Raw genomic sequence first — 57150 nt, 5'->3', positions numbered from 1 at the left:
AAGCTTGAATAGAATCCGTATCAACGCGTTTACCGATGCGGACCATTAAACAGTTGGCGGGATGTGAACAAATTTCAGGATCGTCTGTAGCCATCCATTGTAACCCGCCGGCATTCATCATCTTTTCCATTACTTTTCGGTATTCCCAAACATTTAATCCTGTTTGTTTCAAATCCCAGTGCCAATAATATTCAGTCGTCAATATAATGTAATCTTCCATATAATCGTCCATCATAGAAACCTCTAGTAAGTTCTTTCCGACAGAACTCCCGCGGAAGGCTGGAACTACTTCAATTGCCCCAAGCTCAATTAAGTTTTCTATTTTTCCTTCTGACCATCGTTCAAGTGGATCAGGATATAAATATGTAACATATCCAACAATCATCTGGTCATGTCTAGCAATAATGAGTCGAGCTTCTGGTAATTTAGAAATTTCGACAATTGCTTTATATTGCTGTTCAGCAGGACGAAATGCAACTAAATCTGGATGAAATTCATACATTTCAAGATTATGTGTAGAGACAGGACCTTCAATAATTAAAGTGCCTTTCGCTGTTTTTAAGTTTCTAGCATTGTATATTTTTTTATGAATCAATGTATTGCTCACCACCTTGAGGGTTTGTGAATCTATTAATATCGTACTTTATAATATATGCGATGTGAATCGAATTTTGTCATTAAAAATTTGTCTAAAAACCAACAAATATACTGAAAATTTTAAATAATATCATTATAATAGATAATAGAATACATAGGAGGGGGATGTAAAGTATGAAAGTAGAAACGCTTCCTGTCATTAAAGGAGAAAATAATTTGCCGAATTATGATGAGGCATACGCGAATTTTAACTGGGAAGAGGTTAATAAAAACTTTACTTGGAATGAAACAGGTCGAGTAAATATGGCGTATGAGGCAATTGATAAGCATGCGAAATCCGATCGAAAGAATAAAGTAGCTCTTTATTATCAAGATGGATCGCGAAAAGAGAAATATACATTTAAGGAAATGAAGGATTTTTCTAATAAAGCAGGAAATGTCCTGAAAAATTATGGCGATGTAGAAAAAGGCGATCGCGTTTTTATTTTTATGCCACGTTCTCCAGAATTATATTTCGCACTTTTAGGTGCAGTGAAATTAGGAGCAATTGTTGGACCGTTATTTGAAGCATTTATGGAAGGTGCGGTTCGCGATCGTTTAGAAGATAGTGAAGCGAAGGTGTTAATTACAACGCCTGAGTTATTAGAGCGTGTACCATTAAATGATTTACCTGCTTTAAAAACAGTTTTTCTTGTTGGAGATAATGTAGAAGAAGGCGGTAAAACGGTAGCGTTCAATCCTTTATTTGAACAAGCTTCAAAAGAATTACATATTGAATGGTTAGGCCGTGAAGATGGTTTAATTCTTCACTATACGTCTGGTTCTACTGGTAAGCCAAAAGGTGTGCTTCATGCGCAAAATGCAATGGTTCAGCACTATCAAACGGCGAAATGGGTATTAGATTTAAAAGAAGACGATGTATATTGGTGCACAGCTGATCCAGGCTGGGTAACGGGAACTGCTTACGGTATTTTCGCACCGTGGTTAGTTGGAGCGTCAAATGTTATTTTAGGTGGGCGATTTAGTCCGGAAGCTTGGTATGAAGCACTGCAAGATTACGGTGTAACAGTTTGGTATAGTGCACCGACAGCGTTCCGTATGTTAATGGGAGCTGGACAAGACGCAATTAAAAAATATGACTTATCACAAGTTCGTCACGTATTAAGCGTTGGTGAGCCGTTAAATCCAGAAGTAATTCGCTGGGGTATGAATGCATTTGGACTTCGTATTCATGATACGTGGTGGATGACAGAAACAGGTGGACAAGTTATTTGTAACTACCCTTGTATGGAAATCCGTCCAGGTTCAATGGGTAAACCCATTCCAGGTGTAAAAGCAGCGATTGTTGATAATGAAGGAAATGAAGTTCCTCCATACACAATGGGTAACTTAGCAATTGCGAAAGGTTGGCCATCTATGATGCGCGGGATCTGGAATAACCAGCAAAAGTATGAATCTTATTTCATGCCGGGAGATTGGTACGTATCAGGTGACTCTGCCTATATGGATGAAGATGGATACTTCTGGTTCCAAGGACGTATTGACGATGTAATTATGACGTCAGGTGAGCGCGTTGGTCCGTTTGAAGTAGAAAGTAAATTAATCGAGCATGCTGCTGTTGCAGAAGCAGGTGTAATTGGTATTCCTGATCCAGTGCGTGGCGAAATTATTAAAGCATTTATCGCACTTCGAGCAGGATACGAACCATCTGATGAATTAAAAGAAGAAATTCGTCAATTTGTAAAGAAAGGCCTAGCAGCTCATGCAGCGCCACGACAAATTGAATTTAGAGATAAATTACCGAAAACGAGAAGTGGTAAAATTATGCGCCGCGTATTAAAAGCGTGGGAGCTGAATTTACCAACAGGTGACTTATCAACGATGGAAGATTAAGAGAGGAAGGTCTGAACGAAAAAATGTTCAGGCCTTTTTTTATGTTATTATTAACTTATATATATAAGTTAACGGGGGTAGTATGATGAAAACAGAAAAAGAAAAGATGATACTAGGAGAAATGTATATACCGGCTGATCCAGTTTTAGTACAAGAAAGAGAGCAAGCACGTATATTAACGAGAAAATTAAATGATACGCCAGAAGAGCAATTGAAAGAGCGTAGCGAAATCATAAAAGAATTATTCGGAACGACAGGAGATAATATTCATCTTGAATCTTCTTTTAGATGTGATTACGGCTATAACATTCACGTTGGCGAAAAGTTTTACGCGAACTTTGACTGTACAATTTTAGACGTATGCCCGGTGACGATCGGAGTGAATTGTATGTTAGCTCCAGGTGTTCACATTTATACAGCAACGCACCCACTCAATCCAATTGAGCGTATAAGCGGATCAGAATACGGAAAACCAGTTACAATTGGCGATAACGTATGGATTGGCGGAAGAGCAATTATTAATCCAGGTGTAACAATTGGAGACAATGCGGTGATCGCATCTGGTGCTGTCGTAACGAAAGATGTGCCTAATAATGTAGTAGTTGGCGGGAATCCTGCAAAGATTATAAAAAAACTAAAATAATATTTGAACGAAGTGCCTTCCTCGTCTGTATACATTTATGAAAGAATAGATGAGGGAGGCTTTTATATGTCTAATAAATTACTTCTTACTTTTGCTTTAATTGGGATTATAGTTGTATTTTCTTGTGGTCTTTTCTTACCGATACCAATTGGATATAGAGTATCAATGCTTACAGCTGGAGTTATAATGGGTGTTATGTTTTCAATCATTATTCCATTTGATAGAAAACATATAGTACGAAAAAAAGGGAATAAAATCGATTTTACAAAAACAAAAGTTTATTTTCGCTGGAATGTATTTGATACGATTTCTGTTTGTCTGGCATTGTATGCATGCATATGTGTGCAAGCGTTAAATACTTTAGTTGCAATGGGATTTACGATTCAAAACCCATATGTGCAATTTTTTACAAATCAATCACAATTGTGGATTTTTATTGCGATTGCATATTTAATTTCCCGTATTTCATTAACGTTAAAAGGAATAAAGGAGATCAAAAATCATGGCGCAGATTGGGATTGAGGAGGAGCTCATGCTTGCGTATCAAAGTGGAGATAAACAAGCGGGAGAAAGACTATATGTTTTAATCAAACCAGCGCTATACACATTTTTATATCGATTTAACCGAGATGAACAATTAAGTATCGATCTTGTGCAAGATACGTTTTTGACGCTAGAGCGTAAGAAACATATGTATGAACTTGAAAAAGGTAAAATAAAAACGTATTTATTTCAAATTGGTTATCGTCTTATGATTAATAAGTTAAATAGGAGAAAAAAGTGGCGTACGCTTTTGCCATTTTTAGTGCCGATTCCGGAAAAAGAATTTTCTCACGAAGATCGGCTTACAGTAAGAGAAGCAATTTTGAAAGTTCCAGAAGAGCAAAGAGCGGTCCTAATCCTTTCTTATTATCATGACATGCAGCAAAAAGAAATTGCAGAGATATTAAACATTCCGATTGGAACAGTGAAATCGAGACTCTATAACGGGATAAAGAAATTGAAACAATTGCTGGAGGTGGATGAAATTGAGCGAAAATCTCTTTAAAAGTGAATATAAATTAAAGCAACATTTAGATAGTGATCATGTAGAAATACCAGACTTTCCAAAAACGGTAAGTCAATTCGATCGATTAATCGGGTTTCTTGGTTCTCCAGCGAAAGATCCTGTGGAGGCGACCATTGGGAATGATTTATCGGTTGTGTTTCATGTATCGTTATTAGTTGGGGTTCCAATTCTTTCTCTTATTACGATACTCTTTATGGCGTTGTAAAGGATTGGCAAGGAGGGAAACCTGACCTCTATTTGACACGCCTATATAAATGATGGTATAAAGAAAAGTATATGAATAATTGAGCGTGGAAAGGGAGAAGTAGTGATCATTTCCCTGTTTTAGAGAGCTGATGGCCGGTGAAAATCAGCACATAGATGATCGCGAATTACGCCCCTAGAGCATCTTTTTTCGATTGAATTGTATTCAAAAGGGAAAAGACGGTGCTAAGCCGTTATGTAAATAAGGTGGTAGGCTTTTTTGCCTGCAACTAGGGTGGTAACGCGATAATCAAAATCGTCCCTTATTTGAAGGGGCGATTTTTTTATGTTTTCAACCTTCACGCCAGTAATGAACTTAAAGGAGAGTATGTAGGATATGGGTATTTTACAAGATCTTGAATTTCGCGGTCTAATTAATCAGCAAACAGATGCTGAGGGCCTTGAGCAATTATTAGAAAAAGAAAGCGTTAAATTATACTGTGGTTTCGACCCGACAGCGGATAGTTTACATATTGGTCATATGTTACCAGTATTAATGTTACGTCGTTTCCAATTAGCTGGCCACCAACCAATCGCACTTGTTGGCGGTGGTACTGGTATGATCGGTGACCCGAGTGGTAAAAAAGCAGAACGTACATTAAATACGAAAGATACAGTTGCTTACTACACAGAAAGCATTAAAAACCAACTTTCAAACTTCTTAGAGTTTGAAAACGTGGACAACCCAGCAACGATGGCTAACAACTATGACTGGCTTGGTAGCTTAGATGTAATTTCATTCTTACGCGATATCGGTAAAAACTTCGGTTTAAACTATATGTTAGCAAAAGATACAGTAGCATCTCGTTTAGAAACTGGTATTTCATTCACTGAGTTCAGTTACATGATTTTACAATCATACGACTTCTTAAACTTATACCAACAACATAATTGCCGTCTGCAAATCGGTGGTAGTGACCAATGGGGTAACATTACAGCTGGTCTTGAATTAATTCGTAAATCAGAGGAAGATGCGAAAGCATTCGGTTTAACAATTCCACTTGTTACAAAATCTGACGGTACGAAGTTTGGTAAAACAGAAGGCGGCGCAATTTGGTTAGACCCAGAGAAAACAACTCCTTACGAGTTCTACCAATTCTGGATTAACACAGATGACCGCGACGTTGTTAAATACTTAAAATACTTCACATTCTTATCTCATGAAGAAATTCTTGAGCTTGAAAAGCAAGTAGCTGAAGCACCAGAAAAACGTGCAGCACAAAAAGCATTAGGTTCTGAAATGACAAAACTTGTTCACGGCGAAGAAGCATTAGAGCAAGCGATTAAAATTTCAGCTGCACTATTCAGCGGTTCTGTAGCAGAACTAACTGCAAGCGAAATTGAACAAGGATTCAAAGACGTACCATCTGTAGAACGTACTGCAGAAGATACAGTATTAATCGACTTACTTGTAGAAAGCAAAATCTCTCCATCAAAACGTCAAGCACGTGAAGATGTAACGAACGGCGCAATCTACGTAAACGGTGAGCGTACACAAGCGTTAGACTACGTTGTAACAGAAAACGACCGCATCGAAGGTAAATTTACAATCATTCGCCGCGGTAAAAAGAAATATTTCTTAATTCGTTACTAATAAATAAAAAGCTTTGGGGAAATTCCTCAAAGCTTTTTTTGTTTTAATCTCCTTTTCGAGTTCATACGGAAATCACATGTAAGCGGTATGATAAACGTATAACAATTAGAAAGGAGTGGTAAAACGAAATGTCACTAGAAGCGTTGATTATTTTTTCTTTGCTAAACGCGGGTCAACTTGCAGAGAATTCGAAGGTTGATATACATAAAGAGCAGAAAGATGCTTATGTATATGTTCAAAAAAAGGAAAATAAATAACTTTAATATATATAAATAAAAGCTACTCGAAGTAACTGTTTTGGTGTCTTCGGTAGCTTTTTTGTATGCATAGGATTCAAATTTAGTAAGTGAGCTATTTAATAGAGGGTTTGTAGAAGAAAAAAATATAATTAATGTGAACTGATAAATTGATAAAAATAAATCGTTATAAACAGGAGGATTTGTATGGAACATAGTGAGGCATCTCAAAGATTGTTACTTTCAGATTGCATGGATTCTATAATTACTATCCAAAAGTTAGGGATAGATGAACAGTTTACCCCGATAGGTTATGATAATCTATTTAGTCATAAAACAAGTAGTGACTCCTAAAGGGAACGTTTAGATAATTTAGTGTATAAAATCAAAGAAAGGTTTATCATGATATTAATATTTTCCTTTATTAAAAACAGCCGTTTCAAGTATTGACTTGAGAAGGCTGTTTTTTTGATTTAATCTTTTAAGTCCCCCTGTCAAAAAATAAAATTTGTCCTCTGGGGAGGATAGGTAGCGTAGGGGCACATCAATAGTTGCACTATTTTTAAAAAAATGAAAGGGTGGTGAAATGTCTACGAAACTCTATAAGTATTACATAATAAAAGCCACAACTCATGAAAAGACCTTCTAATATATTGTTAGTTTATTTGATTAATATTCTTTGTCCACTTTTCGTAACTCTGACTGTGTAAGTCCATATGTCTATGTTGTACAACCTGCTAACAACATAACAGGAATAGCTAAGGCTAATAGTTTACGTTTCATTGACATATACCCCTTTGTGTTATTTCTTTTTACTTAGTTCTTTTGTTGCTTTGTCTACTAACTCAGAAGCTTCGTCTAAATCCTGTTTAGCGAATTCAATTGTATCTTTATCATCCTTTTCTAAACCTGCCTGTATGTTTTCTACCCCTGATTTCGAGAATAACATTGCTTTACTTATGTTTATCGGTGCTTTATTGTCTTCAGCTAACTTATAATCTAATTTATCAATCTTATCAATTAATTCGAAATAAGGTTTCGATAACTCTTTTAACTTTTCAGCCTTCTTCTTATTAGATTTTCTGCTATCTATAAGGTCTTTTATTTCTTCCGTTTGTTCAGTGTAATCTTTAAGTAAGTATGTTGCATTCTTACTATAGTCTTCTTTCTTGTTTTCTTTAACAGAAGCTTCCATTACTTCGTCTTTCTTTTTATCGTTTGACTCACAACCTACCCCTGTTATTAACAACATTGGAATCGCTAAAGTTAATAGTTTACGTTTCATTTTTTCATACCCCTTTAGTATTTATTATTCTGCTTCACTTACACTTTGTATTTCCGCAAGACCTTGTGCGATACTCGCAGCTAGTTAAAGTGCTGTACTATAGTTATCACTAGATGTTTGATTAAATTCATATAGGTGTTCTAACTTTTCTTTCAGTTTTACCTCTCATGACTGCAAAAAGATTTGCCATAGCGTCCAGACCTGAGATTGGCATAGCTTGATCGATTGTTTCCGTACTTGCTATCATTCGATCGATTTCTCGAATTTGTTCTAATATCTCCTGTTCGATAACATCTGTAGAAGCTACCTGTGATTGAAAGCCTCTTGGAAAAGCATCATTTTGAAGGATTAATTCTTCGCATAAGTAAATGCTTCTTTGTGCTAACGGACGAAAGGTTTGTAAGAAATATGCTTTTGCACCGCTATATGTTTGTCCTTGTAGAACAGTATCCAATGCAAAAGCGTCAATAGAATGAATAATTTGTTCCATACCTTGAATAGTAGCGATACATAAAGAGTTCATACTTTCTGTTTAAGCTTGTACTTCACCGAGATGCATATTTAAAGACACGAACTTTCCCTCCCCTTACAAGAAAATAATACCAATTTAAGGGAGGGGTTGTAAACGGAATATTCTAATGATTTAACGATTAAAGAGGTACTCGTTTATTAAGTTTTTTAATCTCATTCGGATGCTCGAGTGATGAAGAGGTTTTTAAGGTTGAATGTAAATAGAAAAGGGAAGATATAGATTATGTGCAAATAAATACGTTGTAAAAATAATGTTAAGAAAAGGAGAGTACAGCAAAGAAAAATGAGTTATGGGATAGAATGTAGTGTTTTTAAGTGTTAGAAGAAGGGGGAGGTTTTTATTAATGTGGATAAAAAATGGATGGAATTCTAGAGAGGGGGTTAAGTTTTATTAACTATAGACTTGCAGTTCTTTTTTATTTTGTTACATTGGTCTGTTTCTATGCATATAATCGGGTTATATTCAATAAAAAAAGCCCAGGCTCCTTGATAAACAAGGTTCCTAAGGCTTTTAATACTACTCTTTGCAGAGTACCGAGATTAACGAGAGTAGAACTCTACGATTAATGCTTCGTTGATTTCAGCTGGTAACTCAGCACGCTCAGCGTGACGAGTGTAAGTAGCTTCTAATTTGTCAGCATCGAAAGTTAAGTATTCTGGTACGAAGTTGTTAACTTCGATCGCTTCTTTAACAACAACAAGGCTGTTAGATTTTTCGCGAACGCTGATAGTTTGGTTAGGTTTTACACGGTAAGATGGGATATCTACGCGAGCGCCATCAACCATGATGTGACCGTGGTTTACTAATTGGCGAGCTGCACGACGAGTGCGAGCTAAGCCCATACGGTAAACTAAGTTGTCAAGACGAGCTTCAAGAAGGATCATGAAGTTTTCGCCGTGCTTACCAGGCATTTTACCTGCTTGGTCAAATGTGCGACGGAATTGACGCTCAGTCATGCCGTACATGTGACGAAGTTTTTGTTTCTCTTGTAATTGTAAACCGTATTCTGAAAGTTTCTTACGTTGGTTAGGACCGTGAGGACCTGGTGCGTAAGGGCGTTTTTCTAATTCTTTTCCTGTGCCGCTTAGAGAGATTCCAAGACGACGAGACAGTTTCCAAGCTGGACCTGTATAACGAGCCATAGTTGACTCCTCCTTTAAAAATGTTTTTATTTACGTAAAATAAAAACAGACGTAATCGATATTTACGGGCATTTTGTTTTCATGTACCTTCGCTCCAGCAGCAGGGAGTTACGAGATACACCTCCGTAGAGGAACAAAATACAAACGATAAACTCACATTACAAGGCTGCCTTTTTATTTTACACAAACGCTATTATATCTTTTACCCAGAGTTTCGTCAAGCGAGTACGTTTTTGTTTTATGCATATAAATTTTGGAAATTAATATAAGAAGGAATTTAAAACAATATAACAGAAGAGATAGAAACACAAATAAAACGCTTACATAAAATGTAGTAAAAACGTTCATCAGTTTTTATTGGTGAATATGCGGGATAAAAACATAAAGGGGATGTTTTTATGAAAAAGAAGCATATGGAGACAGCGTTAATTCATCACGGTTATACACCTGAGGAACATAAAGGAAGTTTAACACCACCTTTATTTCAAACTTCTACATTTACATTTGAGACTGCGCAGCAAGGAGAGGCGAGTTTTGCGGGAGTGGATCCATCTTATATTTACTCACGGCTTGGAAATCCAACTGTGAAATTATTTGAAGAACGTATGGCGGTGTTAGAAGGAGGAGAAGAGGCACTTGCCTTCGGATCTGGTATGGCAGCTATTTCAGCAACTTTAATTGGTTTTTTAAAGGCTGGAGATCATATTATTTGTTCAAACGGATTATATGGGTGTACGTACGGTTTTTTAGAAGTGTTAGAAGAAAAATTTATGATTACGCATTCGTTTTGTGACATGGAGACAGAGGCTAATATTGAAAATAAAATTCGTTCGAATACAAAGCTTATTTTCGTTGAAACACCGATTAATCCAACAATGAAATTAATCGATTTAAAACAAGTGATTCAGGTTGCGAAGCAAAATGGCTTACTTGTCATTGTTGATAATACGTTTTGTTCGCCTTATTTACAAAGACCGCTTGAGCTTGGCTGTGACGCTGTTGTGCATAGTGCGACAAAATATATTGGTGGCCATGGTGACGTTGTAGCGGGTGTAACGATTTGTAAAACGAAAGCGTTAGCTGAAAAGATTCGCCCGATGCGAAAAGATATCGGCGGTATTATGGCGCCGTTTGATGCGTGGTTATTATTACGCGGGTTAAAGACGTTAGCAGTAAGAATGGATCGTCATTGTGATAATGCAGAAAAAATTGTATCGTTCTTAAGAAAACATGATGTGGTAGAAGATGTTTGGTATCCAGAAGGGGAGTTAGCATCTCGTCAAATGAAACGCGGGGGCGGTGTTATTTCTTTTTCAGTAAAAGGCGGAAAAGAAGAGACGCAAGCGTTTATTAATGATCTTCACTTTATTACAATTGCGGTAAGTTTAGGCGATACAGAAACATTAATTCAGCATCCAGCAACGATGACGCACGCTGCGATTCCGGCTGAACTAAGAAAAGAAATGGGCATTTTCGATAATTTAATACGCTTATCGGTCGGTTTAGAATCGTGGGAGGATATCGTTTCTGATTTAGAGCAGGCATTAAAGAAAATATCTACTGTTAATCAATAAAAAAAGAGTGAGCTATCGGTTTTGTACAGGACGTACTAAGTCGATAACTCGCTCTTTTCTTTTTACATATGTTTTAGGAGTGTCTCCACAAACTTTTCTAAATAGTGCTGATCTACTTCATCAAAACGATTTTTTTCAGGACTATCAATGTCAAGTACACCAATGACAGCTCCTTCTTTCACAATCGGTACAACGATTTCCGAATTAGAAGCACTATCGCAAGCGATGTGACCTGGGAATTGGTGAACGTCCGCTACAAGCTGAGTTGTTTTCGTTTCAGCTGCTACGCCGCAAACGCCTCGTCCAAATGGAATGCGTACGCAAGCAGGCATTCCTTGGAACGGTCCAAGGACAAGCTGATTTCCTTCTGTTACATAAAAGCCAACCCAATTAACGCGATCTAAAAATTGGTTTAATAATGCGGACGCATTTGATAAGTTTGCGACTACGTTTGATTCGCCAGTTAATAACGCATCCAGTTGTTTAATTACTGTCTCATATTGCTGCACGCGAGATCCTGCATAACTTTCTTTAGTAAACATGGAAACAGCTCCTTTTTTATCGAGATGTGTAAAATATTAGCAAAATACGATGTATTTCACATGACTTTGTCGATAGAAAATTAAAGGAATTTGTCTTAAAAGTCAAGAAATTTAAACTATAGCTGTTCATTGAGAGGAAGTGAGCGCATGAAGCAGACGAAACAAAAAGTAATTGATGCGGCAATATCGTTGTTTAATACGAAAGGTTATGATGGAACGTCGGTGCGAGACATTGCAAAGCGAGCGGATGTGAATGTAGCGAATATTTCATATTATTTTGCTGGGAAGCAAGGTTTATTAGAACAGCTTATTACTGATTTTTTAGAAGGGTATATTCATGTGATTGAAATTTCGTTTGAACAGAGAGAGTATTTGTCGGCTAAAGATGTGATGGTGCAAATGGTGCGTGGGATGTTACGATATCAATTTGAAAATAGAGAACTAACACGTTTCTTCTACCGAGAGCTTTCGCTTGATACGACATTAATTCGTGAAGTGATGACCGTTTATTTTTCTAAAGAAAGATATTATATAGAGCAAATTATTAGGCAAGGACAAATAAAACAAGAATTTCAGAAAGTATCATTTACAATGTTTATGACGCAATTAAAAGGCATGATAAATATGCCGTTTTTATATCCACAATATATATCAGAAGTACTGCATTCTTTCCCGTCTGAGACATTTTTCATAGAAATGTACACGAAAGAGATTGAGCAATGGATGGAACAAGCATTATGTAAAGCGAATATGTACCATGAATGGCCAAGAGCTGTTCATATGTGAAGAATCCCCACCTAACGAACTGAGGTGGGGAGTTTTATGTTTATTTTTCTTTGCCATAAATTGTTACATAATAGCGCGATAATTGTTAACGTTGCTCCAGCGATTTCAATTTTATCGACTGTATAACCTCGAAAGATAGAACCGATCAGTGCAAGAATAGGAACTAAATTCATAAATAATATGCCGTTAATAGATGAAATATAGCGATTTCCCATATTCCAGCAAAATACAGCGATAACTCCTGCGATAATCGACATATAAAAGAGCTCAAAACGAACGCTCACAACTTTACGCAGTGACGGCATAGTAACTATATTTGTGTACGTTAAGAAAGTAACAATAACGATGAGTGAAATGGAGCCAAATAAACAAGTTAATGTCGTGTACCTAAGTGGTGACCAGGATTGAAAACGAGCACCTCCGTTTGTATAAATGACCCAGCAAGTAACGCCGCATAGCATTAATATGTTTGTCGATAAGTGGCTTGCAGCTCCAAATAATAAGTGAATATTTCCTTTTGAAATGACAAGCATCACACCAAGTAATGCAACGAACATACAAAGAAATGTGTAGTTTTGTGGGCGACGATTTTTCGTTACCCATTGCAGTGATAAGGCGATCAGTGGCATAAGAGACTGAATCATAGCTGCATGAATTGCTCCGGAAGGTCCAGCAAGTTGTTGTCCGTAGAAAACGAGAAAACCATATCCTGCGAAACCGACTGTCCCGTAAAAGAACAGAGAAAGTGTTCTTTTTTCTAAGCGGAGTGAAGTCTTCCCTTCAGTAATTAATAGCAAAATAAGAAAAATAATAGCTGCTGATCCATAGCGAATCGTTGTGAAGAAGAACGGATCGATAAATTGCAGAGCATTTGCCATTACAGGAAACATAAATCCCCAGGCAGTGACGGCGAGTAAGCATAGAAAGGATCCGAGTAGCATTTGTTTTTTGTTCAAGAGTATCTTTCCCCTTTGCATTTCGTTATAGTAAGTTGATGAAATAAGTATAAAGAGTAATTGTTTATAGGAGGAAATATCGATTTCTTATAACGGTTATAACTTTTTGTTAGAGGTGTGTACGATGGATTTGGAGGCAGTACGATCGTTTATCGAAGTGAAGCATACGCGAAGTTTATCAAAGGCAAGTAAAATTTTACATATATCTCAACCAGCGCTTAGTAAGCAAATTCAAAAGTTAGAAGCGGATTTAGAGGTTACTTTACTTAAGCGTTCTGCGCAAGGAGTGGAGTTAACGGAGGCAGGAGAGTTATTTATAAAAAGAATGCTACCGATTTTGGAACAAATAAATGAAGTGAAAACAGAAATGAGGGGGTATCAAGAGAACCGAAAGTTTTCAATTGGTATACTACCGAGTTTAGCAGAGCATTACATATTAGAGTGTAAAGATGTATTAGGTGATGAGTTCGAAGTAGAGTGGCAAATCGGACATACGGAAGTATTAAGAGATTTATTTAAAGCGCGGGAGATCGACGCGATGTTCATCGATTCAGTAGTAGAAGGTGCTACGTATATAAAAGAAGTGCAACAAGAGAAAATTGTTTGTGTCATTTCAAATAATCATCCGTATAAAGAGAAGAAAGTCATTCAAATAGAAGAGCTGCAAAATGAAAAATTAATTGTATATCCAGAAATATGCGATGTAAGGAAAATGATTATGAACATGTTTCATGAGATAGGTGTAAAACCAACTATAGCTGTGGAAACATCTTACGCAGAACCGATGCTTGCAATGGTAAAAGCTGGCCTTGGCATTACTTTACTTCCAGAAAGGGCAGTAGAGCAGTCTGTAAGGCAGGGAAATGTACATGGAATTTCTGTTGAACCACCACTCATGCGGAAAATTTATTTCGTATCTCATACGAAAGATTGTTTGTTATTACAATCATTTGAGGATAGGTAGTGAGGTAGGCGGAATATTGAGAAAGATTACAATCGCATTGAAAGAAACATGAAATTTTAAAAAAAACTAGGTCAAAAACAAGCCATTACATGGTATGATTAGTACATTGTTAGTTGTTAAATATAGGGGAATTCCCTTTTTATACATAATGCCTTCCATTTCATAAACGGAACGGACAAAAAAAGAGATATAACTAGGAGGCTTTTTTGCATGGATTCTATCCTGACGATCGTTATCATTGTAGTAAGCTCTATTCTAGTGCTGCTCATGATAGAGCTTGTGATAAGAAATCGTTCATATAAAGATATTGAAGCACTGGAGCAGTGGAAACAAGAGATAAAAGATAAACCTGTGGCAGATGAACTAAAACGGGTAAAAGATTTAAACATGACGGGTCAAACAGAAGAACTGTTTGGTAAATGGCGTGAAGAATGGGATGAAATTGTATCAACAACCCTTCCGAAAGCTGACAAAGATTTAGCGCAAGCGCGAAAATTCGCCTCGCAATTCTCCTTCCGAAAAGCAAAGCATGCGATGAACGAATCCATAAGTGGTTTAGATGACGCTGATAATCGTATTACAGGTGTTTTAAATGAATTACAGCAATTGTTAGAAAGCCATGAGAAAAATAGCTCGGAAATTGAAGGGTTACGTGATACATATCGTAGTATGAAAAAGAGTGTTCTTGCTCATAGACATATGTATGGGGCAGCAGAGCAGAAAATCGAAGAGATGCTAGACGCTGAATCTAATAAATTTAAAAGTTTTGAAGAAGCAACAGATAATGGTGACTACTTAAAAGCGAGAGAAATTGTTATTAGTTTAGAAGAAGGTTTAGCTGGTTTAGAAATCATTATTCACCAAATTCCAGATTTATTAGTAGAGTGTCAAGCGACGCTACCAGTTCAACTGGAAGATTTATTACAGGGTCATAATGATATGGTAAGACAAGGTTATGTATTAGAGTATTTGGAAGTCCCTAAAGAAGTTCGTGATATGACGACACAACTAAACACATGTTTAATGGATATACAGGAGCTTCATATAACAGAAGCGGCTGAAAAAGTGGAAGACTTAAAAACTCGTTTAGATGGTTTCTATGATCAACTTGAGCAAGAGGTGCATGCGAGACATTATGTGGAGCAAAAAACACTTTCTGTTTATGAAGACTTAGAAGAAATACGTATCGAAACGATTGAAACGAAAACAGAAACACAACTTGTGAAACAAAGCTATCAATTGCAAGATAAGGATATTGAATCTCAAAAAGTAATTGAAAAGCAAATGCACATTTTAACGAAACGTTTTGAAATGCTACAATTACGCGTTGCTGAACAAGATATTGCCTTCTCTATTATTCGTGAGGAACTAGAAGAGGTTTATGAGCAATGTGAAACGTTAAAAATACTTCATGCAGAATATAAAGAGATGCTGCAAACGATGCGTAAAGAAGAATTTGAAGCGCGTGAGAAGTTACAAGAAATGCGAAATACTATTTTCGAAACGAAACGCTTTATGCAAAAGTCGAATTTGCCAGGTCTTCCAGAGAGTATTATGGAAGATTTAAAAAGAGGGCAAATGGCAATGCAAGCTGTATATGAACAATTAGAAGTGAAGCCGTTAAATATGAACGCTGTAAATAGCAGTTTAGAAGAAGCATACACAACTGTGAACGGTGTAGCTGAAATGACAGAAGAGTTAATTGGACAAGCGTATTTAGTTGAAAAATTAATTCAATACGGTAACCGTTACCGCAGTCATGATGAAAGCCTTGCAGAAAGCTTAAATTATGCGGAGAAATTATTCCGTGAATATCAATACGATGCAGCTTTAGAACAAGCAGCTTCTGTACTAGAGCAACTTGAACCTGGTGTTGTTCAAAAAATAGCTGAATATGTAGACAATGAACAAACCCTTTCATAAAGGGTTTGTTTTTTTGTGTAATTTTGCAGGCGATGTTGCTATAATGAATAGCGGAATACAGTAAGGTTATTCGTTTCAAAATAAAGTGAAACTGTAATCAGTGGGGGGATCTCACTAATTATTATTATTCACTAATCGGGATAAAACGGAACCTTTGCGTAGTCTTAGCGTAATGACACGTATTTATGATATGATTATATGATGTGATAGCGCTGAAAGGGGAAGAACCATGATCTATTTTGATAATAGTGCGACGACGAAGCCATATCCAGAAGCCCTTCAATCGTACGTGACGGTTGCTGGGAAATATTTTGGTAATCCTTCTTCTATTCATTCGCTTGGAGGAGAGGCAGAGCGTCTATTAACACAATCAAGAACGATTGCAGCGCAGCTTCTTCACGTTAAACCTTCTGAAATTATTTTCACATCAGGTGGAACGGAAGGAAACAACCTTGCGATTAAAGGGATAGCGATGAGGAATCGTTCGCGCGGCAAACATATCATTACAACAAATATTGAACACGCGTCTGTGTTTGAGGCATATAAGCAATTAGAAGAACTCGGATTTGATGTAACATATTTACCGGTTAACGAGCATGGTGTTGTATCGGTAGAGGATGTAAAACGAGCACTTCGTGAAGATACGATTCTTGTATCAATTATTCATGTGAACAACGAAACTGGAGCAATTCAGCCCGTTGCTGAAATTGGAACGTTATTATCGAATCATCCGAAAATAAGATTCCATGTAGATCATGTACAAGGGATAGGAAAAGTACCGCTTGATTTATATGCTTCTCATATTGATCTTTGCTCAATATCTGGACATAAATTCCACAGTGTAAAAGGAACGGGTCTTCTTTATATACGTGATGGCGTAAGATTAGATCCGATTTTATCAGGTGGTCAACAAGAGCTTAAGTATCGCTCTGGTACAGAGAATTTACCTGGCATTGTAGCGATGGTGAAAGCACTTCGCATGACAATGGAACAAGTGAAAGAAAAGATAGCTCATTTGCAAGGTTTACAAGCGGAGCTTGTCAGCTTCTTTAAAGAGATGGAAGATGTGACGATTAATACATCGCTTGCATATGCAGCACCGCACATTTTAAATGTATCATTTGTTGGTTTAAAACCAGAAGTAGTCGTTCATGCTTTAGAAGAACACGGTGTATATGTGTCAACGAAATCAGCTTGTTCTTCAAAAGCAAATGAAGTAAGCAGAGTGTTAGTGTCGATGGGAGTGCCGCATGCAGCAGCTGCAAGCGCTATTCGTATTAGTTTGGCACCAGATAACACGATGGAAGAAGTAAAACAATTTGAAGGTATTGTAAAAGAGACAATGCCAAAATTATATGAAGTGATGAGGTAAAGAAATATGATGACATATGAATATATTTTAGTGCGTTACGGAGAAATGACGACAAAAGGTAAGAACCGTTCTAAATTTGTAAGCACATTAAAAGATAACGTGAAGTTCAAACTGAAAAAGTTCCCAAACATTAAAATTGATGCAACGCATGACCGTATGTACATCCAGTTAAACGGTGAAGATCATGAGGCAATCTCTGAAAGGTTGAAAGACGTATTTGGTATTCATAAGTTTAACTTAGCGATGAAAGTACCATCAGAATTAGAAGACATTAAAAAAGGTGCATTAGCAGCTTTCTTACAAGTAAAAGATGATGTGAAAACATTTAAAATTACAGTGCATCGTTCTGATAAGCGCTTCCCAATGAAGACGATGGAGTTACTTCCAGAAATCGGTGGGCACATTTTAGAAAATACAGAGGATATAACAGTAGATGTTCATAATCCAGATGTGAATGTACGTATAGAAATTCGCAGTGGTTATAGTTATATTATGTGTGGTGAGCACATGGGAGCTGGCGGTTTACCAGTTGGCGTTGGTGGAAAAGTAATGGTACTTCTTTCTGGTGGTATTGATAGCCCGGTAGCAGCGTACTTAACGATGAAACGCGGCGTATCTGTGGAAGCAGTTCACTTCCATAGCCCACCTTTCACAAGTGAGCGTGCAAAACAAAAAGTAATCGATTTAGCACAAGGGTTAACGAAATACTGTAAACGTGTAACGCTGCACCTTGTTCCGTTTACAGAAGTGCAAAAAACGATTAATAAAGAAATCCCATCTAGCTATTCAATGACGGTTATGCGCCGTATGATGATGCGTATTACAGAGCAGATTGCTGAGGAGCGTAACGCACTTGCAATTACGACTGGTGAAAGTCTTGGACAAGTAGCAAGCCAAACATTAGATAGCATGCATACGATTAACGAAGTAACAAACTACCCAGTTATTCGTCCGCTTATTACGATGGATAAATTAGAAATTATTAAAATTGCTGAAGAAATCGGCACGTATGATATTTCAATTCGTCCATACGAAGATTGCTGTACAGTATTCACACCAGCTAGCCCGGCGACGAAGCCGAAGCGTGAAAAAGCAAATCGATTTGAAGCGAAATACGATTTCACACCGTTAATCGAAGAAGCTGTAGCGAACAAAGAAACAATGGTATTACAAACGGTTGAAGTAGTGGCGGAAGAAGAAAAATTTGAAGAACTTTTCTAAAACCATAAATTACCATATCTAAAACGTGTATGAAGTCATGTTGTTTATCACACTCTATACTCACAAGGAGGTGATACAACATGTCACGTAGCACAAATAAATTAGCGGTTCCTGGTGCTGAATCAGCATTAGACCAAATGAAATACGAAATCGCTCAAGAGTTTGGTGTTCAACTTGGAGCTGATGCAACAGCTCGCGCTAACGGTTCTGTTGGTGGTGAAATCACTAAACGTCTAGTTTCACTAGCTGAGCAACAATTAGGCGGTTACCAAAAATAATCCCATATGATGGCTTAGAAAGAGCGGGTTCTCTCGCTCTTTCTTTTTGTTGTTCATATTAGTATAAATTCATTTCGACAAAAGCATAAAAAAATTGTCAAAAGAAGAGGGTTCAAAATTTACTGAAAATTCTTTATTATATAAGGGAGGCATAAAGAAAAAGGAGGATGTTTATGAAGAGAGAGGAATTGTTGGCACCACCATCTTATAATTTAGTTTCAGAAATAGAGAAATATACAGACGATAAAGAGAAGCTTGCTTTAATTTGGCAAGATGATAAAGGGAATAGACGAGAAGTTACATATTTTGAATTAATGCAAGGTGCAAATAAAATTGGAAACGCTTTTATAAAAAGTGGCTTACAAAAAGGGGACAAGCTCCTTATTATGATGCCGCGTTTAATTGAAGCGTACATGACGTATATCGCTGCGATTAAAGCAGGATTTGTCGTAATTCCAAGTTCGGAAATGTTGCGTAAAAAAGATATCGAATATCGAATTGGACATGGCGAAGTAAAAGCGATAGTAAGCTATGAGCCGTACATTGGACAGTTTGATGATATAGAAGCAATGGAATCTCTTCAAAAATTCGTCCTGAGCGAGCAGTCAGTAGACGGATGGATCAATTTAAAAACAGCATTAGAAACAGAAAGTGACATGTTAGAAATGGCGAAAACAGATAAAGAAGATATGGTCTTTTTATCTTACACGTCAGGGACGACAGGAAACCCGAAAGGTGTCGTTCATACTCACGCGTGGGCATACGCTCATTTACGTACAAGCGCCCCGAATTGGCTCGGAATTGAAGAGAATGATGTTGTATGGGCAACGGCTAGTCCAGGGTGGCAAAAGTGGATTTGGAGCCCGTTTTTAGCAACTCTCGGTTCAGGGGCAACAGGATTTGTGTACAACGGCAAGTTTGAACCGAAAACGTATTTAAATTTATTAGACGATAATAAGGTGAATGTGCTTTGTTGTACACCGACTGAGTATAGATTAATGGCAAAGGTAGAAGATTTAAGCCAGTACAATTTAGAGGCGTTACATAGCGCTGTATCCGCAGGTGAGCCGTTAAATAGAGAAGTTATTGGAACGTTCCAAAAGCACTTTGATATTACAGTAAGAGACGGCTATGGGCAAACGGAAAATACACTACTTGTTGGTGTAATGAAAGGGATGGATATTAGACCAGGATCAATGGGGAAACCAACGCCAGGTAACCACGTCGATATCGTAAATGAGGAAGGTATTCCAGTTAAAGTAGGCGAAGTTGGTGATATTGCAGTTCACATTGAAACGCCGGCACTCTTTAAACAATATTATAAAGACGATGAGCGTACAGCGATGCAATTCCGCGGTGATTATTATATTACAGGTGATAAAGCGAAGAAAGATGAAGATGGCTACTTCTGGTTTGAAGGGCGTGGTGATGATATCATTATTAGCTCTGGTTATACAATCGGGCCGTTTGAAGTAGAGGATGCGCTTGTAAAACATCCTTACGTAAGAGAATGTGCGGTTGTCGCAAGTCCTGATGAAATTCGCGGAAGTGTCGTGAAGGCATTTATCGTATTAAGAGAGAATATAGAAAAGAACGAAGAAACATTAATTCCAACACTCCAACAACACGTCAAAGAACTCACTGCACCATATAAATACCCTCGCAAAATTGAATTTGTAGATGAACTACCAAAAACGATTTCTGGAAAAATTCGCCGTATTGAACTTAGAAAACAAGAGATGGAGATTCCGTCAAAATAATTTTGAAAACAGTGAAGTAAATAGTTGAATGAAATGCAAAACAATGATAATATAAAAACGAACACAAGTTCGATTTTGTAAACTTAAAAAAGAGGTGTCCGTATGATTTTAGGTATTAATCCGTACTTAGTTTTAGATGGTAGTGGGCAAGAAGCTGTACAGTTTTATAAAGAGGTTTTAGATGCAAAAGTAGAAGTCATGCAAACTTTTGGTGACATGCCTGAAAATCCAGAATACCCGATTCCAGCTGAAGCGAAAGAGCGCGTTTTACACGCTACTTTAAAAGTTGGTAATACGGATCTTATGATTTCTGATACATTCCCAGGTCAAGGGCATGCAATCGGATCTCAAGTAACAATCGCAATTCAAATTAGTAATGCAGAAAAAGCAAAAGAAGTATTCGATAAGTTACAAGAAGGTGGAGAGGTTATCATGCCACTTCAAGAAACATTCTGGAGCCCAGCATACGGACAAGTAAAAGATAAATTTAATATTGAATGGCAAGTTACAACGTCTACTACCGAACAAAAGTAATTTTTAGAAAAGCACCATGTTTTGAAATGGTGCTTTTTTTTATACAATAAAATAAAGGAGATGGGATATATGAGAGAAATTTGGTATGGCGGCACCATTTACACAATGCGAGAAAAGAATGAAAAAGTAGAAGCTATTTATGTTGAAAATGGCATAATCGTTGATGCTGGGAGTAAGGAAGAATTAGAAAGTAGATATTCAAACGTTAAGTTGCAGGACCTAAAAGGAAAAACAATGATTCCGGGTCTCGTTGATAGCCATATGCATCTTATTGGGCATGGGGAGAGATTACTCCGTCTAGATTTATCAAATTGTACATCTTATGGTGAAGTGCTTACTCTTGTTCAGAAGCGAGTGGAAGAAGCACCAAAGGGATCTTGGGTTATTGGAGAAGGGTGGAATGAAAATAACTTTACAGATACGAAAGATGTTCATGCGCGTGATTTAGATGAAATTTCGAAAGAACATCCCATTTTATTAAAGCGAGTTTGTCGTCACGTTACATGGGTGAATTCATACATATTGCAAGAAGCGAACATAACAGAAGCGACGCAAAATCCAAAAGGCGGGAAAATTGGCAGGGATTCATCAAATAAGTTAACAGGACTTTTATATGAACAAGGGCAAGAATTAATTAAACACGTTCAGCCAGAAATTGATGAAGCTTATTTACAAAGAGCTCTGCAAACAGCGATTAAAGATTGTTGGCAATATGGACTTGTTGGCGGGCATACGGAAGATTTAAATTACTATGGTGGCTTTAGAAAAACGCATAATGCGTTTTCTCACGTTATAAAAGAAATGCCATTTAAAGCACATTTGCTCGTTCATCATGAAGTAGCACAAGAACGAAAAGAATATGAAAATGAACATTATATTGAATTTGGGGCAATGAAAATTTTTTCTGACGGTTCTTTTGGCGGAAGAACAGCATTATTAAGTGAACCGTATGAAGATGCGAAGGAAACGAATGGGGTTGCAATTTTCTCACGTGAAGAACTTGCAGAATTAGTGAAGAAAGCACGAGACTTACATATGCCAGTTGCGATTCATACTATCGGTGACTTATCGCTTGAATATGTCATTAATGCACTCGAATTATATCCACCAGCAAAAGGATTACGTGACCGTATTATTCATTGTCAGCTTGCTCGTGAAGAGTTGATTGAAAGAATGAAAAACTTGTCGGCTATTATCGATATACAGCCGGTCTTTCTTTCCTCAGATTTCCCGTCAGTCATTGGAAAACTAGGCGAGCGTCGTCTTCGTTATGCATACGCTTGGAAGACGTTACTGGAAGCAGGATTACGCTGCAACGGTGGGTCTGACGCACCAATTGAACAAGTGAATCCATTTTTAGGCATATATAGCGCTGTTACACGTAGAAGTTTTATTGACGATGTATGCTATATGCCTGAGGAAAGATTAACGGTATATGAGGCTGTTTCTCTATTTACAACAGGAAGTGCCTATGCAATCGGAAAAGAAGCGAAGCGAGGGCAAATTATAAAAGGATATGAAGCAGACTTTACGATATTAGACCGTAATATTTTTGAAATTGAGGCAGAAGAAATGAAAGAAGTACAAGCAGAAATGACCGTAATAGATGGCCAAGTTGTCTATAGAAAAGGTATGTAAAAATATATGAGCGATTATTGAAATATATCGACTTACCGACAAAAATAGCAACTAATAGTTAGAGAAATAAACAACCGCAGAATTATGGAATTCCATAATTCTGCGGTTATTTTAATTCTATAAAAACGTTCTTTGTACTTTTTCCCAGAAAGAGTTGTTTTTTAATTTAACTGTTTTAATTTGTTTATCGCTTAAGCGTACAACAGCTTTTTCCACTTGTTTAATGCTAAGCGCTTCGTTATCCATGCCGATAACAGGATAATCGTTACCGTCTGGTCTTAGTTTTAAAGTTAATGTACGTTCGTGATTTAAAATGAACGGTGAACCGAGCGTACGGTAAGTGTTGTTGTTTAAAGATGCTAGTTCGCTTACTTGGAAACATGGAATAAGTGGGTCAACAACTGCACCATGCAATGATTTATTGTAAGCTGTACTTCCTGTTGGGGTAGAAACTACTAAACCGTCCCCTCTAAATGTTTCGAAGTATAAATCATCAACGTGAACATCTACAACGAATGTTTTAATAATGCTAGAACGTAATGAGAACTCATTTAAACAATAGAAAGATGTACCATGATCTACATCTACCTGAATTGTTGGATATTTGCGCACTTCAATTTCATTTTTTGTAATTTCTTGAAGGGCTGTATCAATGTGATCAATGTGAAAATCGCAGTAGAACGAAGTTTCATCTTTCGTAGAAATCCCTGCGTATAAGCAATCTTCTCTAAAACCAGTTTTACGAACGGCTTGTAAGAAGGTTGCATCATCTCCAACACTGACGATAGCGTTTGCATTTTTTGGATGATCTAATATGGTAAATCCATTCTCTTCTAAAATACGATAGATTGGTTTCATTTTTTCAACGAGCGTTGCTTTGTCATCACCATAAAAGAAAAATAAATTGCGACGATCTGCCATTATGTATCCCTCCACTGCAGTTAAATTTTCTGTTTTTCGTGCTGCATATCATTAGAGTCCGTTCCCTGATGATATGTTCAAATAATATATTTCGATATAAATTGTCAAAATACCTTTTTATTTTTAGAAAAATTTTTATATTCAATCTTATAAAACTCTGTTTAACGATGAATAAACTTGTCGATAATGGGTATGGAGTGAAAGGATGATACGTATGAAGTGGCTCGTAATTGGAATAATAATTCTTCTCCTTTTTATTTTGCTTATACTATTGTCGAAAATATCGCTTAAGGTGACATTTTTATATTCAGAAATGGAAAAGCAATGTTTATTTCAAGTGAAAATATGGATGATTCGATATACATTTGATGTGTTGGAAAGAATTGAAAAACAGCAGAAAAAGACAGGACAGAAAATCGAAAAAGCTGAAGAGGACGGCGGACTAGATAATAAAATTATGGCGCAACTTGACAGTATTGGGGAACTGATAAAAAGGCTTCAAAAAGTTCATACTATCGTTAAAGATTTTCTCAAACGAGTGAAAATCAATGGTTGGAAATGGCATACGCAAATTGGAGCAGGCGACGCAGCTAGTACTGGAATTGTCACTGGATATGCATGGGGGACAAAAGGTATGGCTGCTGGAGTTGTCGGACAATATATGCATATTGTCGATGTACCAGAATTTGAAATTACTCCTGTTTTTCAAGGGAAGGGATTTGCATCAAGATGCGAGTTAACAGCATCTTTTCGTATATTCCGCACTATAAAAACAGCGATGAAATTGCTCATATTTATGAGGCAGCAAAAATCTGGTATGACAGAAAAATCTGTTCAAGCATAGGGGGGATATAGAATGGACCATCCAATTCAAGGTTTAATGACAACAGCAATGCAGCATTTAAAACAAATGACTGATGTAAATACAATTGTTGGTGACCCAATTAAAGCGGCAGATGGAAGTGTAATTCTTACTGTTTCGAAAGTAAGTTTCGGATTTGCTGCTGGTGGAAGTGAATTTGGTAGAGTAGAACATTCAGGCCGTCATCCATTTGGCGGGGGAAGTGGTGGAGGAGTTTCTATTAATCCTGTTGCCTTTCTTGTTATAAATGGAGATGGTGTGAAAGTATTGCACTTAGATAAACAAACACACGTCATCGATAAAATAATTGAATTAGCGCCACAAGCTGTTGATAAAGTGAAAGAAATGATGGATAAACGAAAAGAAGATGATCCTGAATTTCAAATTTAACGAATAAAGAAGCTAATCAATAGGTTAGCTTCTTTTATTTTTTTGTAAATAAAGCGATTTTATTTGCATTATCGATAGGGACAAACTATCATTTACATTGTACATATTTTGTTTAAATAAGGGAGGATTTTCAAGTGGCAAACGTAACTTTTAAAGGTAATCCAATGACTTTAGTTGGAACAGAAGTTAAAGTTGGCGATCAAGCGCCAAACTTCCAAGTATTAGCAAACGACTTATCTCCAGTAAGTTTAGAAACATACAAAGGCGAAGTAAAATTAATTAGTGTTGTACCTTCAATCGACACAGGTGTGTGTGATGCACAAACACGTCGTTTTAACCAAGATGCAGCAGGTATTGAAAACGCAAAAGTATTAACAATTAGCGCTGATTTACCATTCGCTCAAAAACGCTGGTGTGCAGCAAACGGTTTAGAAAATGTTGTAACACTTTCTGACCACCGTGACCTTTCATTCGGTGAAGCTTACGGCTTAGTAATGAAAGAACTTCGTTTACTTGCTCGTGCAGTATTCGTAGTAGATAGCAATGACAAAGTAGTTTACGTAGAATACGTAGGCGAAGGTACAAGCCATCCAAACTATGAAGCAGCATTAGAAGCAGCTAAATCTGCAAAGTAATGTGAAGGAAATGACCTCTTATAAAGAGGTCGTTTTTTCTCATATATCGCTACGTAACGGTGCCGATATATGAGAAAAAACGTTATATCATATATAACTTGAGAGGGAGCTCTTTACAGGAGGTCGCTTTTTCTTTTTGGAAAAAATCACTTTGTGGTATGATATAAGTTATGTGTAAAAGAGAGAAGGAGGAATGTACGTGAGTCAGACAGTGGAAACATTATTTTCTATTTTTGATTCTTCTGCGGTAGTTTTACGTAAAGAATTAGATGTGACATATTTAGAGGCGCTTGTAGAAACAGGTGATAACTTGTTTGAGGGAGCGATTTTACAAGAGGAATTATCCGAATCAGCAATTGAAAGGCTGAATCGTGAATATAGTACGTTTAATGAAGAAACATATAAAGGTGAAGAAATTCGTAAAGCATTTCAGTTAGCCATCTTAAAAGGAATGAAAGAAGGCGTACAAGCGAATCATGAAATGACGCCTGATGCAGTTGGGATGTTCATGAGTTACTTATTCCATAAATTTATGCAAGGTCAAAACGAAATTACAGTTTTAGATCCTGCAATTGGAACAGGAAATTTAATGACTACAGTGTTTAATAGCGCCAAAGAAGGACTAACAATGAGTGGATTTGGTGTAGAAGTGGATGAAGTGCTAATTAAACTTGCTTTAGTAAATGCAAATTTACAGAAGCATGCAATCGAATTCTTCCATCAAGATGGACTAGCACCACTTTATATCGATCCAGTTGATGCAGTCGTTTCAGACTTACCGATTGGTTACTATCCAAACGAAATCGGTGCCAGTGAATATAAATTAAAAGCAGATGAAGGAATGTCGTATGCTCATCACTTATTTATTGAACAAAGTGTGAAACATACGAAAGAGGGCGGGTACTTATTCTTCTTAGTACCAAACTTCATTTTTGAAAGTGATCAGGCACCAAAATTACATGCATTTATTAAAGAAACATGCTTTATTCAAGGGTTATTACAGCTTCCTGTTTCCATGTTTAAAAACGAGAAAAATGCAAAAAGTATATTTGTTCTCCAAAAGAAAGGCTCTAATGTAACAATGCCAAAACAGGCGTTATTAGTAGAGTTGCCTAAATTCTCTAACATGAAGGCGATGGAGAACATTATGGATCAATTAAATACTTGGTTTGCAACACATAAATAAAGCTGGGTATATGTAACAGAGTTAGTGATTCATGTAGTACAGTTTTATATAATATGTCATATTTTTAAATATATACTAGATTTAACTGAATTTTTTTGAAATCTGTAATATATATTTTTTCTTGGTGTTACAATTTTTTCACTTGAAATATATGTCGGACGATGTTTAAATTAAAATCGTGAGTATAAAATTTGCTAATGATGAAACGTTTTCATATTTAGTAAATTTGATTAGATAAAATCGAGCGGTTTGTGGAAACATCCACACAACTACCAAGAGAAAAAGGGGCGAAAGACTAGATGTCAAAAATCATCGCGATTAACGCAGGAAGCTCTTCCTTAAAATTCCAATTATTTGAAATGCCAAGTGAAACAGTATTAACAAAAGGTTTAGTAGAACGTATCGGTTTAGAAGATAGTATCTTCACTATTACTGTAGATGGCGAAAAACAAAAAGAAATTACAAACATCCCAGATCACGCAGTAGCAGTTAATATGCTTCTTAAAAAATTAACTGAAAACGGAATCGTTAAATCTCTAGATGAGATTGGCGGTATCGGTCACCGTGTTGTTCACGGCGGCGAAAAATTTGCTGACTCTGTTTTAATTACTGATGAAGTATTAGCTGATATCGAAGAATTAAGCGATTTAGCACCACTTCATAACCCAGCAAACGTTGTTGGTATTAAAGCATTCCGAGAAGTATTACCAAACGTACCAGCAGTAGCAGTATTCGATACAGCATTCCACCAAACAATGCCGGAATCTGCATTCCTATACAGCTTACCATATGAGTACTATGAAAAATTCGGCATCCGTAAATACGGTTTCCACGGAACTTCTCATAAATATGTAACTGAGCGTGCGGCTGAATTATTAGGTCGTCCAATTGAAAGCTTAAGCTTACTTTCTTGTCACTTAGGTAACGGTGCAAGTATCGCAGCAGTAGAAGGCGGTAAATCTATCGATACTTCTATGGGCTTCACTCCACTTGCTGGTGTAACAATGGGTACACGTTCTGGTAACCTTGACCCTGCGTTAATTCCATACATCATGGAAAAAACAGGCCAAACAGTAGAAGAAGTAGTTAACGTATTAAACAAGAAGAGTGGTATGTTAGGTCTTACTGGTTACTCTAGTGACCTACGTGACATCATTGCGAAAGAAGAAGAAGGCGACCACCGTGCGAAAGTAGCACTTGATGTATTCGTAAGCCGTATCCACAAATACATCGGTTCTTACACAGCTCGTATGAAAGGTGTAGACGCAATCATCTTTACAGCTGGTGTAGGTGAAAACAGTGCGATTATTCGTGAGCGCGTATTAGAAGGCCTTGAGTACATGGGCGTATACTTCGATGTAAAACGTAATAACGTATTCGGTGAAGAAGCATTCATCAGCTTCCCACACTCTCCAGTAAAAATTATCGTAATTCCAACTGACGAAGAAGTTATGATTGCTCGTGACGTACTACGTCTTGGAGATATTGGTTAATATATAAAAAGAAAGACGAGATCCTATAGGATTTCGTCTTTTTTCTTTTGGATGTATTTTAAAACACCATCCGGATATAATATTTTTTCTTTCTGAATGAATGCCTTAATAGGAATCCATTTCGCATACGTTACTGCTTGCTCATCTTGTATATTTAATATTTCCATTTCATATAGTGAGGTGTCTAATAAACGCAAAGAATATAGTTGAATGATTTCGTGACCAATGCCCCCATCTAGATGAGAGACATTTTCTAAGCAACCTAAATAATTGGTGATTTCTATCTCCGTATGAAGCTCTTCTTTAAACTCCCGAATAACAGTATGTGCTGATTTTTCACCAAGTTCAATGGAACCGCCAAGAGGACGATAATATGTTTCGCCTTCTGTATAATATTCTTGTACGAGAAGGCGATCTTGATGTACAGCAAGACCGAAAGCTTTTGCACGTGGATACATAATAGAATCACTCCTTATTTGTTTTGTATAAGGAAGATTATAATGTATGGTGTGATAAAAGTATTCTGTATTTAAGTGTGCGGTCTAACTGTAATTTCATCAAATAAGTCTTTCCAAAATGCTTCATTGTATTGGTATACATCCATAATCGGGCATTTCATAACGCAAGTATGTTGTAATCCCCAATCTTCTTGAGTGATAGTTGGTATATCGGCAGGAATTAGTAACAGGACAGAGAATGTATGTGTAATTATTTGAGATGAAATTTGTTCTAGGGAACATGCTTCTTCGTATGTTCCTCCAGTTCGAATAAATAATATGGATTCTGCCGTTTCAATTGTAGTTAGAAAACGATTAGTTCGATGTTCGTAGTTTAACTTAATTTCTGTATAAGAAGGCCAAGTAGTTGGTGTGTTTACATCTGTTTTAAAGTCATGACAGGAGTCAATTTCATAAAGGTTGCCCCTTCATCTTAATTTTGCATCATCATCCCAAAATGAGATGAAGGATAAATTTTCTTAATTTAAAAAGCGGTCAAATCGATTTTGGAATAATAAATTTACTTTCGCTAATGAAGGACTTAGCATAAAATCAATAACGCCAAAAAATGGTGATAATTCTAATTGATATAATGCCCAAGTAGGCCAGCAGTTTTTTCCTAAGCTGAATTCTGCGTTATAATTTTGTTTTAGATTGGATAGATTCATGTGAAGCATCTCATCCTTTTTGCTATTATTTTATGTCACTCATAAAGGGTATATAAAAAGAGATATACAAGCATATTTGTAAAGAATAAGCAGAAATATGTTACAATAGAAAAAAATCGAACGAGGTGGTTGTTACGATGCGATCGAAGCGAGAACAAGCCATTTTAGACAATATAAAAGAATGGGAAGCGCAATTAGTTGAGCAAGAAGCGACCGATTTTCAAAAAGTGTTTGATAAATGGTTACATACTACAGTTGCGAAATTACCTGAGAAAAAGCGAAAAGAATTCTTCACGAAAGCAGATGGATGGCTCTTTCATTTGCATGCATTTATTCAAAGTTCACAAGCACAGTTAGATGCACGTAATCGGATTTTAGGAACATCGAGATTATTTGATGAATCGATTGAACAGCTTGAAGATTTGAAAGCATTATCTATTGATCAGTTAACATACATAGCAGAGCAGCAAACAGCACGTCATCGTCTATATTCGTTTGTGCAAGGCGGGGCGACAGGTGCTGGAGGTTTATTATTATTAACGGCAGATTTTCCGGTTATGATCGCGTTAAATGTGAAGGCAGTCCAACTTATTGCAACATCATTTGGGCATGATGTGAACAAGCCTTATGAAATGATGCTTGCGTTAAAGGTGTTTCATGCGTCATTACTACCAGGAAGACTTCAGCAATACGCATGGTACAATTTATTGCAAGAGCTGGAGCAAGAAGATTCGTTCTTTTATGAAGGAGACGAAGCAGTGTTGCAAACAGCTTCTACTGAAGTTGTGTTAAAACAAATTTTGAAGACATTTTCGATTTATGCTCTTCGTCGTAAATTATTCCAAGGTATTCCGGTAATTGGAATGGCAATTGGATCTACAGTGAACTATCGTTTAACAAGAAACGTTACTGAATTTGCAAATAGATTTTATCAAGTGCGCCATATAGTCGAGAAAGAAAAAAGAGCATAAAAAAAGCGAGAGGCCGAAGCCTTTCGCTTTTTTAATTTGTTGCATGTTTTTTGGACATTGGAACAGATACTGGCTGCTTTTCTGCTGTTTTTTCTGTTTTTGGATAATAAATTAAATCCAATGTTTTTGCCTGTACGGCAATCGAAAGAATAGTAAAAGCAATTTCTGTCCAATTTAAATAATATAATGAAAGCGCAAGAACAATCGCATCAAAGACGAAGAAAATTTGCCCAATTGTAAAACGAGTTCGTTTACTTAATACAATTGTTAAAATATCGTCTCCACCGGTTGCACCGCCAAATCGCAATATAAAACCGAGTCCAATACCAGCTAACGCACCGCCAACTATTGCAGCTATAAATAAATTATTTGATAAATCTACCGTAAATGGAGAATAATTTTCCATTAAGGAATAAAATAATCCGAATGAAATAGAACCTAAGAATGAATAGCCAACCATTTTTCTACCCAAAAATGAAGCACACAGTAAAATAATTGGGATATCCATTAATACAGTTGAAATAGATGGTGAAATATCATAAAAGTTTTGAATGAATAGTGCAATTCCTACAAAGCCACCTTCTGTTAAGTGGTTTTGGAAGTGAATGTGATATAGCGCTGCTGCTAAAATAAATGAACCGATTAAAACCATAAAAATTTCTTTAATAATTTGCCGACTTTGGATGTTCCTCATCGTTATTCCTTCTTTCCGTAGTTAGTAGTCCTTTTTGTGTTGTAAACTAACTACGAGCTCACATGTAGCTTTCAGTTAGTTTACGAAAAAACTAACTACGCTATATGTCGCTGAAGAAATAACGAATAATCCTCTCGTCCATCAATTCTCCCTACCTTCGTTTTAGTTTAAGTCTTAAAACGACTAAACAAAACGTGGAGTAGGATTCGTCATTTAGCAATCCTGCTCTTCTTTGTTTTGTTTAGTTAGTAACAATTAAGTCCTAAACAAAACGCTATGTGTAAGAAGAGTCTTTTTTTTGCCAAATTATCCTTCGGGCAATCATAATTTCCCCACTCTCGTATTTTTTTCGCTAGACTAAAGTATCTGAGCTGAAAAATACGCTACGTGTATGATTCGTCAATACGATGCCACATGCTCCTTCGAGCGATCATGATATCAAAATCCCTTCCTTCAAGATTTATACTATTATATCATACTTTTAAAAAATGTATGCGGATGGAAACCGACAATAAACGGAGGGAATCTACAAAAAATGTTATGTTTAAATATTTTTGTAGCAAAGCCTAAGTTATTTCAGAGGATTGGACAGTTTGTAACGGTTTGTCCAATAAGCAAGAAAAAAAGGGTTTTATTCCGTTGTGTTCTTTTCATCACTTTTATCTTTAAAAAACGAATCCCAACTAATTACACTTAAAAAAGTTAAAGCGATAATAACGAAAGCACGCATAAGCTTTAGACCTCCTTTTGTACATAGTATATGAATCATTCGATTCAAAATGTGTCATTTTTTTACAACTCTTAACTATTATGAGAGTATATTAATATAGATAGATGAAGGGGAGAGTGAAGATATGCTAAAAGACATGTTCAAAAGAAAAGAATTAATATGCGTTTCATGTCAGAAAAAAATTCAATATGAAGAAGAACTTGTTGCTTTTGTAAAGTTGCCGAAAGAAAGAAGTATATTAGTTGGTCCATTTGATGTGTGTTTGGCGAAAACAGCACAAGAGATATATTGTAAATCATGTTACGACAAAAAAGCATGACCCAAATTAATTGAGGGGCATGCTTTTTTCATTGGTGTGCTTTCCCCTCAGATACATTTTGAGTGAGTCGATACCAAAGCCAAAGGTCATTAATGATGGAAGCAAGATCGGCAATTTCTGAATTTAGTTTACAAGAAACTTCGAAGTCTTCTTCGTTATTTAAATGATGTTGTTTTGTATTAATATAGTGCTCAAGTTCTTTTATACGATCAGGAATTTTCCCGCGAATTTGTTCCCATTTTAGTAAAATAGCATGCTGCATTTTTTCGGGGATATCTTCCCAATCTTCTTGTAAATGCGGAATTTCAATTCCTAGATGATTATCGTATAAGAAATACTTTTCCATAAGTTCACCCCCGTTTTCCTGCTTATATTGTACAGAAAAACAGAAAAAAGTTCGACGAAATTGTTTGAAAAAATTTGAAAATGACTCTTGATACATTTTGTAAAAGGTGTTAAAGTTTGAATTATTATAAAAGAAAATGAATATTTATTCTTTAGGGGGATGCAAAATGGAGAAGAAAAAAGTTGTATTAGCATATTCCGGAGGTCTTGATACTTCCGTTGCAATTAAATGGTTACAAGAGAAGAATTATGATGTTATCGCACTTTGTTTAGATTTAGGGGAAGGAAAAGACTTAGGGTTTGTGAAAGAAAAGGCACTTTCAGTTGGTGCAATTAAATCATATATGGTGGATGTCCAAGAAGAATTTGCGAATGAATATGCATTGATGGCGATGCAAGCACACACATTATACGAAGGGAAATACCCTCTTGTCTCTGCATTATCTCGTCCGCTTATTGCGAAGAAATTAGTAGAAATCGCAGAACAAGAAGGTGCAACTGCAGTTGCACATGGATGTACAGGAAAGGGAAATGACCAAGTTCGTTTTGAAGTTTCTATCCAAGCATTAAATCCTTACTTAGAAGTGATTGCGCCTGTACGTGAATGGAAGTGGTCACGTGAAGAAGAAATTGCATATGCAAAAGAAAACGATGTACCAATTCCGATTCATTTAGATAGCCCGTTTTCAATCGATCAAAACTTATGGGGACGCAGCAACGAATGTGGAATTTTAGAAGATCCATGGGCAGCACCACCAGAAGAGGCATATGAGATGACATTAGCATTAGAAGATACACCGAATAAACCAGAGTTTGTAGAAATCGGATTTGAAGCAGGTGTACCGACGACTTTGAATGGTACTGCATATTCACTTGCAGAATTAATTAAAACGTTAAATGCACTTGCTGGAAAACATGGCGTTGGACGTATCGATCACGTAGAAAATCGTCTTGTCGGTATTAAATCTCGTGAAGTATACGAATGCCCAGCAGCAATGACGTTAATCACTGCACATAAAGAGTTGGAAGATTTAACACACGTAAAAGAAGTAGCACATTTTAAACCAGTGATTGAACAGAAAATAACAGAACTTATTTATAACGGTTTATGGTTCTCTCCTTTAAAACAAGCGCTTCATGCATTTTTACAAGAAACGCAAAAGAATGTAACAGGTACAGTGCGTGTAAAATTATTTAAAGGTCATGCGATTGTAGAAGGACGTAAATCTGAATACTCTTTATACGATGAAAAATTAGCAACATATACTGCTCAAGATGAATTTAATCATGAAGCAGCAGTTGGATTTATTTCATTATTTGGTTTACCGACGAAAGTATACAGCCAAGTGAATCAAAAGAAGGTGGAAGCGTGAGCAAACTTTGGGGCGGACGTTTTACGGAAGAAGCGGAAGCGTGGGTTGAAGAGTTTGGAGCATCCATCTCCTTCGATCAACAATTAGTAAATCAAGATATAAAAGGGAGTATTGCACACGTAACGATGCTAGCAAAGCAAGGCATCGTTACGAAAGAAGAGGCAGAGAAAATAAAGATAGGTCTTCAATATTTATTAGAAGAAGCGAAACAAAATAAATTACATTTTTCGATTGAAGCTGAAGATATTCATTTAAATATTGAAAAGATGTTAATTGAAAAAATCGGTGAAGTAGGAGGGAAACTTCATACAGGCCGAAGTCGTAACGATCAAGTGGCGACAGATATGCATTTGTATTTAAAAGAAAAGGTAGAACATATTATAAAAGCTACAAAACAATTGCAAACTGTTCTTGTTCACCAAGCAGAAAATAATATTGAAACCATTATGCCGGGCTATACGCATTTGCAGCGTGCTCAGCCGATTTCATTTGCTCATCATATTCTCGCTTATTTTTGGATGTTAGAGCGTGATGTGAATCGTTATGAAGATTCGTTAAAGCGTATTAACATTTCGCCGTTAGGGGCAGGAGCGCTAGCTGGGACGACATTCCCGATCGACCGAGAATATAGTGCGGAACTTCTTGGGTTTAATGGAATCTATGAAAATAGTTTAGATGCAGTAAGTGATCGTGATTTCATACTGGAGTTTTTAAGTAATTCATCTATGCTCATGATGCACTTATCACGTTTTTGTGAGGAACTTATTTTATGGAGTAGCCAAGAGTTTCAATTTATTGAAATGAGCGATCAATATGCGACAGGTAGCAGCATTATGCCGCAAAAGAAAAATCCGGATATGGCGGAACTAATCCGTGGTAAAACAGGCAGAGTATACGGTAATTTATTCAGTTTACTTACAGTAATGAAAGGATTACCACTCGCTTACAATAAAGACTTACAAGAAGATAAAGAAGGAATGTTTGATACAGTTAAAACAGTAGAAGGTTGCCTTCATATTATGGCGGGCATGCTTGAAACGATGACTGTAAACAAAGAAAAAATGGGGCAAGCTGTGACGCAAGATTTCTCCAACGCAACAGAAATTGCCGACTACTTAGCAAACAAAGGACTACCATTCCGTCAAGCTCATGAAATTGTAGGGAAGTTAGTGCTACACTGCACACAAAAAGGAATTTATTTATTAGATGTCCCGCTTGAAACATATAAAGAAATGAGCCCTTTATTTGAAGAAGGTTTGTATGAAGTTCTTTCACCATATGAGGCTGTAAAGCGTCGTAATAGTGCTGGTGGGACAGGGTTTGAACAAATCAAAAACGCTTTGGAAAAGGCGAAGGGGTTAACGAAAGAAGTTATTAAGAATTGAGTTGGGAAGTACGCCAGTCTAGTAAAGTCTGGCGTACTTTATTTTTTACTAGCATTTAAGTTACAATGTAGTAAAAAATAACAATTTAGGGGAAGTCTATGAAAAAAATAGTGTTTATCATTGTACTGGTAATTAGTTTAATTGCAAATGCTAAAGTGTTTCTTTTGGACAAATATATGTATGTTGGTGAAAAAGAAAAGCGAGAAGAAGCGATTATCGCAACGATGTGGCATTTGCAAGATAAAGGATATAAAGAAAGTGATATTGCATACATAAAACCAGCCTTTTATAGCAAAATTGGTTCATACGGTATGAATGTGCAGTTTAAAGATGAACCAAATGAATCATATACATATATAGTTTTAAAAGATGAGAAAACAAATAAACTAACTGTACACCAAGATAGTAATGAGCCAGGTGGTATGGGCGGGAAGCATCAAGAGCTTAAATAAAAAAACGACTGATGGCATTCGCCTGCAGTCGTTTTTCTTTTAATCATACTTATGTCGATCTTCTGTAATTCGAATATACTCAATATCCATCAAATCACGAAGTAATGCACCATTACTTAGTTCAACGCCATGTTTTTCTTTAAAATGAGTGCGAATCTTATCTAGCATTTCAATTTCTTTGCCGTTCACGTCTAAAATAATGCGTTCAGAATCATCCATATAGCATCCTCCTTTTTTACACATATATATTTTGTCCGTCTATTTCTAAAAAATGTATGTTAACGTAATGTTAGGAAATAAGAAAGGGATGAAAAATGAGACGTATTTATCCCGCATTAACGGGCAGTAAGACCCCCACCTCAAAATTTAGCGAGAGCAAAGAAGTTAGGTGGGGATCAACTGCCCGTAAAAGCCCGATTGGTTCAACTAATAATCAGTGGGGGATGAACAAAACCCCCCACTGATTAAAGTTTCACTTTATTTTATAGGGCTAATTTTGTACACGCTAATTGTATTGTATGTTGCATTCCCAAACGTATTTTCATTTGGAAATGTAGAAACAGTACACGTTGCGATATTTATTTTTTCTCTATTTCTAGTAGATTGCTGTATTTCAATATGGCTTTCGAAAAGAAAACATGTACAAGATAAAAAAGAAATGGAACGGAAAAAGAGAAAACGTTCATTTTGGATGATGACGTACTGTTTGTCTTTAGTGCTTACTGCAGCTTTTTTTAGTGAGCATATTCCATTAGAAAGATTAAATATTGGATTTGGAGCGTTCGTATTCGCATACTATTTTTTTATGCACTTTCTTCCTTATATGAAAGAAAAGCGAGGAGAAGAGGAAAATCCGCTTGTAGAAGAAGCGAGAGAACAAGATCATAAGAGAATAGAAGGGGATATAAAGAAACTTGGAGAACAAAAATGGTATTTAAAATCAAAAATCATATATGTTCTTTGCTTCATTACGCCGCCAATTGGCTATTTGTACGTCTTCTTACTTCGTAAAAAAATGACAGAAGATGCAAAGCAAACGTATTTAACAGTTGCGACGATTATGATGGCATTATGGTCTTTGAAGTTTCTTCCTCCCTATGTATTAGCAATTACTGTTGTTATTGTGGCTTGTCTTGTATTTATAGTGAAATATGTGAAATGAAAAACACCAAGCCCATGTGGACTTGGTGTTTTATCTATAAATTAAAGATCACCTTGCTCCTCATCACCACGAACAACAAGGACATCGCATTTCGCATAGCGAATAATATGTTCAGAGACGCTACCGATTAGGAAGCGTTCAACAGCATTTAAACCAGTCGCACCACACATAATTAAATCTACTTTATGGTTTGGAGCGATTTCTTTTGAAATTTTAGATTTAGGGTTACCAAATTCTAATACAGTTTCAATTTTTTCAAGACCAGCTTCAAGCGCAGTTTTTTTGTAGTCTTCTAATAAGTCTTCTGCAAATAGATTTGCACGTTCAGCAATTGCACGGCTATAAGCCTCTACTGCTGAGTACGCTTTTACATCAACGATATGAGCGATTGTTAATGTTGCATTGTTGCGCTTTGCGACTTGAATTGCTTTTTTAAAGGCTTTTTCTGCTTCTTTAGAACCATCCACCGCGATTAAAATATTTGTATATGTATTATTCATAGTAAATTCCTCCCAATCTGTTTTATAACTGTTTACAACTTAATTATAAAACAAATTTTGGTAACGTGCTTGCCAGAAACGTTACAGAATTTTGAAAACTCTGTTTCAATTCATTTTAGTTGTAATTGGAGCGAGAACTTGTTACATATGAAGTATAGCAATTTAAAAGGAGGCATGTTTGTGAGACACGCGCTCATTACAGCCGGTACGAAAGGTTTAGGAAAGCAAGTAACAGAAAAGTTATTGGCTAAAGGATATTCAGTAACAGTAACGTATCATAGCGATATCACGGCTATGGAAAAGTTGAAAGAAACATATAAAAATATGGAAGAGCGTCTACAATTCGTGCAAGCGGATGTCACGAAAAAGGAAGATTTACATAAAATGGTAGAAGGAGCGATAAGCCGTTTTGGCAAAATTGATTTCTTAATTAATAATGCTGGTCCATATGTATTTGAACGAAAAAAGTTAGTTGATTATGAAGAAGATGAATGGAATGAAATGATTCAGGGAAATTTAACAGCGGTATTTCATTTATTAAAACTTGTCGTTCCGGTCATGAGAAAACAGAGCTTTGGCCGTATTATTAATTACGGATTTCAAGGGGCGGATAGTGCACCGGGATGGATTTATCGTTCAGCTTTTGCAGCGGCCAAAGTAGGACTTGTTTCATTAACGAAAACAGTTGCTTATGAAGAAGCGGAGTATGGTATTACTGCGAACATGGTATGTCCTGGTGATATTATAGGCGATATGAAAGAGGCAACTATTCAAGAAGCACGTCAGCTGAAAGAGCATAACACACCGATTGGTAGATCTGGAACAGGTGAAGATATTGCAAGAACCATTTCGTTTTTATGTGAGGACGATTCCGATATGATTACCGGTACAATTATTGAAGTGACTGGTGCAGTGGATGTTATTCATAGACATCGATAGAATAAAATAAGATGAAGTTTCAAATAATTGGACAGTTTATCCATTGTGCTGAGAGGTGCGGATAATACTGTCTTTTAATATAAAATTAAATCTATCGGAAAACTTGTATTATTTTTTGTCAAATATTGAGATATTATGTTAAAATATAAGAGCGTAGAAAGCGCTTTAAAAAATGATTCAGGGGTCATTTCATAACTCAAGGGGGAACTAATCATGCGTATCGGTATTCCAACAGAAATTAAAAACAATGAAAACCGTGTGGCAATGACGCCAGCGGGAGCAGTACATTTAGTACAAAATGGTCATGAAGTTTTTGTTCAAAAAGGAGCAGGTTTAGGATCTGGTTTTACGGATGAAGAATACGTACAAGCTGGTGCGAAACTTGTAGAAACTGCTGAAGAAGCATGGAATCAAGATATGGTTATGAAGGTAAAAGAGCCAGTAGCAAGTGAATACGGCTATTTCCGTGAAGGTTTAATTTTATTCACATACTTACACTTAGCTCCAGAACCAGAATTAACGAAAGCATTAATCGATAACAAAGTTGCATCAATCGCATACGAAACAGTACAATTAGACAATCGTTCTTTACCATTACTTGCACCTATGAGTGAAGTAGCTGGTCGTATGTCCGCACAAATCGGTGCACAATTCCTTGAGAAAAACAAAGGCGGTAAAGGTATTTTACTTGCAGGCGTTCCAGGGGTAAAACGCGGCAAAGTAACAATCATCGGCGGTGGTCAAGCTGGTACAAACGCAGCTAAGATTGCAGTAGGTTTAGGTGCGGATGTAACAATCATCGACTTAAGTGCAGAACGTCTTCGTCAACTAGATGACATTTTCGGTAACCAAGTAAAAACGTTAATGTCTAATCCATACAACATTGCAGAAGCTGTTAAAGAATCTGACCTTGTTATTGGAGCAGTATTAATTCCAGGTGCAAAAGCGCCAAAACTTGTAACTGAAGAAATGATTCAATCAATGGAACCAGGTTCTGTCGTTGTAGATATTGCGATTGACCAAGGTGGTATTTTCGAAACAACTGATCGTATTACAACTCATGACAACCCAACTTACGAAAAACATGGCGTTGTTCATTATGCAGTTGCTAATATGCCAGGTGCGGTTCCACGTACGTCAACTCTTGCATTAACAAACGTAACAGTACCATATGCAGTACAAATTGCTAACAAAGGCTATAAAGATGCTTGCCTAGGCAACTCTGCATTATTAAAAGGTATTAACACATTAGATGGATATGTAACATTCGAAGCAGTTGCAGAAGCTCACGGCTTACAATACGCTGATGCGAAAGAGCTACTTGAAAAAGCTCCTGCTTTATCATAATAGAAATACATTTGAGACCTTCCTTTTCATAAGGAGGGTCTTTTTTATATGGGGAAATAACATGTGAATAATTGTTATTTATCCCGCATTAACGGGCAGTAAGACCCCCACCCAAAAATTCAGCGGAAGCAAAGANNGAAGTTAGGTGGGGGATGAATAAAACCCCCACTGATCAAAGTTTCACTTTATTGGTGTAAATCGATTTTTATTATGATAATTTAGAATTATATAATAAAAGAGGGGATTCAATGGGGAGTAAAAAAAGGAAGCAAAAGCAAGCTAAAAGACAAAAGTACATAAAGAAAAAACAGGAACAGAACATACCTTTTTCACAGAAAGTAGTCATTACGATAGAGAAATCATTTCGGTATATTTGTATGGCTCTGTATGTAATTTTGTGTATGTATTCATTTGGAGTGTTTTACAGTTTTGAGATAACTCCTAATATTATTGAGAGTATTTTAGTATTTATCCTTGTTGCAATAGAATTAGTCTTATTCGTTATATTTTTTGATACAGTATGGCCTAGTCATGAAAGTAAAAAAGATAGAAAAAGAAGCAAAAAATCTTCATACACTTCAAGCACATCAAGTGGATTCGGTCACTACAGTAGTAGTGATTGTAGTAGCTCAAGTGATGGTGGAGATTAAGTTAATTTTTCAGAAGAACGACTAATGAAAGGATGAGACGAAAGATGGAAACTGTGAACTTAATAGAATTAAAAAAGGACATTCAAAATCAACATAAAAACTTCGTCGTTTCAAATATAAACAGTCATTGCTTACGAATCGCTGTATTTACTGGTGAATATGATTGGCACTATCATTCTAATTCGGATGAATTATTTATTGTGCTAGAGGGAGAATTACTTATTGATTTTGAAAATGGAGAAACAGCGGTTTTAAAGCCAAATGATTCTATTTTAATTCCAGCATGTCCGATTCATAGAACGAGAGCATTAAAGAGAACGGTAAATCTTTGTTTTGAACATATAGAGGCTGATACGATTAAGGTGGAGCAATTATGAAAAAATTATCTGTAGCTGAGTATGGAAAAGTTCTTCCGGTTTTAGAAGGTAATACAAGAACGACGACGTTTGCTTATGCCGTATGTGATCGAATGATAGATGGTGAGGTTTTTGTAAACGGGCAATTAACAGCAGGATTAATTATTACAGCTAACGGTATCTATTATTTATTTGGTGATACGGATGATCACAAGTATAACGAAGATTTATTTTCGTATATCAAAAAGGCTATTGAAAAAACAGAGAAGAGATTTACACTGTTCACTTCGAGCGAAGAATGGGAAATGATGATAGAAGAGCGTTTTAGTAATGTACTTCGGAACATCCCGCGAATGAAATTTCAAAGCGTAACCTTTGAAGAGAAACAACGAGATTTTAACAAAAATACATATGAAGTGAAGCGTATTGATATAAGAGATATAGAGCGAAGCAGTGAATTTAAAGAGGAGTACTACAAAGAGTATTGGGGATCAAAAGAAACGTTTTTGAACAGTGGTTTTGGATTTTGTATAGAACAAGATGGGATAATTGTAGCTGAATGTGTCTCAATATTTAACGGGAATGGTTTTGCTGAAATAGATATTGCAACACATGAAGCGCATCAAGGGAAAGGATTAGCTCAAGCTGTTGCGACAAGGTTCATTGAACATTGCATGCAAAATGACATTATACCGAGCTGGGATTGTTATGTAGACAATATTCCTTCGCGAAAATTAGCTAGTAAATTAAGTTTTTATCATCCAATAGAATATAGTTTGTTTGTACGTAAGAAAACGGGGGAATAAAAATGAATGTAGAATTAACAAGATTTAAAGTTAAGCCTGGTAAGAGTCATCGAGTAGATGAATGGATGCAGCTTCTTAATGACAATTTGAAAGAAGTGCTTTTGACATTAAACGACGAAAAAATGTACGTTGAGACAATTTTCCGGGAAATAAGAGATGGAGAAGAGTACTTATATTGGTATTCTGTGCAAGGAGAAGGTGGTATTTTTGTCGAAAATTCGCATCATGAAATTGATAAAAAGCACTTAGCATTTTGGTATGAATGTATCGATGAAGAAGCACCGTCTATTGATATGAAAACAGAAGTTGTTATGATTCAAGATGTTGTGAAGGAAGCGATGAAATAATAGATTGTTATTTTATAACCGTAAAATGATCTTCTTTTTTGTTGGAATATATATTATTGGAGATGCTGTAGGATGAAAATTAGTAATAAATATATCACTCTCGGTGAAATAGAAATAATAAGAGAACCTTTAAATAAATTACATGAATATCATAATAATAAATCAAAACATTTTTCTGGTGATTATCCAAGAATGACATTTGAGGAACGTATTGAAAATTATAAACAGAATTCAAATTACGGAGAATATAGAATTGAATTATTAGTTGAGGCGGAAACAGATGATATATTAGGGTTTTGTATAGCGTATAGTAAAAGTGTAAGCGGAAAGATTGAAGTTTTATTCGTTGATGAAAAATACCGAAGAAACGGATTTGGCTTAAAATTAATGAATAGTGCAGTGGAATGGTTTAAAGCGAAGAAGATAGATGAAATTGAATTAACAGTAGTGTATGGAAATGAAGCTGTATCGTTTTATGAAAAGTTGGAGTTCTATCCTCGTTCAATTATTATGGCAACTAAGTCATAACGATAGTATGGGGAGAGAGGAGTGGGAGTTTTTGCTTCAAAAAAATGATTCATATTTTACTAAAATATATGTGAAAAGCGCATCAAAATGGATGTGCTTTTTATTATGAAAAAATTTATAAAAGCTGCATTTGAATATCTTTAAGTGAAAATAAAGAGGGATATCGAGAATATTTTAGGATAAACTATAAAGTGAAACTTTAATCAGTGGAGTGGTTCATCCCCCACTGATTATCAGCCCTCACCAATCGGGCTTTTACGGGCAGTCCGCCCCCCACCTAATTTCTTTGCTTCCGCTGAATTTTGATGTGAGGTCTTACTGCCCGTTAATGCGGGATAAAGAAATAAAAAACACCAAACCAAAAGACTTACCAATATACGGTATAGTCGTAACAGGAAAAACAGAGGATTTACAAAGTTTACAAGGGTCACCGTATATTAAGGCTGCTGTAAGAGGTGTAACAGTTGAGAAATATTGATTACAAGTAATTAATGTGAATAATCAGAAAATTTATGTTATAATATGGGAAAAGGAGGTTTATATGAGGCAAATACATGGAGCAATTTATATTTACATAACAATGTTTTTCGTGGCGATATCCTATGGATTGGGGCACGTGTATTCGCATCCTATACTAACTTTTTTAAGTGGAGCATGTATGGCGTTTGCGCTTCTTGTCCACCTTTTCTCAGTTTGGATCGTGAAATTTCAATTAAATATTAGTGAAATAGAAGAAGGCACTTTTTGAGTGGCCTTCTTTTTTAATAATATTTTGGAAGCTCTTGTAGCAATTTTTCAATTTCGAATTCGGTTTCTTCACATATAGAAAGTGTGCGTAGTCTGAAAAATAAGCTACGTAAGAAAGATTTTGTATTTCCATATAAAAACTCGTACGATTCAATAGGTAGTGCTTGTTTTTGGACCAGTAATTGAGCTACTAAGTCACGAAGGGCTAATATGAGTATTTCTTCTTTTAGGCCATTTTGCAGCATTGCGACAATCGGATAAACGAGACGCTCGTCTTCTTCATATTTGTAGTAAATAGAATGGACACAAACTTTGTTTAACAAAGTTTTTAATATCTCTTCGTAATGTAAAGTTTCTAGTTTAGGACTATGAACAAGCGCCTCAAATGTATCGGAAGCATGTGCGATACTATGTGCCCAGCCGTGGTCTTGCACATATCCGCGGAAATCCTGTTCATTGTTCATATATAGAATTAATTGATCTTTTACAGTTAAAATATCATTCTGTGATAAGAAATTATGAGTTGTATCTGCATCTATAATGAGCGCAATTAATAAGGTCGTAAATGCACGAGTAAATACAGCATCTTCATCATCTGAATGAATCTTATACAATAAATATTTTTCACCGATGCTTTCTAATAATAGTTTCTGTAATTGTGTGTGTGAAAGGTAGCGATTTTTGATGAGATGATAAAAAGTAGAGTAGATGAGTTTGTCCCTTAAGTAGCTATCAGTAACACCGATATGTTCAAGCATACTGGAACTTAAAGAATCAATATGAAGTGTGTTATCTATGATGTAATTATTATTACGAATTTTTTCTAACTGTTGTTGTAACATATAAACCTCCTGTTTTAGAAAATTCTGTATTTTTATAATATAATAAGAGGAAGAAATAGACAATAAATAAGTGCATTTGAATGGAGGGGGCATTATGAAGAGAGCATTATTCTTTTTTATTAGTATTTTCTTTTTAGGAAGCTGTTCCATTTCGTATGTTAATTTTTCTAGCGAGAGCAAAAGTTGGACTGGACAATATAAAGGGCATATTAAGGATGACAGTGAAGATGGAATGTTTACGTTTCAATATAAGGGGGGGGATGGAAAGACAGAATTTAAAAACTTAGAGATTGCTATTAATGGAGCCTTTAGTACAATGACACAAACGTCAGAAGTTCATAAAGGAGCAAGGGTTGAAATAAAATCTTCTTGTGAAAGTTGTGCACCTCTATCTACAGATGAACCGATAGAAGTTGTAATTAAATGGGATGATAAGTATGAGGAGAAGATGGTGTTAAATTTGAAATAGCCTAAAGTAAGGAGATAAAAATGAATAGGCATGTGAAAATTGTTATGTTTTTAAGTGTATTTCTAGTCATATTATCAGCTTGTACTACAAAACAAGTAGAGCAGGTAACGGTAAAAGAAGTCCCTAAAGAAGGGTATATCATATTAAGAAATGACACGGTATTTTTTGTCGATGATAAAACGTTTAACACAAAAGTAGAGTTGCAACATTATATAGAACAACAAATGAATAAAGAGCATCCATCACATATAGTCTTGAGCTTTAAGGACAAAGACGCATATAAACAGTTAAAAACAGGGGATAAAATAAAAGTATGGTTTTCTCAAATACTTGAAAGCTATCCAGCAAGAATGATTGTAGAGAAATTTGAAATAGTAGAGGAATAAAAAAAGGCAGCATTCACGCTGCCTTTTTATTATTTTACAAATTGTAATTCTTTCGGGAATTTCGTTAAAATTTCTGATCCATCTTTTGTAATGTAAATATCATCTTCAATACGAACGCCACCTACGTTTGGTACGTAAATACCTGGCTCGATTGTGAAGACCATACCTTCTTTTAATGGAGACTCGTTGCCAGCTTTTACATCTGGATATTCGTGTACGCTAATTCCAAGTCCGTGACCAAGGCGGTGCGGGAAGAAGTCACCGTAACCTGCATCTGCGATAACAGAACGAGCAGCGTTGTCGATTGCGCCAAGTGTAACACCTGGTTTACATGCTTCAACTGCTTGTAGTTGTCCAGCAAGTACAGTGTTGTAAATGCGAGTTTGTTCTTCAGAAATCTCGCCGAATGCTACTGTACGTGTAATATCAGAGCAATAACCTTCAATGATTACACCTAAATCAAATAGTACGAAATCACCGCGCTTCATTTTGTTTGCACCAGGAATACCGTGTGGAAGAGCAGAGTTTGCACCCGCTAATACCATCGTATCAAATGACATTTTATGTATGCCTTTTGTTTTTAATTCGTGTTCAATAATTGCTAATACTTCTAGCTCGCTACGGTTTTCTTTAATTGCATTTACACCAACTTCAACAGCGTAGTCCGCCATTTTAGCTGCTTCGCGTAAAATAGAAAGTTCTTTTTCATCTTTAATTAAACGAAGTTCGCGAACTTTTTCCTCAGCTGATTTGAAAGCTGCATTTGGGAATAATTTCGTTAATTCTTCGTAGCGCTCTACGTTTAAATGTTCTTTTTCAATTGCAACTGCATTTGCATTGATGCCGCGGTCTTTAATTGCTTTTGCAATCATATCCCATGGTCTGTCAGTATCAGTAAATCCGATAATTTCATGTGCCCAGCCAGCGTTACGTGCTTGACCTTCTTCCATTTTAGGACAAATTAAAATAGGTTCTTTTTCTTGGAATACAAACATACCAAGTAATCTTTCATGCGGTTCACAGTGGAAGTTCGTCATGTAGAAGACGTTCGGTGTAGAAGTTAAGAACGCAGCTTCTACGTTTTTTTCTTTTAGCCATTGCATTAAATTTTCTAATCTAGCATTCATCGATTGGCACCCCCGAGATATTTAATTACAAATATAACTTTAACTCGGAAGAAAGCGTTATGACAAGTAAATAGATGTTAGAAAAGACAGGGAATAGAGAAATCATGTAGAATAAAAAGTGAGAATGTGAATAGGGGAGGAATGTAATAATGAAAGTATCTTATCATGGACATTCAGTTGTGAAAATTGAGGCGAATGGAAAAGTTATTTTAATTGACCCGTTTTTAACAGGTAATCCGAAAACAGATTTAAAAGCTGAAGATGTAAAAGTGGATGCAATCCTTTTATCGCATGGACACGGTGATCATGTTGGAGATACAGTAGAACTTGCGAAGAAAAATAATGCAGTTGTTGTAGCGCCATTTGAACTAGCAACATTTTTAAGTTGGCAAGGTGTAAATACACATCCGATGCATATTGGTGGTTCACATGAATTTGACTTTGGAAAAGTGAAGTTTACACAAGCATTCCACGGCTCTAGTTATATTGATGAAGCAAATAAGACGATTACATATACAGGTATGCCAGCAGGTATTTTATTTACAGCAGAAGAGAAAACAGTGTACCACGCAGGAGATACTGCACTATTCTCTGATATGAAGTTAATTGGGGAATTAAATAAAGTTGATCTAGCATTTTTACCAATTGGTGATAATTTCACAATGGGACCAGAAGATGCTGTACTAGCGGCAAAATGGATTAATTCGAAAACTGTTGTACCGATGCATTACAATACGTTCCCAGTTATTGAACAAGATCCATATCAATTTGTAGAAAAGCTACAAAATTGTACAGGGAAAGTATTAGAAGCTGGAGAAAGTATTACACTATAGAAAAGAAACCCTTCATTTGAAAAGAAAAGTGAAGGGTTTTTTACGTGTGTAGGACAGCTTTTAATGCTTGTATTTGTTTTGGTGATTCTTTTCTTTTTGTACGTGGTTGTTCAGGTGTTTCATTCAATTCCATTGCAACTTTTTTCCCATCTACGAAAGCTAAAAATATAGCACCTACAACCTCTAAAAATTTTTTCATCATGTGTACGCTCCTTTGTTTTATTTCTTGTCTTCATTGTATAGGGAATCAAGTGGGCGAACTATCGAATGAGATGACAATAGCATTACATTGTTGTAATAGAATGACTGGTGGAATGTAAGGGTCATTTTGTTATAAAAAAAATAGTACAGGTATGCAAAGAGAGAGTGTAACAGTTTTGAAAATATAGTATACTGAAAGTACAACACATGAAGAATTTAGGGAAAAGAAAGTATGGTGAAACCATTTGGCTACCAAGCATAACCAAATTTTAGAACATATTAATAGCCTGCCAGTAGGCCATAAAATTTCTGTAAGACAAATTGCGAAAGATTTGAGTGTAAGTGAAGGGACAGCTTACCGTGCAATTAAAGATGCAGAAAATAAAGGATATGTTAGTACAATTGAACGTGTCGGAACAATTCGAATTGAACAAAAGAAGAAAGAAAATATCGAAAAACTGACATATGCAGAAGTCGTTAACATTGTCGACGGTCAAGTACTTGGAGGCAGAGAAGGACTACATAAAACATTAAATAAATTTGTAATCGGAGCTATGAAATTAGAAGCGATGATGCGCTATACAGAAGCTGGGAATTTACTCATTATTGGTAACCGTACGAATGCACATCAATTAGCGCTAGAAACTGGAGCCGCTGTATTAATTACGGGTGGATTTGATACGGAAGATCATGTGAAGAAATTAGCAGACGAATTAAAGCTGCCGATTATTTCAAGTAGCTACGATACATTTACGGTCGCAACGTTAATTAACCGTGCGATTTATGATCAACTGATTAAGAAAGAAATTGTACTTGTTGAGGATATTTTAACACCAATTGAAGAAACGTTATATTTAAAGCCACATGATACAGTACAGCAATGGCATGCATATAACGAAGAGACAATGCACGGAAGATATCCAATTGTCGATGAAAATAAAAAAGTGCTAGGAATCGTAACTTCAAAAGACATGATCGGTGTAGCGAAAGAAACACCAATTGATAAAGTAATGACAAAACACCCAATTACAGTGAATGGTAAAATGTCTGTCGCAGCTGCGGCACGTATGATGGTGTGGGAAGGAATTGAATTACTTCCTGTCGTTGAGGAAGGAAATAAACTGCAAGGTATCATTAGCCGTCAAGATGTACTTCAGGCACTGCAAATGATTCAACGTCAGCCACAAGTTGGAGAAACAATTGATGATATCGTAACGAATCAATTTATGACGCCAAAAGAAGCGAAAAATGAGCATCTATATCAATTTTCGGTGACGCCGCAAATGACGAATTCAATCGGAACGTTATCGTACGGTGTATTTGCAACAATTGTGACAGAAGCGACAAATCGCGTCATTCGTGCGCAAAAGAAAAGCGATTTAATTGTTGAAAACTTAACAATTTATTTCGTGAAGCCGGTTCAAATTGATAATGTTGTATCGGTTCATCCGAAAGTATTAGAAATCGGGCGTAAATTTGGTAAGGTCGATGTAGAGGTGCATCATGAAGGTAATGTCGTTGGAAAAGCATTACTTATGGTTCAGTTAATTGATAAATAAAAAGATGGAACAAATCGTTTTGATTTGTTCCATTTTTTTTTGTTGTTTTAAATTTGAAAGACATGATTTTAGATGAGAGTTTTAGTGAAATATGTATGGGATGGAGTGGAAAAGTAACACGATAAAAGACAGAATAGTAATTTAATTTTGGTATATATTGTGTTATGATTATATTGTAAGAAAATGGATTTCTGGAAGGTGGTATACATTATGTCGTCAGCCGTACTCTTTTTTGGTAGTATCGCACTATTTTACGTTCTTGTAATGATACCGATCCAATATTTATATTTACAAGGTTTACATGAAAAAAAGGAAAAGACAGGATTATCTCAGCGAGAGCTATATGAAAAAATGTCTTTTGGAGAAGAACAATTACATTTTCACGTACAAGGTAACCCATTTAATATACCATCTGCGTTTGTTGCATATATGATTTTGAAAGTTAAGGGTCGTAAAAAAGCATCACAATATTGATGCTTTTTTTATGTTGCTTCATAGACTTCGGCTTCTTTAACTGCTAATGGTAAGAAGTGTTTGTATTGGCGAAACCCATTAAATACACTTGCACTACCAAATAGAACGAATAAAATACCAACGATAATACGAGCGGTTGAAAGTTCTAAAAAGAATTGGTTTACCCCGAAAAATAAAACGAATGAACCGAGTGCCATTGCGGATTTTCCTGAGAGCCAACCTTTTTCCATTGGGCGGTTTGTACGAAAGTATTTTGTTTTGTAAAAGAGGTACAACATAAATGAGACGATAATACAGAAGACTAATACTGGCATAATGAACACTCCCATCGCTTTGTGAAAAATAATAGAAAAGAAAAAGAAATATCTAAACTTTCTAACTTCTATTATAAAGCAATTGTTCGCATGTATGAAATACTTTCCGTTATAATGGAGGATAAAGCGAAGAAGTTGATTAAAAAGGAGATTATACATATGCATGAGCAAATTTTAGGAGCAATTAAAGAGTTTGATACAATTATTATTCATCGCCACGTGCGTCCGGACCCAGATGCATTAGGTTCACAGGGTGGCCTTGGTACAATTCTACAAGAATCGTTTCCAGAGAAAAATATTTATACGGTTGGGTACAATGAACCGTCGTTAGCGTACTTAAGAGTAATGGATGATATTGAAGATAGTGTATACGAAAATGCGCTTGTTATCGTTTGTGATACTGCGAATCAAGAACGTGTTGACGATCAACGCTATACAAAAGGGAAGATGTTAATTAAAATTGATCATCATCCAAATGAAGATCCATATGGAGATATTACGTGGGTAGATACGGCAGCGAGTTCTACAAGTGAAATGATTTATGAGTTTTACACGTATGGAAAAGATAAAGGATTAAAAATAACAAAAGAAGCAGCTCGCCTTATTTTAGCTGGAATTGTTGGGGACACAGGTCGTTTCTTATTCCCGAATACAACAGCAAAAACACTTCGTTACGTAAGTGAGCTTGTTGATATGGGTGTGAAATTCACAGATTTATACAATGAAATGTATAAGACAAAAGAAAAAATTGCTCGTTTAAACGGTTATATTTTACAAAACTTTACGATGGTAGAAGAAGGAGCAGCTTACATTAAATTAACGAAAGAAGTATTAGAAGAGTTTGATGTACTTTCTTCTGAAGCATCTGGTGTTGTTGGAGCACTTGGCAATATTGATGGATTAAAGGCGTGGGTTCTATTTTTAGAGGAAGACGACGTAATTCGTGTTCGTCTTCGTTCAAAAGGACCAGTTATAAACAAATTAGCAATGCAATATAACGGCGGAGGACACCCGATGGCTTCTGGTGCGAAGGCATCTTCTTGGGAAGAAGCGGATCGTCTTTTTGCTGATTTACGTGAGATTTGTAAATAAGAGAGTATATGTTAGAACGAAAAGAAGGAGCGGCGCTAAAGCCCTCCTTCTTTATTTTTCTTTCTCTATAGTAATGCTAATTTCAAGCACTGTATCAAAAGATATTGTATCGACTTTAAAACGGTATAGCCGATCGTAATGTTTGTACGTCTTGTTTTCGATTACCTTTTTGAGTAGGTCTTTATTTTTTGCGATACTTTGAATGTTTTTCGTTAAAAGATGCTGGAGATCATTATGGATAGATGTAGTCATATTTTCGAGTGTAAGATTGTCTAAATCGTATTTTTCTCGATTGATAAGTTTTATTTTAATCTCTTGAATGGTTAAGAGCCGTTTATTTTCAGTGTTCAATTTTTCTTGATCTTCGAGAAGGACGTGGAGTTTTGCTTCTTGTTTTTCTATAATTTCTCTTTGTTCTGCTATTTTACTAGCTTGTTCTTCTTGAAAAACACCGTATATGTACAAAAAAATAAACCAGCTCAACACGCCTCCAACAGCAGCACCAGCTAATACTAAGTACCATCTTTTTGCTGTATTGGCACTTGGTACTCTCATACATGTTCCTGCGTTAGCCATTTAATAATAATGAGACCTGTTTGCATACCACCAGTTGCGAAAAAAATAAGGAGAATTTGTTTTACGATATCTTTCATATCTCCGCCAAAGAAACTTCTTTCAAAGCTATAAAAGGTATCGAATGTTCCGCCGATTGCTGCAACGAGTGCCCAAATTCTTAAATTTTGGGCGAATTGATTAATGTAAGTTAGAGCTGGTTTTCCGATAAGAAACGCACCAAATCCACCAATTAATGAACCGCCAAGTATAACCCCAAAGGCAATAAAATAACTAATAATAAGCAGAGAGAAAAAAGTATGTTCTCTTACATCCATCGTCATTCCCCTTTCTTCTTCATATATATGGACAAAGTATAAGAAGTATGTTTTGATTTCCGCTTTCCTCATCACCTATAATAAAAGTAGTCAAATAGGTAAAGAGAGGGTACAACAGTGAAGTTTGTGCATTTACAATGTCAAACCGTTTTTAGTTTATTAAAAAGTGCTTGTAAAATTGATGAGCTTGTAGTCAGGGCGAAAGAACTTGGTTTCTCATCGCTGGCTATTACGGATGAAAATGTTATGTATGGCGTTATTCCGTTTTATAAAGCATGTAAGAAACATGGTATACAGCCTGTTATTGGATTAACCGCTTCTATTTTTAGTGAAGAAGAAGAAAGGTCTTATCCGCTTGTATTACTTGCTGAGAATGAAATAGGCTACCAAAATTTATTAAAGATTTCTAGCAGTATTATGACAAAGTCCAAAGAAGGTATCCCTAAGAAGTGGCTTGCGCATTATGCGAAAGGATTAATTGCTATTTCACCAGGTAAAGATGGCGAAATTGAGCAATTATTACTAGAAGACAATGAGAGTCAGGCTGAAGAAGTAGCTCGAACATATCAAAATATGTTCGGCCATTTTTATATGAGTTTGCAGCATCATGCAATTCAAGATGAGTTGCTTTTACAAGAGAAGCTACCTGAATTTATTAGTAGGGTTAATATTCCAGTCGTTGCAACAAACGATGTGCGTTATATCAATCAAAGTGACGCACTTGTTCACGAATGTTTACTATCTGTTGAAAGTGGAACGAAAATGACTGATCCAGATAGGCCGAGGCTGAAAACAGATCAATATTATTTAAAATCATCGGATGAAATGGAAGCACTATTTTCCCATGCGCCGGAAGCAATCCAAAATACAATAAAAATTGCAGAGCGTTGCCAAGTAGAAATACCGTTCCATGTAAATCAACTTCCGAAGTTTCCTGTTCCGTCTAACGAAACGAGTGATATATACTTGCGTCGTGTTTGTGAAGAAGGTTTGCGGAAACGATATGGTGCGCCGAAAGAAGTGCATATAAAGCGTTTAAATCATGAATTAAATGTTATTTCTCGTATGGGATTTAGTGATTATTTCCTCATCGTATGGGATTTTATGAAGTATGCACATGAAAATCATATTTTAACAGGACCAGGTCGTGGATCGGCAGCTGGTTCACTCGTCTCATACGTATTAGAAATTACAGATATTGATCCGATTGAATACGATCTATTATTTGAAAGGTTTTTAAATCCTGAACGTGTGACGCTTCCCGATATTGATATTGATTTTCCAGACATAAGACGTGATGAGATGATTCGCTATGTGAAAGATAAATACGGTCAGCTTCGTGTTGCGCAAATTGTAACGTTTGGTACGCTTGCAGCAAAAGCAGCAATTAGAGACATTGCCCGCGTAATGGGGCTTCCGCCACGAGATATTGATATATTTTCAAAACTTATCCCATCAAAGCTCGGTATAACGTTAAAAGATGCATATGAAGAATCACAATCACTTCGTGAGTTTATACAAGGGAATCTTCTGCATGAGCGTGTGTTTGAAATCGCAAAACGTGTAGAAGGTTTACCACGTCATACGTCTATTCATGCCGCTGGCGTTATTATGAGTCAAGAACCGTTAACAGGCAGTGTAGCAATTCAAGAAGGACATAACGATGTTTATGTTACGCAATATCCAGCTGATGCGCTAGAAGAACTTGGGTTGCTTAAGATGGACTTTTTAGGGTTACGTAATTTAACGTTACTTGAAAATATTATAAAATTTATCGCGAATAAAACAGGGAAAGAAATCGATATAAGAAACTTACCTCTTCAAGATGAAAAGACGTTCCAATTATTAGGGAGAGGGGATACAACAGGTGTATTCCAGCTTGAGTCAGGTGGTATGCGAAATGTACTTCGCGGGTTAAAACCGAATGAGTTTGAAGATATCGTAGCTGTTAACTCGTTATACAGACCGGGGCCGATGGAACAGATACCAACCTTTATTGAATCGAAACATGGAAAAAGAAAAATTGAATATTTACATCCGGATTTAAAGCCAATTTTAGAAAGAACATACGGCGTCATTGTATACCAAGAACAAATTATGCAAATTGCATCGAAGTTAGCAGGGTTTTCGCTCGGAGAAGCAGATTTACTGCGCCGTGCAGTGAGTAAAAAAAATCGTGATATTTTAGATCAGGAACGTAAGCATTTTGTTCAAGGGTGTTTGCAAAATGGTTATGATGAGACGTCTGCTGAGAAAATTTATGATTTAATTGTAAGATTTGCGAATTACGGTTTTAACCGAAGTCACGCTGTAGCTTACAGTATGATCGGATATCAGCTTGCCTATTTGAAAGCGAACTATACGCTGGAATTTATGACGGCATTATTATCAAGTGCAATTGGAAATGAAGATAAAATTGTACAGTATATACGAGAAACGAAGCGGAAAGGCTTTCACGTTTTGCCGCCGTCTCTTCAGAGAAGTGGTTACAACTTCCAAATAGAAGGGAATGCGATACGTTACAGTTTACTTTCGATCCGAAATATTGGAATGGCTACAGTAACGGCATTATTAGAAGAACGAAAGAAAAAAATGTTCGAAGATTTGTTTGAATTTTGTCTCCGTATGCCGTCAAAGTTTGTGACGGAGCGCAATTTAGAAGCTTTCGTCTGGTCCGGATGTTTTGATGATTTTGGTGTTTCGAGAACGAATTTATGGAAAAGTATTAAAGGGGCATTAGAGTACGCGAATCTCGCACGTGATTTAGGAGATGCTGTTCCAAAATCAAAATACGTACAAGGAGAAGAGCTATCTTTTATTGAACAACTAAATAAAGAGAAGGAAGCACTTGGCTTTTATTTATCAAGTTATCCGACAGCGCAGTATGTAAAGTTAGCAAAAGAATTAGAAATTCCATCTCTCGCTCAGGCGATGCGACACAAGAAAAAAGTACAAAGAGCTATTGTGTATATAACAAGTGTGAGAGTGATTCGTACGAAAAAGTTTCAAAAGATGGCATTTATTACATTCTGTGATCAAAATGATGAAATGGAAGCAGTCCTCTTCCCGGAAACGTATATACATTTCTCGGACAAGTTACAAGAAGGAGCAATTGTTTTAGTTGACGGTACGATTGAGCTAAGAAATCATAAGCTGCAATGGATTGTAAATGGTCTATATCCGCTAGAGGAAATGGATGTTTATGAAGAAAAGAAAGACGCATCTGTTTACGTGAAATTGCCGTCTCAGTATGAGAAAAAGCTTTTAAATCAGGTTACGAAAATATTGTTCGACTATTCAGGTTTTGCGAAAGTACTAATTTATTATGAAAAGGAACATAAAATGGTACAATTATCTCGGAGTTTATCGATTCATCCAAGTGAAGAATGTTTAGGAGCACTTCGTGAAATTGTCGGGGAAGAAAATGTAGTTGTGAAAATATAATGGACAATTTCCCTACACTTCGATTATTATAGTAGTAGTGTTCGTGGTCAGACCACTTGGAGAAATTGATATCAGCAAGAATAATTTGAGGAGAGTGGATAGTTTGTCAACACTTCGTGAAGAAGCACTTCACATGCATAAAGTGCATCAAGGAAAATTAGAAACTGTATCAAAAGTAAAAGTAGAAAATGCAAAAGATTTAAGTCTTGCATATTCTCCAGGGGTTGCAGAACCTTGTAAAGAAATTTATGACGATAAAAGTAAGGTATATGAATATACGATGAAGGGAAATATGGTAGCAGTTGTGACAGACGGAACAGCTGTACTTGGTCTTGGTAACATTGGACCTGAAGCATCTCTTCCAGTAATGGAAGGTAAAGCTGTATTATTCAAGAGCTTTGCTGGTGTAGATGCATTCCCGATTGCCTTAAATACAAACGATGTAGATAAAATTGTTGAAACTGTAAAATTAATGGAGCCAACTTTTGGCGGCGTTAACTTAGAAGATATCGCAGCACCAAACTGCTTCATTATTGAAGAGCGTTTGAAAAAAGAAACAAATATTCCTATCTTCCATGATGATCAACACGGAACAGCTATCGTAACAGTAGCAGGTCTTGTAAATGCACTGAAATTAGTTGGAAAGAAAATGTCTGACATTAAAGTTGTCGCAAATGGCGCAGGTGCAGCAGGTATTGCAATTATTAAACTTTTATATCGCTATGGTGTACGCGACATTATTATGTGTGACCGTAAAGGGGCAATCTATGATGGTCGTCCTACAGGTATGAATCCGGTGAAGGATGAAGTTGCAAAATATACAAATAAGAATCGTATAGAAGGTTCTTTAGCTGATGTTGTACATGGTGCGGACGTATTCATTGGTGTATCTGCAGAAGGTGCATTAACAGAAGAGATGGTTCGTACAATGAATGACGATGCGATTATTTTTGCAATGGCGAATCCGGTTCCAGAAATTATGCCAGAATTGGCAAAAGCAGCGGGCGCAGCTGTTGTTGGAACAGGTCGTTCTGACTTCCCGAACCAAGTAAATAATGTACTGGCGTTCCCTGGTATTTTCCGCGGTGCACTTGACGTACATGCGACACAAATTAACGAAGAAATGAAGATGGCAGCTGTACAGGCTATTGCTGAGCTTGTAGCAGAAGATGAGTTGAATGCAGATTATATCATTCCGGCACCATTTGACGCGCGTGTAGCGCCTCAAGTAGCGGCTTACGTTGCAAAAGCAGCAATGGAAACAGGAGTAGCTCGCCGTCAAGTAGATCCAAATGAGATCGCTGAAAAAACAAAACAATTAGCGCTGATTGGTAAAGAATAAGCGAGGAATTTCCATTGACATCATCAAATACAAAAGTATATCTCGAAATTGTAAAAAAAATCCGTTCCATTATGGAAGAGGATGGATTGGTAGCGGGGGATCGTTTGCCGTCTGAGCGTGAGTTAAGTTCACGCTTAAACGTAGGACGTTCCTCTGTAAGAGAAGCATTGCGTGCTTTAGAACTGGTAGGATTGATTGAAACGAGACGTGGTGAAGGGACATTTATTCGAAACTTTTATGATAACGGCCTTGTACAATTAATTGCTCCGTTCTTACTGCAAGATGAGAAAACAATTCGTGATTTATTACAAACGAAACGATTGCTTGAGAAAGATATGATTCGAATTGTATGTAATTTACCGAAAGAAACGTTTTCTAAAGTACTAAGTAGATTACACCAAGTACTTGAAGGAAATGAAAACTCAATCCCAACGCTTCATCAAACGTTCTTTAAAACACTTATTGAACAAGTCGATAATTATTTACTATATCGCATTTGGATGATCGTAAATGATTACGTAGCAACTCTTTCTTGTAAAGTTTCAAGAAATTCTATCGATATGTATAGAAAGCTTTATGCTACTTTGGAAGAAAAACAAGAAAATGATGCACTAAAAATTTACGATGAATTAGTAGAGAATATACAGTTTCACTCGTAATGTATAAAATTTGTCGAAATGACCATGACACGTTATGACAAACATTCTACCGCTTAGCGGTTAAAGTTAAACGTAAAGAGTGAGGTTATTAGACAGATTGAGAAGATAAGGCTAACATCAAACTTTGGTGTTAGCCCCATTTTCTTCTTACGCTAACCTTAGCTCTCAACGAAGGGGGTCAAATTGTGCTAAGAGATTTATTCGTGAAAAAGAAAAAGTACGCTGCAATACCTTCAGAACAAGTACGAAAAGATGTACCAGATGGCGTTATGACAAAATGTCCGGAATGTAAAAAAATCATGTATACGAAAGAACTTCTAAAAAATTTAAAAGTATGTGTGAATTGTGGATATCATCATCCTATGAATGCATGGGAACGTCTTGATAGTATATTGGACGAAGGGTCATTCCGTGAGTATGACAAAGAAATGGT

The 57150-nt window shown here is 36.3% G+C and carries 64 protein-coding genes, 3 pseudogenes and 1 other annotated feature (2 of these 68 running past the window's edge); of the genes and pseudogenes, 48 read left to right on the top strand and 19 right to left on the bottom strand.

The features are described from left to right. Positions 1-595, bottom strand: partial view of an acetoin utilization protein acetyltransferase AcuA gene (gene acuA, locus CN409_RS23890; RefSeq protein ID WP_000581392.1) — the 5' portion only. The gene continues 38 nt to the left of window position 1, outside the view; only the first 595 of its 633 coding nucleotides appear in the window; it begins with the start codon at positions 593-595; its stop codon lies off the left edge, out of view. Positions 596-771: 176 nt separating this feature from the next. On the opposite strand from acuA, the gene acsA reads away from it, so the two are divergent. The 8 genes from acsA to CN409_RS31990 all read left to right on the top strand — a co-directional run bounded on the left by acsA (position 772) and on the right by CN409_RS31990 (position 6629). Further along, the gene (gene acsA, locus CN409_RS23885) at positions 772-2490 is read left to right on the top strand and encodes an acetate--CoA ligase (RefSeq protein WP_000862049.1); all 1719 of its coding nucleotides are present in this window, start codon (positions 772-774) and stop codon (positions 2488-2490) included. Between the two features lie 82 nt (positions 2491-2572). After that, entirely contained in the window at positions 2573-3133 is a 561-nt protein-coding gene (locus tag CN409_RS23880) for a maltose acetyltransferase domain-containing protein (protein WP_079246030.1), read from the top strand. Positions 3134-3199: 66 nt separating this feature from the next. After that, positions 3200-3655 carry a hypothetical protein gene (locus tag CN409_RS23875; protein ID WP_000066443.1) on the top strand — a complete coding sequence of 152 codons (456 nt, stop codon included), beginning with the start codon at positions 3200-3202 and terminating at the stop codon, positions 3653-3655. Beyond that, positions 3636-4181 (top strand): RNA polymerase sigma factor, encoded by a 546-nt coding sequence (locus CN409_RS23870; protein ID WP_000057202.1) that lies wholly within the window; start codon positions 3636-3638, stop codon positions 4179-4181. Before CN409_RS23875 ends, CN409_RS23870 begins: the two co-directional genes overlap by 20 nt. Then, positions 4162-4407 carry a hypothetical protein gene (locus CN409_RS23865; RefSeq protein WP_001293698.1) on the top strand — a complete coding sequence of 82 codons (246 nt, stop codon included), beginning with the start codon at positions 4162-4164 and terminating at the stop codon, positions 4405-4407. Before CN409_RS23870 ends, CN409_RS23865 begins: the two co-directional genes overlap by 20 nt. Before the next feature lie 77 nt (positions 4408-4484). Further along, positions 4485-4712: a binding site (T-box leader), on the top strand. Between the two features lie 70 nt (positions 4713-4782). Next, positions 4783-6039, top strand: a complete 1257-nt coding sequence (gene tyrS / locus CN409_RS23860) for a tyrosine--tRNA ligase (protein ID WP_000512092.1) — start codon at positions 4783-4785, stop codon at positions 6037-6039. Positions 6040-6167: 128 nt separating this feature from the next. Beyond that, positions 6168-6296, top strand: a complete 129-nt coding sequence (locus CN409_RS23855) for a hypothetical protein (RefSeq protein WP_000050941.1) — start codon at positions 6168-6170, stop codon at positions 6294-6296. 186 nt (positions 6297-6482) lie between these two features. Then, on the top strand, positions 6483-6629 hold the full coding sequence (locus tag CN409_RS31990) for a hypothetical protein (protein ID WP_017763656.1): 147 nt from the start codon (positions 6483-6485) through the stop codon (positions 6627-6629). 448 nt (positions 6630-7077) lie between these two features. On the opposite strand, the gene CN409_RS23850 is transcribed toward CN409_RS31990, so the two are convergent. The 3 genes and pseudogenes from CN409_RS23850 to rpsD form a co-directional block, all read right to left on the bottom strand. Beyond that, positions 7078-7560: a hypothetical protein gene (locus CN409_RS23850; protein WP_017763655.1), complete on the bottom strand. Its 483-nt coding sequence runs from the start codon at positions 7558-7560 to the stop codon at positions 7078-7080. An 87-nt stretch (positions 7561-7647) separates the two neighbouring features. Continuing rightward, a pseudogene (locus CN409_RS23845) lies at positions 7648-8083 on the bottom strand (LXG domain-containing protein); the annotation flags it as partial. A gap of 548 nt (positions 8084-8631) precedes the next feature. Beyond that, positions 8632-9234, bottom strand: a complete 603-nt coding sequence (gene rpsD, locus CN409_RS23840; RefSeq protein WP_000135320.1) for a 30S ribosomal protein S4 — start codon at positions 9232-9234, stop codon at positions 8632-8634. A 398-nt stretch (positions 9235-9632) separates the two neighbouring features. Here rpsD and megL point away from each other — a divergent pair, with 398 nt between their 5' ends. Continuing rightward, positions 9633-10808 carry a methionine gamma-lyase gene (gene megL, locus CN409_RS23830; protein WP_000726567.1) on the top strand — a complete coding sequence of 392 codons (1176 nt, stop codon included), beginning with the start codon at positions 9633-9635 and terminating at the stop codon, positions 10806-10808. A gap of 62 nt (positions 10809-10870) precedes the next feature. Here megL and CN409_RS23825 read toward each other — a convergent pair whose 3' ends face one another. Further along, complete coding sequence (locus CN409_RS23825) at positions 10871-11350, bottom strand: GAF domain-containing protein (RefSeq protein WP_000494339.1); 480 nt, start codon at positions 11348-11350, stop codon at positions 10871-10873. A gap of 147 nt (positions 11351-11497) precedes the next feature. On the opposite strand from CN409_RS23825, the gene refZ reads away from it, so the two are divergent. Beyond that, entirely contained in the window at positions 11498-12136 is a 639-nt protein-coding gene (refZ, locus tag CN409_RS23820; protein ID WP_000814913.1) for a forespore capture DNA-binding protein RefZ, read from the top strand. Positions 12137-12147: 11 nt separating this feature from the next. On the opposite strand, the gene CN409_RS23815 is transcribed toward refZ, so the two are convergent. After that, entirely contained in the window at positions 12148-13092 is a 945-nt protein-coding gene (locus CN409_RS23815; protein WP_001036055.1) for a DMT family transporter, read from the bottom strand. Positions 13093-13216: 124 nt separating this feature from the next. Between CN409_RS23815 and CN409_RS23810 the strand changes: the two genes are divergently transcribed. The 8 genes from CN409_RS23810 (at position 13217) to CN409_RS23775 (ending at position 22782) form a co-directional block, all read left to right on the top strand. Then, the gene (locus tag CN409_RS23810) at positions 13217-14056 is read left to right on the top strand and encodes a LysR family transcriptional regulator (RefSeq protein WP_000362525.1); all 840 of its coding nucleotides are present in this window, start codon (positions 13217-13219) and stop codon (positions 14054-14056) included. A 210-nt stretch (positions 14057-14266) separates the two neighbouring features. Then, complete coding sequence (gene ezrA / locus CN409_RS23805; protein ID WP_000377314.1) at positions 14267-15979, top strand: septation ring formation regulator EzrA; 1713 nt, start codon at positions 14267-14269, stop codon at positions 15977-15979. 229 nt (positions 15980-16208) lie between these two features. Further along, positions 16209-17351: a cysteine desulfurase family protein gene (locus CN409_RS23800; RefSeq protein WP_097981801.1), complete on the top strand. Its 1143-nt coding sequence runs from the start codon at positions 16209-16211 to the stop codon at positions 17349-17351. A 6-nt stretch (positions 17352-17357) separates the two neighbouring features. Continuing rightward, complete coding sequence (gene thiI, locus CN409_RS23795; RefSeq protein ID WP_000989272.1) at positions 17358-18572, top strand: tRNA uracil 4-sulfurtransferase ThiI; 1215 nt, start codon at positions 17358-17360, stop codon at positions 18570-18572. 80 nt (positions 18573-18652) lie between these two features. Further along, positions 18653-18850 (top strand): alpha/beta-type small acid-soluble spore protein, encoded by a 198-nt coding sequence (locus CN409_RS23790; protein WP_000091640.1) that lies wholly within the window; start codon positions 18653-18655, stop codon positions 18848-18850. A gap of 173 nt (positions 18851-19023) precedes the next feature. Continuing rightward, positions 19024-20610, top strand: coding sequence for an acyl-CoA synthetase MbcS (gene mbcS, locus CN409_RS23785; RefSeq protein ID WP_000817728.1), 1587 nt, complete (start codon positions 19024-19026; stop codon positions 20608-20610). Between the two features lie 102 nt (positions 20611-20712). Further along, positions 20713-21144 carry a VOC family protein gene (locus CN409_RS23780; protein WP_000600368.1) on the top strand — a complete coding sequence of 144 codons (432 nt, stop codon included), beginning with the start codon at positions 20713-20715 and terminating at the stop codon, positions 21142-21144. 69 nt (positions 21145-21213) lie between these two features. Then, positions 21214-22782, top strand: a complete 1569-nt coding sequence (locus CN409_RS23775; RefSeq protein ID WP_097981800.1) for an amidohydrolase — start codon at positions 21214-21216, stop codon at positions 22780-22782. Between the two features lie 117 nt (positions 22783-22899). Here the strand turns inward: CN409_RS23775 and CN409_RS23770 are convergent, their stop codons facing one another. After that, the gene (locus CN409_RS23770; RefSeq protein WP_000785183.1) at positions 22900-23703 is read right to left on the bottom strand and encodes an NAD kinase; all 804 of its coding nucleotides are present in this window, start codon (positions 23701-23703) and stop codon (positions 22900-22902) included. A gap of 205 nt (positions 23704-23908) precedes the next feature. On the opposite strand from CN409_RS23770, the gene CN409_RS23765 reads away from it, so the two are divergent. The 5 genes from CN409_RS23765 to ackA all read left to right on the top strand — a co-directional run bounded on the left by CN409_RS23765 (position 23909) and on the right by ackA (position 28269). Then, complete coding sequence (locus CN409_RS23765; protein ID WP_000620652.1) at positions 23909-24547, top strand: DUF2953 domain-containing protein; 639 nt, start codon at positions 23909-23911, stop codon at positions 24545-24547. A gap of 12 nt (positions 24548-24559) precedes the next feature. After that, the gene (gene ytfJ / locus CN409_RS23760) at positions 24560-24955 is read left to right on the top strand and encodes a GerW family sporulation protein (RefSeq protein ID WP_000350007.1); all 396 of its coding nucleotides are present in this window, start codon (positions 24560-24562) and stop codon (positions 24953-24955) included. Positions 24956-25089: 134 nt separating this feature from the next. After that, on the top strand, positions 25090-25590 hold the full coding sequence (tpx, locus tag CN409_RS23755; protein ID WP_000024527.1) for a thiol peroxidase: 501 nt from the start codon (positions 25090-25092) through the stop codon (positions 25588-25590). 199 nt (positions 25591-25789) lie between these two features. Further along, a complete protein-coding gene (locus tag CN409_RS23750) occupies positions 25790-26776 on the top strand; it encodes a class I SAM-dependent methyltransferase (protein WP_000084365.1) in 987 nt (328 codons plus the stop codon). Between the two features lie 299 nt (positions 26777-27075). After that, positions 27076-28269 (top strand): acetate kinase, encoded by a 1194-nt coding sequence (gene ackA, locus CN409_RS23745; protein WP_000034583.1) that lies wholly within the window; start codon positions 27076-27078, stop codon positions 28267-28269. Positions 28270-28292: 23 nt separating this feature from the next. Here the strand turns inward: ackA and CN409_RS23740 are convergent, their stop codons facing one another. After that, positions 28293-28727, bottom strand: a complete 435-nt coding sequence (locus tag CN409_RS23740; protein ID WP_086390953.1) for an NUDIX hydrolase — start codon at positions 28725-28727, stop codon at positions 28293-28295. A gap of 71 nt (positions 28728-28798) precedes the next feature. Next, positions 28799-29434: pseudogene (locus CN409_RS31540) on the bottom strand (DUF1796 family putative cysteine peptidase). Positions 29435-29571: 137 nt separating this feature from the next. Here CN409_RS31540 and CN409_RS23730 point away from each other — a divergent pair. Further along, positions 29572-30405, top strand: a complete 834-nt coding sequence (locus CN409_RS23730) for an EcsC family protein (protein ID WP_001256853.1) — start codon at positions 29572-29574, stop codon at positions 30403-30405. A 31-nt stretch (positions 30406-30436) separates the two neighbouring features. Here CN409_RS23730 and CN409_RS23725 read toward each other — a convergent pair whose 3' ends face one another. Beyond that, positions 30437-31099, bottom strand: coding sequence for a YitT family protein (locus CN409_RS23725; RefSeq protein ID WP_001244514.1), 663 nt, complete (start codon positions 31097-31099; stop codon positions 30437-30439). Between the two features lie 854 nt (positions 31100-31953). Here CN409_RS23725 and CN409_RS23710 point away from each other — a divergent pair. Beyond that, a complete protein-coding gene (locus CN409_RS23710) occupies positions 31954-32148 on the top strand; it encodes a hypothetical protein (protein ID WP_000910278.1) in 195 nt (64 codons plus the stop codon). 28 nt (positions 32149-32176) lie between these two features. Here CN409_RS23710 and CN409_RS23705 read toward each other — a convergent pair whose 3' ends face one another. Continuing rightward, positions 32177-32494, bottom strand: coding sequence for a hypothetical protein (locus CN409_RS23705; RefSeq protein WP_000417222.1), 318 nt, complete (start codon positions 32492-32494; stop codon positions 32177-32179). A 166-nt stretch (positions 32495-32660) separates the two neighbouring features. Here CN409_RS23705 and CN409_RS23700 point away from each other — a divergent pair, with 166 nt between their 5' ends. The 3 genes from CN409_RS23700 (at position 32661) to CN409_RS23690 (ending at position 35703) form a co-directional block, all read left to right on the top strand. Next, positions 32661-33866 carry an argininosuccinate synthase gene (locus CN409_RS23700; RefSeq protein ID WP_097981798.1) on the top strand — a complete coding sequence of 402 codons (1206 nt, stop codon included), beginning with the start codon at positions 32661-32663 and terminating at the stop codon, positions 33864-33866. Then, positions 33863-35251, top strand: coding sequence for an argininosuccinate lyase (gene argH / locus CN409_RS23695; RefSeq protein WP_097981797.1), 1389 nt, complete (start codon positions 33863-33865; stop codon positions 35249-35251). Before CN409_RS23700 ends, argH begins: the two co-directional genes overlap by 4 nt. Positions 35252-35349: 98 nt before the next feature. Further along, a complete protein-coding gene (locus CN409_RS23690) occupies positions 35350-35703 on the top strand; it encodes a DUF3139 domain-containing protein (protein ID WP_097981796.1) in 354 nt (117 codons plus the stop codon). A 39-nt stretch (positions 35704-35742) separates the two neighbouring features. Here CN409_RS23690 and CN409_RS23685 read toward each other — a convergent pair whose 3' ends face one another. Beyond that, the gene (locus tag CN409_RS23685) at positions 35743-35922 is read right to left on the bottom strand and encodes a hypothetical protein (protein ID WP_000342753.1); all 180 of its coding nucleotides are present in this window, start codon (positions 35920-35922) and stop codon (positions 35743-35745) included. 244 nt (positions 35923-36166) lie between these two features. Here CN409_RS23685 and CN409_RS23675 point away from each other — a divergent pair, with 244 nt between their 5' ends. Then, positions 36167-36865, top strand: coding sequence for a hypothetical protein (locus tag CN409_RS23675; RefSeq protein ID WP_033795308.1), 699 nt, complete (start codon positions 36167-36169; stop codon positions 36863-36865). A gap of 41 nt (positions 36866-36906) precedes the next feature. Here CN409_RS23675 and CN409_RS23670 read toward each other — a convergent pair whose 3' ends face one another. Then, positions 36907-37365: a universal stress protein gene (locus CN409_RS23670; RefSeq protein ID WP_001066672.1), complete on the bottom strand. Its 459-nt coding sequence runs from the start codon at positions 37363-37365 to the stop codon at positions 36907-36909. A 147-nt stretch (positions 37366-37512) separates the two neighbouring features. Between CN409_RS23670 and CN409_RS23665 the strand changes: the two genes are divergently transcribed. From CN409_RS23665 to CN409_RS23625, 9 genes and pseudogenes are all read left to right on the top strand, one after another. After that, on the top strand, positions 37513-38304 hold the full coding sequence (locus CN409_RS23665) for an SDR family oxidoreductase (protein ID WP_097981806.1): 792 nt from the start codon (positions 37513-37515) through the stop codon (positions 38302-38304). Positions 38305-38517: 213 nt separating this feature from the next. Continuing rightward, positions 38518-39651, top strand: a complete 1134-nt coding sequence (gene ald / locus CN409_RS23660; protein ID WP_001219401.1) for an alanine dehydrogenase — start codon at positions 38518-38520, stop codon at positions 39649-39651. Between the two features lie 248 nt (positions 39652-39899). Continuing rightward, complete coding sequence (locus tag CN409_RS23655; RefSeq protein ID WP_016077223.1) at positions 39900-40301, top strand: hypothetical protein; 402 nt, start codon at positions 39900-39902, stop codon at positions 40299-40301. A gap of 44 nt (positions 40302-40345) precedes the next feature. Continuing rightward, positions 40346-40678 (top strand): cupin domain-containing protein, encoded by a 333-nt coding sequence (locus CN409_RS23650; protein WP_097981794.1) that lies wholly within the window; start codon positions 40346-40348, stop codon positions 40676-40678. Beyond that, positions 40675-41463 (top strand): GNAT family N-acetyltransferase, encoded by a 789-nt coding sequence (locus CN409_RS23645; RefSeq protein ID WP_097981793.1) that lies wholly within the window; start codon positions 40675-40677, stop codon positions 41461-41463. Before CN409_RS23650 ends, CN409_RS23645 begins: the two co-directional genes overlap by 4 nt. A gap of 2 nt (positions 41464-41465) precedes the next feature. After that, the gene (locus CN409_RS23640; RefSeq protein WP_001100204.1) at positions 41466-41810 is read left to right on the top strand and encodes a DUF6176 family protein; all 345 of its coding nucleotides are present in this window, start codon (positions 41466-41468) and stop codon (positions 41808-41810) included. A gap of 72 nt (positions 41811-41882) precedes the next feature. After that, positions 41883-42338 carry a GNAT family N-acetyltransferase gene (locus CN409_RS23635; protein WP_000703677.1) on the top strand — a complete coding sequence of 152 codons (456 nt, stop codon included), beginning with the start codon at positions 41883-41885 and terminating at the stop codon, positions 42336-42338. 337 nt (positions 42339-42675) lie between these two features. Next, positions 42676-42816, top strand: a pseudogene (locus CN409_RS31530) (anti sigma factor C-terminal domain-containing protein); the annotation flags it as partial. Positions 42817-42879: 63 nt separating this feature from the next. Then, on the top strand, positions 42880-43086 hold the full coding sequence (locus CN409_RS23625) for a hypothetical protein (RefSeq protein ID WP_001248905.1): 207 nt from the start codon (positions 42880-42882) through the stop codon (positions 43084-43086). A gap of 13 nt (positions 43087-43099) precedes the next feature. Here CN409_RS23625 and CN409_RS23620 read toward each other — a convergent pair whose 3' ends face one another. Then, positions 43100-43927 carry a DUF2785 domain-containing protein gene (locus tag CN409_RS23620; RefSeq protein ID WP_097981791.1) on the bottom strand — a complete coding sequence of 276 codons (828 nt, stop codon included), beginning with the start codon at positions 43925-43927 and terminating at the stop codon, positions 43100-43102. Between the two features lie 94 nt (positions 43928-44021). Between CN409_RS23620 and CN409_RS23615 the strand changes: the two genes are divergently transcribed. Next, on the top strand, positions 44022-44396 hold the full coding sequence (locus CN409_RS23615) for a hypothetical protein (RefSeq protein WP_141527737.1): 375 nt from the start codon (positions 44022-44024) through the stop codon (positions 44394-44396). A gap of 20 nt (positions 44397-44416) precedes the next feature. Continuing rightward, positions 44417-44782: a DUF3221 domain-containing protein gene (locus CN409_RS23610; RefSeq protein ID WP_086390958.1), complete on the top strand. Its 366-nt coding sequence runs from the start codon at positions 44417-44419 to the stop codon at positions 44780-44782. A 29-nt stretch (positions 44783-44811) separates the two neighbouring features. Here the strand turns inward: CN409_RS23610 and pepQ are convergent, their stop codons facing one another. Next, entirely contained in the window at positions 44812-45909 is a 1098-nt protein-coding gene (pepQ, locus tag CN409_RS23605) for a Xaa-Pro dipeptidase (protein ID WP_000994037.1), read from the bottom strand. Positions 45910-46058: 149 nt separating this feature from the next. On the opposite strand from pepQ, the gene CN409_RS23600 reads away from it, so the two are divergent. Next, the gene (locus tag CN409_RS23600) at positions 46059-46742 is read left to right on the top strand and encodes a metal-dependent hydrolase (protein ID WP_000868923.1); all 684 of its coding nucleotides are present in this window, start codon (positions 46059-46061) and stop codon (positions 46740-46742) included. Positions 46743-46782: 40 nt separating this feature from the next. On the opposite strand, the gene CN409_RS31985 is transcribed toward CN409_RS23600, so the two are convergent. Next, entirely contained in the window at positions 46783-46944 is a 162-nt protein-coding gene (locus tag CN409_RS31985) for a hypothetical protein (protein WP_000976014.1), read from the bottom strand. A 244-nt stretch (positions 46945-47188) separates the two neighbouring features. On the opposite strand from CN409_RS31985, the gene CN409_RS23590 reads away from it, so the two are divergent. Then, positions 47189-48502, top strand: a complete 1314-nt coding sequence (locus tag CN409_RS23590) for a CBS domain-containing protein (protein WP_000201579.1) — start codon at positions 47189-47191, stop codon at positions 48500-48502. Positions 48503-48712: 210 nt separating this feature from the next. After that, complete coding sequence (locus CN409_RS23585) at positions 48713-48976, top strand: DUF3949 domain-containing protein (protein ID WP_141527736.1); 264 nt, start codon at positions 48713-48715, stop codon at positions 48974-48976. A gap of 8 nt (positions 48977-48984) precedes the next feature. Here the strand turns inward: CN409_RS23585 and CN409_RS23580 are convergent, their stop codons facing one another. After that, positions 48985-49290 carry a YtpI family protein gene (locus CN409_RS23580; RefSeq protein ID WP_001144782.1) on the bottom strand — a complete coding sequence of 102 codons (306 nt, stop codon included), beginning with the start codon at positions 49288-49290 and terminating at the stop codon, positions 48985-48987. 159 nt (positions 49291-49449) lie between these two features. On the opposite strand from CN409_RS23580, the gene CN409_RS23575 reads away from it, so the two are divergent. Beyond that, complete coding sequence (locus tag CN409_RS23575; RefSeq protein ID WP_000545134.1) at positions 49450-50382, top strand: DHH family phosphoesterase; 933 nt, start codon at positions 49450-49452, stop codon at positions 50380-50382. Between the two features lie 51 nt (positions 50383-50433). Here CN409_RS23575 and ytrI read toward each other — a convergent pair whose 3' ends face one another. Together ytrI and CN409_RS23565 are read right to left on the bottom strand one after the other, a co-directional pair. Next, positions 50434-50937 (bottom strand): sporulation membrane protein YtrI, encoded by a 504-nt coding sequence (gene ytrI / locus CN409_RS23570; protein ID WP_001265736.1) that lies wholly within the window; start codon positions 50935-50937, stop codon positions 50434-50436. Beyond that, a complete protein-coding gene (locus tag CN409_RS23565; RefSeq protein WP_002005839.1) occupies positions 50934-51347 on the bottom strand; it encodes a YtrH family sporulation protein in 414 nt (137 codons plus the stop codon). The genes ytrI and CN409_RS23565 overlap by 4 nt, the downstream gene beginning before the upstream one ends. Before the next feature lie 42 nt (positions 51348-51389). On the opposite strand from CN409_RS23565, the gene dnaE reads away from it, so the two are divergent. From dnaE to accD, 4 genes are all read left to right on the top strand, one after another. Continuing rightward, entirely contained in the window at positions 51390-54716 is a 3327-nt protein-coding gene (gene dnaE, locus CN409_RS23560) for a DNA polymerase III subunit alpha (protein WP_000673723.1), read from the top strand. 133 nt (positions 54717-54849) lie between these two features. Further along, positions 54850-56058: an NADP-dependent malic enzyme gene (gene ystJ, locus CN409_RS23555; RefSeq protein WP_161635086.1), complete on the top strand. Its 1209-nt coding sequence runs from the start codon at positions 54850-54852 to the stop codon at positions 56056-56058. A 14-nt stretch (positions 56059-56072) separates the two neighbouring features. Beyond that, positions 56073-56717: a FadR/GntR family transcriptional regulator gene (locus CN409_RS23550; protein ID WP_000204446.1), complete on the top strand. Its 645-nt coding sequence runs from the start codon at positions 56073-56075 to the stop codon at positions 56715-56717. A gap of 185 nt (positions 56718-56902) precedes the next feature. Next, positions 56903-57150, top strand: partial view of an acetyl-CoA carboxylase, carboxyltransferase subunit beta gene (gene accD / locus CN409_RS23545; protein WP_000942858.1) — the beginning only. The gene runs 622 nt beyond the window's last position; 248 of the gene's 870 nt are visible here — the first part of the coding sequence; its start codon is at positions 56903-56905; its stop codon lies off the right edge, out of view.

Origin of the sequence: Bacillus sp. AFS012607 (assembly GCF_002558005.1) — a bacterium.
GTDB classification, from domain to species: domain Bacteria; phylum Bacillota; class Bacilli; order Bacillales; family Bacillaceae_G; genus Bacillus_A; species Bacillus_A thuringiensis_S.
Note: the sequence above shows the minus strand (reverse complement) of the source record. Positions and strands in the feature narration are given on the sequence as shown.

Coding starts and splice junctions, on each gene's coding strand:
- CN409_RS23585 (WP_141527736.1), top strand. CDS start 48,713: ATGTCGTCAGCCGTACTCTTTTTTGGTAGTATCGCACTATTTTACGTT.
- acsA (WP_000862049.1), top strand. CDS start 772: ATGAAAGTAGAAACGCTTCCTGTCATTAAAGGAGAAAATAATTTGCCG.
- CN409_RS23775 (WP_097981800.1), top strand. CDS start 21,214: ATGAGAGAAATTTGGTATGGCGGCACCATTTACACAATGCGAGAAAAG.
- CN409_RS23740 (WP_086390953.1), bottom strand. CDS start 28,727: ATGTATCCACGTGCAAAAGCTTTCGGTCTTGCTGTACATCAAGATCGC.
- ezrA (WP_000377314.1), top strand. CDS start 14,267: ATGGATTCTATCCTGACGATCGTTATCATTGTAGTAAGCTCTATTCTA.
- CN409_RS23870 (WP_000057202.1), top strand. CDS start 3,636: ATGGCGCAGATTGGGATTGAGGAGGAGCTCATGCTTGCGTATCAAAGT.
- thiI (WP_000989272.1), top strand. CDS start 17,358: ATGATGACATATGAATATATTTTAGTGCGTTACGGAGAAATGACGACA.
- CN409_RS23620 (WP_097981791.1), bottom strand. CDS start 43,927: ATGTTACAACAACAGTTAGAAAAAATTCGTAATAATAATTACATCATA.
- tyrS (WP_000512092.1), top strand. CDS start 4,783: ATGGGTATTTTACAAGATCTTGAATTTCGCGGTCTAATTAATCAGCAA.
- CN409_RS23610 (WP_086390958.1), top strand. CDS start 44,417: ATGAATAGGCATGTGAAAATTGTTATGTTTTTAAGTGTATTTCTAGTC.
- ackA (WP_000034583.1), top strand. CDS start 27,076: ATGTCAAAAATCATCGCGATTAACGCAGGAAGCTCTTCCTTAAAATTC.
- refZ (WP_000814913.1), top strand. CDS start 11,498: ATGAAGCAGACGAAACAAAAAGTAATTGATGCGGCAATATCGTTGTTT.
- CN409_RS23635 (WP_000703677.1), top strand. CDS start 41,883: ATGAAAATTAGTAATAAATATATCACTCTCGGTGAAATAGAAATAATA.
- CN409_RS23710 (WP_000910278.1), top strand. CDS start 31,954: ATGCTAAAAGACATGTTCAAAAGAAAAGAATTAATATGCGTTTCATGT.
- rpsD (WP_000135320.1), bottom strand. CDS start 9,234: ATGGCTCGTTATACAGGTCCAGCTTGGAAACTGTCTCGTCGTCTTGGA.
- CN409_RS23850 (WP_017763655.1), bottom strand. CDS start 7,560: ATGAAACGTAAACTATTAACTTTAGCGATTCCAATGTTGTTAATAACA.
- CN409_RS23725 (WP_001244514.1), bottom strand. CDS start 31,099: ATGAGGAACATCCAAAGTCGGCAAATTATTAAAGAAATTTTTATGGTT.
- CN409_RS23700 (WP_097981798.1), top strand. CDS start 32,661: ATGGAGAAGAAAAAAGTTGTATTAGCATATTCCGGAGGTCTTGATACT.
- CN409_RS23770 (WP_000785183.1), bottom strand. CDS start 23,703: ATGGCAGATCGTCGCAATTTATTTTTCTTTTATGGTGATGACAAAGCA.
- mbcS (WP_000817728.1), top strand. CDS start 19,024: ATGAAGAGAGAGGAATTGTTGGCACCACCATCTTATAATTTAGTTTCA.
- CN409_RS23580 (WP_001144782.1), bottom strand. CDS start 49,290: ATGCCAGTATTAGTCTTCTGTATTATCGTCTCATTTATGTTGTACCTC.
- CN409_RS23650 (WP_097981794.1), top strand. CDS start 40,346: ATGGAAACTGTGAACTTAATAGAATTAAAAAAGGACATTCAAAATCAA.
- CN409_RS23575 (WP_000545134.1), top strand. CDS start 49,450: ATGCATGAGCAAATTTTAGGAGCAATTAAAGAGTTTGATACAATTATT.
- CN409_RS23655 (WP_016077223.1), top strand. CDS start 39,900: ATGGGGAGTAAAAAAAGGAAGCAAAAGCAAGCTAAAAGACAAAAGTAC.
- pepQ (WP_000994037.1), bottom strand. CDS start 45,909: ATGAATGCTAGATTAGAAAATTTAATGCAATGGCTAAAAGAAAAAAAC.
- CN409_RS23825 (WP_000494339.1), bottom strand. CDS start 11,350: ATGTTTACTAAAGAAAGTTATGCAGGATCTCGCGTGCAGCAATATGAG.
- CN409_RS23800 (WP_097981801.1), top strand. CDS start 16,209: ATGATCTATTTTGATAATAGTGCGACGACGAAGCCATATCCAGAAGCC.
- CN409_RS23810 (WP_000362525.1), top strand. CDS start 13,217: ATGGATTTGGAGGCAGTACGATCGTTTATCGAAGTGAAGCATACGCGA.
- ytfJ (WP_000350007.1), top strand. CDS start 24,560: ATGGACCATCCAATTCAAGGTTTAATGACAACAGCAATGCAGCATTTA.
- CN409_RS23880 (WP_079246030.1), top strand. CDS start 2,573: ATGATGAAAACAGAAAAAGAAAAGATGATACTAGGAGAAATGTATATA.
- CN409_RS23730 (WP_001256853.1), top strand. CDS start 29,572: ATGCGATCGAAGCGAGAACAAGCCATTTTAGACAATATAAAAGAATGG.
- CN409_RS23855 (WP_000050941.1), top strand. CDS start 6,168: ATGTCACTAGAAGCGTTGATTATTTTTTCTTTGCTAAACGCGGGTCAA.
- CN409_RS23665 (WP_097981806.1), top strand. CDS start 37,513: ATGAAGTATAGCAATTTAAAAGGAGGCATGTTTGTGAGACACGCGCTC.
- CN409_RS23600 (WP_000868923.1), top strand. CDS start 46,059: ATGAAAGTATCTTATCATGGACATTCAGTTGTGAAAATTGAGGCGAAT.
- CN409_RS23875 (WP_000066443.1), top strand. CDS start 3,200: ATGTCTAATAAATTACTTCTTACTTTTGCTTTAATTGGGATTATAGTT.
- CN409_RS23780 (WP_000600368.1), top strand. CDS start 20,713: ATGATTTTAGGTATTAATCCGTACTTAGTTTTAGATGGTAGTGGGCAA.
- CN409_RS23640 (WP_001100204.1), top strand. CDS start 41,466: ATGAATGTAGAATTAACAAGATTTAAAGTTAAGCCTGGTAAGAGTCAT.
- CN409_RS23645 (WP_097981793.1), top strand. CDS start 40,675: ATGAAAAAATTATCTGTAGCTGAGTATGGAAAAGTTCTTCCGGTTTTA.
- CN409_RS23625 (WP_001248905.1), top strand. CDS start 42,880: ATGAGGCAAATACATGGAGCAATTTATATTTACATAACAATGTTTTTC.
- CN409_RS23690 (WP_097981796.1), top strand. CDS start 35,350: ATGAAAAAAATAGTGTTTATCATTGTACTGGTAATTAGTTTAATTGCA.
- CN409_RS23790 (WP_000091640.1), top strand. CDS start 18,653: ATGTCACGTAGCACAAATAAATTAGCGGTTCCTGGTGCTGAATCAGCA.
- CN409_RS23705 (WP_000417222.1), bottom strand. CDS start 32,494: ATGGAAAAGTATTTCTTATACGATAATCATCTAGGAATTGAAATTCCG.
- CN409_RS23685 (WP_000342753.1), bottom strand. CDS start 35,922: ATGGATGATTCTGAACGCATTATTTTAGACGTGAACGGCAAAGAAATT.
- CN409_RS23615 (WP_141527737.1), top strand. CDS start 44,022: ATGAAGAGAGCATTATTCTTTTTTATTAGTATTTTCTTTTTAGGAAGC.
- CN409_RS31990 (WP_017763656.1), top strand. CDS start 6,483: ATGGAACATAGTGAGGCATCTCAAAGATTGTTACTTTCAGATTGCATG.
- CN409_RS23670 (WP_001066672.1), bottom strand. CDS start 37,365: ATGAATAATACATATACAAATATTTTAATCGCGGTGGATGGTTCTAAA.
- megL (WP_000726567.1), top strand. CDS start 9,633: ATGAAAAAGAAGCATATGGAGACAGCGTTAATTCATCACGGTTATACA.
- ystJ (WP_161635086.1), top strand. CDS start 54,850: ATGCATAAAGTGCATCAAGGAAAATTAGAAACTGTATCAAAAGTAAAA.
- CN409_RS23765 (WP_000620652.1), top strand. CDS start 23,909: ATGATACGTATGAAGTGGCTCGTAATTGGAATAATAATTCTTCTCCTT.
- ytrI (WP_001265736.1), bottom strand. CDS start 50,937: ATGAGAGTACCAAGTGCCAATACAGCAAAAAGATGGTACTTAGTATTA.
- ald (WP_001219401.1), top strand. CDS start 38,518: ATGCGTATCGGTATTCCAACAGAAATTAAAAACAATGAAAACCGTGTG.
- CN409_RS31985 (WP_000976014.1), bottom strand. CDS start 46,944: ATGATGAAAAAATTTTTAGAGGTTGTAGGTGCTATATTTTTAGCTTTC.